This window comes from Dokdonia sinensis, assembly GCF_003688895.1.
Lineage (GTDB): Bacteria > Bacteroidota > Bacteroidia > Flavobacteriales > Flavobacteriaceae > Dokdonia > Dokdonia sinensis.
In genome coordinates this window covers 223,174-280,844 of sequence record NZ_REFV01000001.1, presented here as the reverse complement: position 1 = coordinate 280,844, position 57,671 = coordinate 223,174, and the positions used below count along the sequence as shown (strand labels likewise).

Here is a 57,671-nt window from a genome sequence, read left to right as displayed (position 1 = left end):
AGGTGCCGTTATCCGAGCTTCTCTCGGATGAGGTCCTTATAACTCAAACACTCACAACCTCTTATGCGGTAAATATTACGGTCCCTGCGTTTGAGTTGCAGGGTCACGTGGTTTGGGGTGCTACGGCAATGATGCTTAGTGAGGTGAAGGAACTTCTGGTGCAAGTGCTTTAGTTTGGGGTTTTGTATATTTGTCTTGTTGTTTTTTTGAGTATTACGCTTTCGCGAAAGCGTATAAAAACCAATAAGCATCTTCATTTTAATTTATATTGAGATTAGGAATTTGAAAAGAATTATTTTCAACTAATAAAGGCAGGTGTCAAAAATGACGCTTTTTTTATACTATGGGTTTATTTAAGACCAATCCATTTGGGCATATATTATTCTTAAAACGCTGGCTGATTAGAATCGCTGGAGCCCTTACGCATAGGCGCTATCGCGGTTTTAATGAATTGCAGATTGAGGGTTCTGAAGTCTTAAAGAACTTGCCTGATAAGGGAGTCCTTTTTGTTTCTAACCACCAAACGTACTTTGCAGATGTGGTTTCTATGTTTCACGTATTTAATGCGAGTCTTAGTGGGAGAGATGATTCTATTAAGAATATAGGCTATCTCTGGAATCCAAAACTAAACCTGTATTATGTAGCTGCAGGAGAGACGATGCGTAGTGGTTTTTTGCCACGCATTCTAGCATATGCGGGAGCGATTACCGTAAGTAGGACTTGGCGTGAGAAGGGTAAGGAAATAGACCGTAAGGTAGATTTTTCGGATACTGAGAATATTGGGATTGCTCTTAATGATGGGTGGGTAATCACTTTTCCCCAAGGAACAACAAAGCCTTGGAAACCTATTAGAAAAGGAACAGCTCATATTATAAAGCAATATAAGCCTATAGTTGTTCCTATAGTAATAGATGGTTTTAGAAGAAGTTTTGACAAAAAGGGACTTCGTATTAAGAAACGTGGTATCCTACAGTCCTTCGAAATTAAAGAGCCTCTCGTAATCGATTATGAGAATGATAGCGTAGAGCATATTGTAGAGCAACTTGAGTATGCCATAGAGCAACATCCATCATTCCTGAAAGTGATCCCCACAGAAGAAATCGAGGCCGAAGAAAAGCTGAACGAAACACGTAAGTGGGAATACTAATAGTCCATTTTTTTTAGTTCGTCGTAATTTGTTTTTAGTCTTCTTAATAAAATTCCATAAATCAATCTGTAGAAAAGGAGGAGTAGCCCTATAAAGATCCCTACAATTGCAATAAAGGCGAGCGCAGCAATGAGAAGGTTGTCCACAACGATGGTATCTGGGCTGTTAATCTCTACAATAGTAAAGGCGGCAATTGATCCCACTACCAGAAAGGCGATGTTAAACCAGATGTAATATTTTACTGTTTTTCGAGTCTTGAGTATGTTGTACATTAAATCCTTAGGTGAGTCTGTACTTTCAATTTTTTTATAATTTTTATAGAACCATCCTACAAAGAAAAGTAATGCTGTTAAGTGAATTACGGTAGATATAATTTCAACGGTACTCCCTATTGCCGACTCTACATTTGATGCGCCTTCTCCGTCGAGCTTTATGCCAAACGTGAGCAGAATCCAAAATGCAAATTCGATCACACTTACAATAAGAATCCACTTCACTACAGAAGATGATTTTTTGAGCAACATCGGGTAGATGTCTGCTTTGGTAAGTTTGGGAAGGGTGGCTTCCTGCTTTTGCCAGTCTTTTTTTAATAATTCTAATTCGTCTACCATAGGATTATGGATTTAATATTTTTTTGAGTTTTCCTTTTACACGATTCATTTTAACGCGGGCGTTAACCTCTGTAATTCCAAGCGTTTCAGAAATTTCTCTATAATTTTTATCTTCTAAATAAAGAAAGACAAGTGCTTTCTCGATATCGTTTAATTCTTTTACAGCGCTGTACATCAATTTGAGTTGTTCCTCGACGGTATCGTCATAGTCCTCTGAGGATATACGATAAGATACTCCTTCAAAGTCTTGTGTTTGCACCCTCCGTTTTGACTTGCGATATAACGTTATGGCGGTATTCAGACCCACCCGGTACATCCACGTGCTGAACTTTGCATCTCCCCTAAATTTTGGAAAGGCGCGCCACAGTTGTATTGTTATCTCCTGAAAGAGGTCATTGTGCTGGTCTTGATTGTTTGTATACAATCTGCAGATTTTATGCACGATATTTTGGTTTTCTTCTAGGAGCGCAACAAATTGTTCTTCTTGATTTTTGTCCAATGATTGATCGTTAGTTATAGAATAAGTCTTTATAAAGCGGGATGTGTTACAGTATAATTAAAATTTGTTTTTTAAAAGGACGTACGGCCGAATGAAACCGAAACCTAAAATCATAACCTAATGTAAAATAGAAGTGCAAATCTCAGGTGGTCGAGTTATCCCGCTGTCCCCTGAGCGGAGCCGAAGGGAACGGCGGGATTGTATCGAAACCTCCGAAACTAAAAAACGCCCATCCAAAAGGATAGGCGTTTCATAATTATTATTTTTAATAGGATTTAAACCTTAGCTGTTTTTACAGTCTCTACAATTCTCCCGGCAACGCGATATGGATCTGCGTTAGAGGCTGGACGACGATCTTCTAACCATCCTTTCCATCCTTGCTCTACTGTTATAATAGGAATACGGATAGACGCTCCACGGTCAGAGACTCCGTAAGAGAAGTCATTTATAGAGGCAGTCTCGTGAAGTCCAGTAAGACGTTGGTCATTAAACTCTCCGTAGGCTGCAATATGCTCCTTAGTAAATGGACGGAAAGCTTCACATATTTGCTCATATACCTCTTTAGAACCACAGGTTCTTAAGGTAGTATTAGAGAAGTTTGCGTGCATACCAGACCCGTTCCAGTCTCCTTTTACAGGTTTTGGGTGATACTCAATATACCATCCGTATTGTTCTGTAAGACGATCAAGTAAATAACGTGCTACCCATATTTCATCACCAGCTTTCTTAGCGCCTTTAGCAAAAAGTTGAAACTCCCATTGTCCAGAAGCAACTTCTTGGTTAATTCCTTCAAAGTTAAGACCAGCAGCGATGCAAAGATCTGCGTGCTCCTCTACAAAATCACGTCCGTGTGTATGACGACCGCCTACAGAACAATAATACATTCCTTGTGGTCCTGGGTAACCACCTATAGGGAATCCTAAAGGAAGTTGCGTGTCGCGATCCATTATAAAATACTCCTGCTCAAATCCAAACCAGAAATCATTATCATCGTCATCAATTTTTGCACGGTGGTTAGATGCGTGTGGCGTACCATCTGCACTTAAAACCTCGGTCATTACAAGAAATCCATTCTCACGTTGCGGATCTGGATAAATAGCAACAGGCTTAAGAAGACAATCTGAAGCCCCTCCAGAAGCTTGCTTCGTTGAAGATCCGTCAAAAGACCAGATAGGGCAATCTTCTAGTTTTCCACTAAAGTCGTTTACAACCTTTGTTTTACTCCTCATATTCTGAGTAGGCGTGTATCCATCCAGCCAGATGTATTCTAATTTTGATTTGCTCATAATGGCAGTGTTTTTTGTTATTAACGGTGCAAATATACTATCGATTTTTTGATTAGTCATAAAATTGAGCGGGGTAATTTATTAAAAATTAGACCGCTTTTATTAACAGCCCCTAATTTTTAGGGGGTATTACTAATTATTCTTCATATTTGAGTAATACTCGTATCTTTGTGGTAAAGAATGTGAGTTTTGTGGTGTCCGCTTTCGCGAAATTTATGCTAAGCACAGTGGAAGTAGCGTAATCTCAAAAGTTCTTTTTATCGATACCTTAATATATAGTTTATGCCAAAGTTGAGATTTCAAGCCCTTGCAGCTGTTCAAAACCGAGAGGATATAAAAATTGTAGATATTGAAAAACGTTCTTCTCTATACGGGCGTAATGTTTTTGGAGAACAGGCGATGCGCCAATATTTGTCTAAGAGTGCCTTTGTGAGTGTGCAAAATGCCATAGCCAAAGGCGACCAAATTAAACGAGTAACTGCAGATGCCATTGCCAGTGGAATGAAGTTATGGGCACTCGAAAAAGGAGCCACACATTATACCCACTGGTTCCAGCCCCTAACTGGCGCTACTGCCGAGAAGCACGATGCTTTTTTTGAAATCACATCAGACGGGCATGTGATTGAGCGTTTTGACGGTGGGCAACTTGTGCAGCAGGAGCCAGATGCCTCTAGTTTTCCTAATGGCGGTATACGTAACACCTTTGAGGCCAGGGGATATACTGCATGGGATCCTACGTCTCCAGCGTTTATATATGAAAACACACTTTGCATTCCTACAGTTTTTGTGGCATACACGGGTGAGGCATTAGATTTTAAAACACCATTACTTAGAGCATTAAATGCAGTAGATAGTGCTGCAACAGATGTGGCGCGGTATTTTGATAAAAGTGTTTCTAAGGTGACTGCCACTTTAGGTTGGGAACAGGAATTTTTTCTGATAGACAGCGCACTCGCAGCAGCACGGCCAGACATTGCACTTACAGGACGAACGCTTCTGGGTCACGCCAGTGCAAAAGGACAACAGCTGGATGATCATTATTTTGGTTCCATCCCTACGCGTGTGCTCAATTATTTAAAAAATTTGGAGCAAGAATGTCTCGCATTAGGTATTCCCGTAAAAACAAGACATAACGAGGTGGCGCCTAACCAGTTTGAAATCGCGCCTATCTTTGAAGAAGCAAATCTTGCGGTAGACCACAACTCCCTATTAATGGATGTGATGGAGAAAGTCGCAGAACGTCACAAGTTTAAAGTACTCTTTCATGAGAAACCTTTTGCAGGAATTAATGGAAGTGGAAAACATAATAATTGGTCCCTGGCAACTGATGAAGGTGTAAACCTCCTAAGTCCAGGTAAGACACCTATGAAGAACCTACAGTTCCTCACCTTTTTTGTAAACACTATTAAAGCGGTGCATCGTTACGAGGAGTTGCTCAGAGCATCTATCGCCTCTGCAGGAAATGACCATAGGCTGGGAGCAAACGAGGCTCCTCCAGGAATCATATCTGTTTTTATAGGTACACAACTTACTAATGTACTGAACGAACTAGAAAAGGTGACAGATGGAAAACTTTCGCCACAAGAAAAAACAGATTTAAAGCTAAATGTTGTAGGGAAGATTCCAGAAATCCTGCTGGATAATACAGACCGTAACCGTACCTCTCCATTTGCATTTACAGGAAATAAATTTGAGTTTCGTGCCGTGGGTGCAACGGCAAACTGTGCAAACCCGATGACGGTCCTCAATACTATTGTGGCTCAACAGCTTATAGATTTCAAGAAAGCGGTGGATGCTTTGATTGATCAGAAGGATATGAAAAAGGACGATGCCATTTTTAATGTGCTACGAGAGTATATTAAGGAGAGCAGGAATATCCGTTTTGAAGGAGATGGTTATGGTGCGGCTTGGGAAAAAGAGGCAAAAAAACGAAAGCTCAGTCACAACCGTAATACGATAGAAGCCTTAGGTGTAAGGATATCTAAAGATGTAAAGGCATTATTTACCTCCTTACATATAATGAATAGTGTTGAGGTAGAAGCTCGATACGAAATTGAAATAGAAGAGTACATTAAACGCGTCCAGATAGAAAGTAGAGTTTTGGGCGATGTAGCTCGTAACCATATTATCCCTACAGCCGTACATTACCAAAATGTATTGATAAAAAATGTCCAAGGGCTCAAGGCAATTTATGGAGATGAGTATTCCGCTTTCGCGAAAGCGCAAACTCAAATCCTTAAAAGTATATCAGACCACATTACACATATAGATGCAGATATTACGGCAATGACCGAAATGAGAAAGAGAGCAAATGGATTAGACCTTAATGAAAGAGCAAAAGCATATTGCACTAAAGTTTTTCCCTACTTGGAAGTCATTAGGAATCATTGCGACAAGCTTGAGTTGCTGGTAGATGATGAATTATGGCCATTACCTAAGTACAGGGAGCTGTTGTTTGTGAATTGATTTCCTTTTTGAGATCTAATTTTGTAGGAAAAGTCTGATTATTTGATTTTCAGATAGATAAAGGGGCGTTTGCCCCTTTTACCATTTAGGCAGGAGTTGAGGGTGTTTTAAATATTGCGGCTTGTCGATTTTCATTTCATTTCATCGAAAAGTTGAATTTGCCTCGTTGTAGATTGCATTCTTTTTTTAATTTCGTCCTTGTATTATTTAAAGATCCTCCCCCAAGTAATACAATAATTCCCCCACTCAATATTTTGACAAAAGATGTCCATTGGATGATTTGCGATGCTGTATGCGTATGCGACATTTTATAAAATTGTATTTATTAACCATTTATTTTAACTATTAATTAAACTTTTTTATTATGAAAAAAATGATTTTATGCGCTGGGGCGTTAATGATCGGAGCTGTTGCGATGGCTCAAGTAGGAGGCAGTGCCTTTGATGGGTCAACTGCTCAAACGGCTTCACAAGAAGCTGCATTACCAGGGGCACCTATGAGTGCAAATCGTGGAACTACTAATCAGGTAGGTACTTCTCATAAGGTATTGGTGCAACAAGCAGGAACTGCTCAGTCTGTATTAACTAACCAAAGCGGAGATAAAAACCAGGCTTTTGTAGTTCAAACTGGACTTGTAGGACCAGGAAGTGGGGTTGAAAACCTTGCTCAAGTAAATCAAGCGGGTGAGAAGAACCAAACTACTGCATTCCAACAAGGAGACAATAACAACGTACACGTAGACCAAATGGGTGACGAAAACCGTTCTTATTCTATCCAAGGAGTTGCAGACCAGGCAGAAGACAACTTCCTTGCTGTAGATCAAGATGGAGAGAAAAACAAATCTGTTGTGCAACAAACATATGACAACAATGATGCGTTTATTCGTCAAGATGGAGAGGATAACCGTTCGGATTTAAATCAGAATGGAGGGCCTAACCAGACAAATGGTCACTGGGCTAGAGTAGAACAGTACAAAGACGGTAACCAGTCTAAGATTAATCAAGGTGGTGCTGGGGCACGTAACTTTGCTGTAACAGCACAAGATGGTGAAAACAACAAGTCTCAACAAATCCAGAATGCTACTGATGGTATAGGTGGTGATGGTAACCTTGCTGGTATTTATCAAGGTGCAACAGAAACTGTAGGTTATACTTTAGGTGCGGCTTTTGGAAACTTCACAGACTTACAAACACTTGATCCTACAATCACAAATGGAGGTTTCTCTGGATTATCTGAAAAAGCTGTAGCATTGCAAGAGCAGGATGGAGCAGGTAACGTTGCTGCTATTTCTCAGTACGGCGCAACTAATGCTGCTGGTGCTGGAAACTTTGCTGAGCAATTCCAAGAAGGTGATGACAACCAGGCGTTTATGTTACAAAATGCGTTTGGAACAACTACAAATGCGGGAGGAAACTCAGGTGATCAAGCTCAGTACGGTGATAGAAACCAAGCTGCTGGATTCCAAAATGGAAGAAACCATAGTGCACTCGTTCGTCAGGGTGATGCAATGAATGCTGGAAATGATAACATCGCACTTACTGCTCAAAGAGGAGAAAACAATGGTGTAGATATTCAGCAGAACGGTGATTCAAATGTTGCTCACACTGTACAACACGGTAAGAACAATAAAATCCTTATGACGCAGTCTGATGGTCAGAGCTACAGTGTAAACCAGAATGTAGGACAGTTCGGAGCTAATGGTGGAAACCAAGCTAGCATAGAGCAAACAGGACCAGGTGGAACTTCAGTATTTGGATCTCTTCCAGCTCCAGCTCACGCAAGAGCTTACAACAGAGTTACAAGACACGGTGTAGCTGCTCCTGGAACTCCAGCAAATCTTTCTATTCCTAACCTATAATATTTCAGAATAACTCAGTTATGAGTTTGTCTAGATAGACTAGAATAGTTTAAATTTTTGAGAGAGGGAAAAGTTTTTTAAAAAGCTTTTCCCTCTTTATAATTTAATAAGAAAGTATTGCCACAAGCTGGAATTACTAGGATATGATGAATGAGGGTCTTCACCGAGGTATCGGGAGTTGCTGTTTGGGAACTAGTTGTATTCTAGAGACAAGATATTTGTAGGATTTTACTTACCTGCTGATTTTTAGGTAATTAAAGGGGCGTTTGCCCCTTTAGTCGTTTGTACGAGTGATGTCAGTGTTTTGAGGATTACAGCACATCGAATTTCATTTCACTTCATCGAAAAGTTGCTATTGTCTCATTGTAGATTGTATTCTTTCTCTAAATTAGCCCTGTATTATAATATTGTTCTCCCCCTACGTAATACAAAAAATTACTCTCCCCCACATAATAATTTTATTGAAAGATGTCCATTGGATGATTTGCGATGCTGTATGCGTATGCGACATTTTATAAGGCTGTATTTATTGACCATTTATTTATTAACTATTAATTAAACTTTTTTATTATGAAAAAAATGATTTTATGCGCTGGGGCGCTATTGATCGGAGCTGTTGCGATGGCTCAAGTAGGAGGAGGGTCACTTGATGGTGCTGCGGCAGCTCAAGCTTCTCAAGAAGCTGCATTGCCAGGAGCACCTGCTTCTGCAAACCGTGGTACAACAAACCAAATGGGAACTTCTCATAAGGTATTGGTACAACAGGCAGGAACGGCTCAGTCTGTTCTTACAAACCAAGCAGGTGATAGAAACCAGGCTTTTGTGGCTCAAACTGGTCTTGTAGGACCAGGCAGTGGGGTTGAAAACCTTGCTCAAGTAAATCAAGCTGGTGAGAAGAACCAGACGACTGCATTCCAACAAGGAGACAATAACAACGTACACGTAGACCAAATGGGGGACGAAAACCGTTCTTATTCTATCCAAGGAGTTGCAGACCAAGCAGAAGATAACTTCTTGCAGGTCGATCAGGATGGTACAAAAAACAAATCTGTTGTTCAACAAACGTTTGACAATAGTGATGCTTATGTACGCCAGAATGGAAACGACAACAGATCAGATGTAAATCAGAATGCTGGTCCTAATCAAACGGAGGGACACTTTGCAAACGTGCAACAGTACGATGAAAGCAACCAGGTTAAAATTAACCAAATGGGAGCTGGTGCTCGCAACGGAGCTTATGCTTGGCAGCAGGGAGAAAATAATAAGTCCCAACAAATCCAGACAGCCACAGATGGTCAAGGAGGTACAGGAAATTTAGCAGGTGTAATTCAAGGTACAACTCCGACTACATTTTTTGTTTTAAATGCAGCTAGCGTAGCTAGTTACAATTCTTTATTAGGGCTTGATCCTTCTTTAACTAGTGGAGGTTTCTCTGGTCTTTCTGAAAAAGCAGTTGCGCTTCAAGAGCAAAATGGTTCTGGAAACAGTGCATCTATTTCTCAGTACGGAGCTACTAACGCGGCAGGTGCAGGAAACTTTGCGGAGCAGTTCCAAGAAGGAGATGACAACAATGCTTTCATGGTACAAAATGCTTTTGGAACAACTACCAATGCCGGAGGAAACTCTGCTGAGCAAAACCAATATGGTGATCGTAACGAGGCTGCTGGATACCAAAATGGAAGAACTCATAGTGCTCTTGTAAACCAAGGAGACGCTGTTACTGCAGGAAACGATAACATTGCACTTACTGCTCAAAGAGGAGAAAATAATGGTGTAGACATTCAGCAGAATGGTGATTCTAACGTTGCTCACACTGTACAACACGGTAAGAATAATAAGATCCTTATGACACAGTCTGACGGTCAGAGCTACTCTGTAAACCAGAATGTAGGACAGTTCGGAGCTAATGGTGGAAACCAAGCTAGCATAGAGCAAACGGGACCAGGTGGAACTTCAGTATTTGGATCTCTTCCAGCTCCAGCTCACGCAAGAGCTTACAACAGAGTTGTAAGACACGGTGTAGCCGCTCCTGGAACTCCAGCAAACCTTTCTATTCCTAATCTATAATATTTAACAACAATTCATTTATGAGTTTGTCTAGATGGACTAGAATAGTTTAAATTTTTGAGAGAGGGAAAAGTCATCTAAAAAGAGCTTTTCCCTCTTTTTTAACAAAGGAGCACGGCGAGATAAAGCTTTGCTTATTGAGTATAATTAATTAAATTAGAGCATTATGAGAAAGATGATTAAAATTTTTATGATGGTAAATATGTTTTTGATTTGCTCTGCTGTAAAAGCGCAAACCTATATAGAAACAGAAACCGATGAGGAGCAAGCTGTAGACGCTTCGTCCTCAAATGGCAGTCCTCTAAGTGTAAATCAAATAGATTTGATAAACCTTGGATTTGATTTGTCTCCTAATCCTATAAATCAAACACTAGTAGGGAATAAAATCTTCCTTACTCAAATAGGAGAAGGTAATTTGCTAGCAGTCGCTACACAGACTAATGCTAGTGAAATTAATTTAAGACAAAATGGTAACGAGAACTTTGCAAACTTACAGTACAGAGCAAAAACAGCTTACACTGATATAGAACAAAACGGGAACCGCAACACAGTATTTGATCTAGTAAATAGACCACAGCTTGATGTATCTTTAGAGCTCCAGCAAAATGGAGATGGTCTTAACTTTCAAAGAATAGGAGCAAATAATCTGACAAAATCCCTGAAATTTAATCAAGGAGCTAGTACACCAACGCTCATTGTAAGAAGTGTAAACTAGTTTTGTTTAAACGTATTCAGTTTTGAAAAAATGTTTTGGTGTATTTGAAAATTTAAAAATCAGGTCATTTGTGACGATTGTTTTGTTGATTTTTTTTCAAAGTGTATCAGGACAATTTTTCAATAAAGAAGTAGAGGCTATACTTCAGGTAACCAGTGCTGATGGACTCTTTACTTTATATGCTGTAGCAGAAAATAAGACATCCCTTGATCAAGGGTTTACGTATGATTTTTCTATTTTTAGAAAAAATGAAGAAGGGGAATTTTACAAAACACAAAAAAAGACAGATGCATTTATAAAAGGTAATAGTAGACTATTACTATCTAAATTTACCGTTGCAGAGTATGGGTATGATGACGTCGTTATTACATTACTTATTTACGATGTGCAAGAAAAACCAGTTGGTAAAGCAAGGTTAGTCTTGAAAAGACTTAAAAATGGAGAATATGAAGCCCAGGTAAATGGAGAAAATGAGGAAACCATACGAAGCAGGGATTTAGGTGAGAAAGATAAGGGTCTAGGTCTAACAGGATTCGTACTACGCAAAACAATTACAAAAGTAGGTCTAGATTTTTACAGACTGTTTTATGCAACATATTACAATAGTCAAATAAAGACAGATAAAGATATTAAGATTATAGAAGTTCCCGGCCAGAATAGAATTACACGCATTACAGTAAGTGTAGAAGGGCAAACAGTTTGGGAATTTTTTGCACAACCTAAAAAATCATTTCTCAAACAAATGTCGGATATAGCTTTTCAAAGATCAATTAGAATGATTCAGATTCTAGAACAACAGGATGAGCAATTAATTAAATTTTAATATGTCACAAAAAACAATATTTCTTGTCATAGTACTGTGCTTATTTATGAGTGCAACGGCTATGTCACAACAGTTTAGTTATAAACCTATTAATCCAGCTTTTGGTGGGGATACGTTTAATTATAACTGGTTGTTATCATCAGCAACGAGCCAGAATAAATTACAGCCTGCAGGTGCTCTTACAGAAGAACAATCTGAGCTAGATCGTTTTGGACAAAATCTAAACAATCAAATTCTCGCACAAATTGCCAGGTCTTTAACACAAGCTCAAATTGAGAGTATAGGTGATCTGACAGAGCCTGGGACTTTCACATTTGGAGATCTTTTGGTAGAAGTTTTTGAAAATGGAGAAGGTTTAGTTATCAATATTCTCGATACAACTACAGGAGAAGAAACCCAAGTCATTGTTCCTAATTAATCTCAATTAAATGTCATTTTACAATAAAATATTAAGTCTCTTATGCTTGCTTATGCTCTCATCTTGTGGAGCTTATTTCAATCAACCACTGGTTCAAAGTCCTTCCAGAACTGGAGAATTTTCAAAATCTACTGACTTACTAAAAAACCTACCACTTGCTGCTGCAAAATTAGAAGTGGCTGTTTACAATTTTGGTGATCAAACCGGACAGTACAAAGCAGTGGAAAATGGAAGTACTTTTAGTACTTCGGTAACCCAAGGAGGTACTACCATCCTTATTAAAGCACTAGAAGATAGTGGGTATTTCTTACCGGTAGAGCGTGAAAATTTGCCTAATCTAACAACAGAACGACAGATTATTAGAAATACGCAAGAGGAGTATAATAAAAACTTAAATAAAAATGAACCACCGCTTCCTCCACTTTTGTTTGCAGGAGTTATTCTTGAAGGTGGAATAATATCGTATGACACAAATGTTGTAACGGGTGGTCTTGGAGCTCGATATTTTGGGTTAGGAGCTGCTTCACAATACAGACAAGATAGAATCACTGTGTATTTAAGAGCAGTATCTACAAATAGTGGTGAGATACTTAAAACGGTCTATGTGTCTAAAACGATTCTGTCACAGTCCCTTAGTGCTAACTTTTTTAGATTTGTTAAATTTCAAAGATTGTTAGAGGCCGAGTCTGGAATTACTCAAAACGAGCCAGTACAACTTGCTGTTAAAGATGCTATCGAGAAGGCTGTACACGACCTAATAGTCGAAGGAATTAAAGATGGCTATTGGAGCACAAAAGGTGGAGCTGATACGAATAGACAATTGGTAGAGAGTTACTTAGAAGAAAAGGAACTAGACGAAAGCACTGCTCTTTATGATAGACTCTATCAAGAACCTCAATTAGGACTTTCTGTACAAGTTAATGGGGGTGTGTCGCTTCCAGATGGCGATTATGGAATAAAGGAGGCAGGATATAGCGGTAGCTTCGGTGTGCAATATGCTCTTTCAAAAAGTTTTGCATTAGGAGCAAATGCAGGGATTTTTCAATTTAATAATAAAGAGCAATTCCAAGGTACTTATGCGCATATTGATTTTAATATCTATGCAGACTTACTACCCAATGATAACTTTGCACCTTATTTTTATATAGGCCCCGGATATGTGTTCAATATCGATAGCACTTTTGGAGGGGGTAATCTAGATACTTCTACAAATGAAAATGAAGCTGATAATGAAAACAATGAGTCAGAGATCACGGGAGCACTTAAAGCTCAAATTGGCGCTGGTCTTAGGTATAACTTGAACAAAAAATTATCACTTAGAGCCTTTGTTGAACAAAACGTAAATTTCTCAGATAATATTGATAATATATCTGCGGGAAAGAGAGATGACTGGCACTATAACTTCGGAGTAGGACTCAATTATAAAATAGGAGGAAGAATTAAGGAATTAACCCCAAATAATGATGTATCAAATGAAAACTAAAATATATTTTATTGTAGCCTTTGTTTTGCTGTGTTTAAGCTGTAACGAGGATACATTGGGAATTAATGTAACTGGTGAACTTACAGGGACTGTGTTAAGAGATGATACAGAAGAGCCCTTAGAAAACGTAAAAATTTCCACGAACCCTGCCTCTAGTACTGTTTTTACAGATGTCGATGGGAATTTTACACTTGAGAATATTTTAGTAGATGATTATGCTGTACAAGCCGAGCTGGATGGATTTTCAACCAGTTTTGAATCGGTATCCATAACAGAAGGAAACACCTCTAGCGTGGCTTTTAAATTAGAAGTGAGCTCTACTGAAAACACACAGCCTACAAAACCGCTATTAGTGCTCCCAGAAGATGGTCAGGAAGATTTAGGGACAAGTGTTGAGTTTAGATGGGAGTCTATGGATACAGACGATGATGAAATAACGTATACACTAGAACTTAGGAGCGGAAATAATAGCGATATCAGAAACATAGAGGTAGTAGCTGATACGCTTGTGACAATTGACAATTTATTGCTTTCTCAAACTTATTTTTGGCAAGTATCTGCAGATGATGGTAATAATGATGAGGTGACTTCAAATATCAGCTCATTTAAAACACTTAACTCTCCAGGGAATTCTGTTTATTTCGTTAAAAAAGTAGGAAGTAATAATGTGATTTTTAGTGGTGACATTAATCTAGATTCAGATTCTTCGGAAGAAACCATTGATTTTAATCTTTTCCAAGTAACTTCTGATGCAGTAAACAGTTTTAGGCCAAAAAAGAATGATAACGCTAGGAAATTAGCTTTTCTTCGAACTGTAGGCGGACTTACACATCTCTTTATTTCTGACTTGTCTGGGGCAAACGAATTTCAGGTGACCACGACAACAAGTGTTGCTGGATTTAGACAAGATGAGTTAAATTATACTTGGTCAGAAGATGGAAGTAAGTTATTCTTTGCTAATTTTGATAAATTATACAGTATCAACATAGATGGCACAGGTGCTGGTGAAGATCCGATTTTCACCACTACTGATGGATCTTTCATTTCTGAAATCGCATCAGCAGATTTTCAACCTAATATACTTCTTTTAAAGACTAACAATACCCAAGGTTACGATGTAAACTTGTTTACATATAATCTCGAAACACAAACTATTATTGATACTATTTTGGATGATCCAATGGGTGCAGTAGGAAGTATTGACATTAGCGCAAATGGAGATAGGATACTATATAGTTATGACACTAACGGAGATGAGAACAATCAATATAGGATTTTTGCATCTCGCTTGTTCGAGTATAATGCAATAACAAATACTACAGTTATGGTTGATGCAGAACCTACACCTGGCTTTAATGATGTTTATGGTTCATATACACCAAATGAAGCTGGGATTATTTTCACTAGGATTAGTAATGATGCAGATGCTATTCCTGCGATTTATCTATTGCAGAGCACTAGTATGACCAATAGGACTGATATTATTTTCAACGGTGGAATACATCCTGACTATGAATAAATATCTAAAATTAAGGTAAAAATGAAATGGGCTGCAAATCGAAATTGCAGCCCATTTCATTTTTACCTTTTACCAACTTAAAATAAGGATATATTCTTCTTGTATAGGACTATTCCGGTAACTTTATTTGAAGTTTTAAAATAGCGATATATTTAACGAAGCGGATTTAAATTTAAAAGATAGTCAATATCGGTTTTAGAGAGAGTGTAAAATAAAACTTTGAAAAATCTTTAATTCAAATAAAATAGGTTCCAAATAGGATTAGAGAGAAGGCAATAATAACTTTAATTATTTCTTTTAATTTTTGATTTCTTCGATCTTATCTTTATTAACTCTCTAAAATATTGTCTTAAGATTTTAATCTTTAAATTCCTTTACAGCCTTCTTGATCACAGCCTTTACTTCCTTATCCTCCACATAATCCATCACACTTTCTCCTTGTTTGGTTTTGATGGTAGGATTGGCTCCTTGAGCTATGAGGCTTTTAGTAAGCGGTAAAGCACTAACTCCAGCTAAAGCTGAGAGATGTAATGGTGTTTCACCATTCTTATTACGAGCATTAACAGAGGCTCCGGCTTCGATTAAAGTATTTAAGAGCTTTATATCACTTTCCTCATAAGAAAAAGCAACTAGATGGATAGCGTGCTGCCCATCATTAAAAGGTATACTAGCATCTAGCCCAGCTGCTACAAGTACTGGGATTGCCTCTATAAAATTATAAGAAATAGCAGTCTTAAGTTGTTCTGGTTCTGGTTGTGCTCCTGCTTTTATAAGTACATTTAAAGCACCCGTATGCTTATACCTTATAGCGTCTTCTAGTCCATTTGTAGGGTTAAGGCCTTTCTTAATAAGTTCTTCCAACACTCTAGTGTTCCCTTTCCTTGCGGCTGTAGCGATAAATTCAGTTTCAAGTTTAGTGGTGCGCTTTAATAGTAAAAGAATAATATCTTCATCTGTGGTCTCCATAGCCTCTGTGAGCGCAACTTCTGGAGCGGCTCCTCTATCCAGCAAGTATCCAGTAATTTCTAAGTTTGCTGTCTTACTAGCATCTAGAATGGCGTTGTTTACATCTGCTTTTCCTTGTTCTACAAGCACTTTTGATAATTCGAGATTTTCTCTCTTTACCGCTTCTTGTATTAACTCTGGAGCTACAGTTTCTGCACCTTGAGTAATGAGATATTGAGTTATCGGGATGTTTTCACGTTGTACGGCACTTGTCATTCCCTCATTTGGATCCGCATTATTTTCGACAAGAAGGGAGACCATTGCGAGATTTTCATTATTTACGGCAATCTCAACTACTTGCGAAGGGTTGATGCTTTCCTTTTTTAGTGAAATGACAGACTGTACAAATGGAATGTTATCCTTTGCGACAGCTTCCTCCAGCGCAATATCTGGGGTGCCTGCGTAAACGGTAAGCGCATCATTAAAAAGTTGAGCATCATTACGAGCGACAGCATAGGCAAACACAGGATCTGGCTTAGCATTGTTTTTTAAGCTTGTCTCTATTGCGGGTTTATTATCCTTATCTATTGCATAAATCAATGATTCACTTGCCTCACCCCCGTTTTTTAGGGCAAGGTCTAGAATTTGGGTATTGTTATTATCTGTTGCTATTTCGGCGGCTTTGTTATTGTCTATTTTTGCATCCTTCTTTACGAAGTAGTCAAAGAGCTCAGTATCATTAATTTTTGCGGCCACCTCAAGAGCCTCTCCAGAGGCTTCTGTTACTGGTATGATAACATTTTTAAGATACGTATTGTCAAACTGTGTAGCTTGATCCAGGATATAAGCATCTGCTGTAGCTCCTAAGGCTATGAACTTTTGAGCAAGGTCTTCATCATTGTTTTCTGCGGCGAGCAGTAATTCCTTTTTGCCAGCTACAAATGCTTCATATTTCTCACTCATAAGCGCTTTTACAGTAGGGTAGTAGTATTTCTCAATAGCAAACGCAAGGTCATTATTGCGTGGAGATGCTCCTTCCCGAAAGAGCGCATAAATAGCGTTTGCATCTTTATATGCTACCGCCTTATAGATCATATTATTCTTAGGCTTTGCACCCCTTTCTAATAGTATGAGCGTTTTTTGGGGATCATAAAATTCTGGATCAAAAGCAACATCTAGGTCTTCTGTTGTAGGAATTACTCCGTAGTCTAGAACTAGATTTAATAGACTATCGGCCTGTTTTGTAGTAATTATGGACTGTATAAGTCCCTTAGCCCTAGTGTTTGCATTTTGCTCAAATAACGCAGTAAGTAAGGCTGTATTACCTGTTGTAGCTGCAGCTATAATTTCAGAATCTAAAGAATAGTTATACTTTATAATTTTATTAGTCAGTAGGCCTTCATCTTTTATCAATTCAAGCGTGTAGGTTACATCAAATATATCATCATCTACCGTTTCTATTTCAACTGTTTTTCGGATATTTTGAACAAGTGCATCTTTATATGCTGTAACCCCATTGCCTTCGGCAGCTACTTGTAGTCGTCTTCGGCCATCGCCTTTGGTAAGTTTTTTTGCATCGTCCCACACGCTCACATATCCTCGTTTTAAATCCTCTGGTTTAACGGTAAAAATTACATTTCGCGAAAGCGGAACAACCTCATCTGTAATAAGTGTTTCAAGACGTATACCGCCATATTCAATTGCTGGAGCTGTTTTTAAAATAGCATCATCTTTAGAAAAACCTCCGAAGAAAATATCCCCTACATAATCATTACCATCTTCATTTGCACGACCGGTACTCTTTTTAACTATACTCTCTATACTTTGTTTAAAACGTAAAGAGTATTTTTTATAAAAGTCAGAAGTTTTTTCCGGACTCAATTTTTTCTTAACACTATTTCGGCTTAAAGTTATGATACTGTCTAACATTTTAATTTTTTCGGCCTTATTTTCGAGTAGATCTATCCGGACACTTTTAAATAACTCAGAATAGGGGCGTAAGGTAACTTCTATAGGCTGCGCATTACTTGCAACAGTACTATCCCAACTATCTGTCCACAAGGCATCTGGGTGGCCACCGACCGTATAAGACATCCCTATCCCGCCATTAATATATGGATCAGTATCAGTCAGATTCGTATGCTGGCGCTGTATTTCTTCAATTACCTTTTGTTTAAACTCATCTTCTTTGTAAGGAGAATATATATAGTCTGAAAGACCAATGTTATTGCGACGTATAAATTGTCCTCCATAGACCACGGACTCTGCGTAGTGCGTACCATAACGATGTACAAATCCTTCTAAAGTAATATCGCGTCCTAACCTTCTAAAATCTTCAACAAGAGCGCTGTCTAGATCTGTAATAGACGCATGAACTAATGATGATTGAGCAACAGCTTTTTTACGTTTTGCATATACGAGCAGCATTTTATCACGATCATCTCGCTTCATTGGTTTGTAAAATGCATCACTATTGTAAGCTTCAAAAAGTCTATTTATTGTATCCGCATCTAGCACCTCGCGTTCATATTCATAAGTGTTTGTTACGAAGTGGTAAGCAATGGGAACTTCTTGTGATATTGGTCTTTGAGATACGTTTCCTTGTATGATAGCTTTTCCCTTAGAAGAGGCACCCCAGTTAAGCGGGTCTATTTTGCGTATGTCAAAACCGTGTCCTAAAACATCGTTTACAATGGTAGCAGCTGGAATGGCTGTTGTCTTTTTAGATTTTTCTTTAGAAGACTGGGCGACACTACTCAATGAAAAACCGAGATTTATAAATAGTAGGAGTACCCACTTGAAATATAATGATTTCAAAAGCGCTTAAATTTTAAATTTAATACTGTGGGGGAGTTACTTTACGTTTACAAATTAATCATTTTGAGTAGATAAAAAAATAGATTAGGTGTCTGTATGGGTTGTGCGGTTTTGAGTTCAGATTTTAATTGTAGTTGTAAGAATTTACTTTCATATCTTAAAGGTTACGCTTTCGCGAAAGCAAAAAAATCAATCCTCAACTACATAATTCAAAACATCAAGAATCGTAGCACAACCTTCTCTAATCTCATCTTCAGAAATAGTAAGAGGGGGTGTAATTCTCACCGCTCGAGTTTCAAAAAGAAGCCAAAAAAGAATAAGTCCCTCGTCTTGACATCTAAGCACAATATCACTTGCAATATGCGCTGAGGGAGTCATAAGGGCCAGCATTAAGCCACTACCTCGTATTTCTTTAATTAATGGATGAATGAGCAAAGAGCGAATGAGTTTTTCCTTTTTCAAAGCATCTGCCATCAGATTACTTTCAGTAATTTCCCTTAGAGTAGCAAGCGCCGCAGCAGCAATAACTGGATGACCGCCAAAGGTCGTAATGTGCCCCAGTTTAGGATTATCAGAAAGTAAAGTCATCATCGCGTGACTTGCAGTAAATGCGCCTATGGGCATCCCACCGCCCAGACCTTTTCCAGTCACCAAAATATCTGGAGTTACATCATAATGCTCAAACCCAAAGAGTTTCCCAGTGCGTCCCATTCCCGGCTGAATCTCATCCAGAATCAAAAGTGCACCTACTTCCTCACAACGCTTTTTGACCTTATTTAAGAATCCATTTGTGGGTACTACAAACCCAGCACCTCCTTGAATGGTTTCTAGTACGACACCAGCAGTTTTTACAGTGATACGTTCTAAATATCGATCACAATTGAATTTTATAAAAGATACATCACCTATCATCGGGCGGAAAGGTGCTGTACGCTCTTTGTTGCTCATTAAGCTCAAGGCACCATAACTGTTCCCGTGATATGCATCCAGAGCTGCAATAATTTCTGTACGACCTGTTGCTCGACGTGCTAGTTTTATGGCGCCGTCTATAGCTTCTGTACCACTGTTTACAAGATAGGTGCTTTCTAAAGGATCAGGTAAATGCTGGGCGAGTAGCTTTGTGAGTTGTACTGCGGGAGATTGGGCATATTCTCCGTAGACCATCACGTGCAAATATTTGTCCAGTTGTGTTTTAATAGCCTTTTTTACACGAGGATGTTGATGTCCAAGTGAACAGGCAGAAACTCCCGCAACAAAATCTAAATATCGCTTTCCAGAAGTATCATAAATGTAACTCCCTTCCGCTCGTTGCACTTCCATTGATAAAGGATGCGGAGTAGTTTGAGCCTGATATTTTAGGAAATCTGCTTTCATTTTTTTTTACTAACACTAAACACTAAACACTAAACACTAAACACTAAACACTAAACACTATAGCCCATTCTTCTTTTTAACTCCTAGACCTTTAGGTTTCTTTTTTCCATCTTTAGCCCTAGCCTCTTCTCGAGCTTTGGCAGCAGCTTTATTTCTTTCAATAATCGCTTCTCGCTGCTCTCGAGAGCCATCTGTTTCCTCTTCTTCAGAATTGAGCGATGGCTTGTCTTCTTCACGTGTTTCAAAGGTTTCTGCATCTAAATTGGATGCCCCAGGAATAGTGCGCTCCTCGGTTCCTTCGGGTAATTCAAAAAAGTTGTCTTGAATTTCTGGAAGCGGTATTCCCTGAATTTTAGTGAGTTCAAAAGGAGGCTCTCCCTTAAAAATATCTTCTTTAGAAAGTAATTTCTCGTCTCCTCGCCAGTTAAAATTTTCCAGCGTCCTAGCATTTTCTGGAAATTGGGATTCAGGATATACTTCTCCCGAAATCCCTTTGTATTTTATCACTTCGTCTATTTCCTTATTGAGAAATAAAATCGTGATAGATGCAGATTTACTTTTATCAATTCCCTGTAGAGAACCGTCATCTTCCCGTAAATAGGTAATACTCTCGGCATTTTTGAGAATATCAACCTTTTCCAGCTCGTTTTCTTCATTAAAAAAACCAAATAGCTTTTGCCCCTTCACCTGATTAAACCCAGAAATACTGTCCTGCTGTATGATAAACGAGTTGTCAAAAACCTTGAGCGAATCTAACTTCTCGGTCACTACGTTATTAATGAGATGTATACTGTCTCCCGTAATCTGGCTACGGTCGCTCCATAAAATGGGGCGCGTAATCATTTGTGTAAGCCCCGTTTTCTGATTTACGTGTATGGAATCAGATTTACCGCTCAAGTCACTTTTATACAAACGTACATTTTTAAACCCACGAACGATGCGCTCTTCTGGCTTACCGGTCACAATGAGTTTATCGCCGTGTATGTAAACAGAGTCTTGCTTCTCTACCGTAATGGCAACGGCTCTTTGGGTAATAAAAACGGAGTCTTTGTCTTTGTAGACTTCGGCGTAGTGACCTTTAATTAAGGTGTTGTTTATACTGTCCCGCACCCGAATATTATTTGTAGCACTGGCAAAATTTCTTGTTCTGTCATAATAAAGACTATCGCCTAAGACGACACGGTTATCATAATCTATACGTGAATTTTTCACAAAATAGCCTAGGTCATTTCTTGTATCATAAAACCCACGCTCGCAATACACTTTAGAACCGTCACTTGTTATCGTAGTTGGGCCATAGAGATATGCGTGTTCGGGAACGCTGTAAAAGTCAAGTTGCTCGCTATTTATGACATATTCTGGATTCGTAACCACGACATCATTTACAAAAGAGATTTTATCCTGCTCCATATAATAGCGACCTATGCGACTAGTAATTTTACTATTGGGCGAAGTCACCGTACCGCCAGAGCGATAGTAAGATTGCTGTTTTATACGGTCAAAGTACATTGTATCCGTCGTAACCGTCGTAGTATCCTTCTTAAGCCATACTTTCCCAGAGGCAAATGCAAATTTCGTATCGCCACTATACTCCGCATACTGACTACGCATAGAGACGGAGTCACCTTGTTGCATACGCACATTTCCCAGCGCCTTTACAAAGTTGTCATCCTTGTAAAAGAACGCAAGATCACACCACATATCCACACCATCGTGTTCTATATATACTTGTTTATCTGCCTTTTGAAAAACGACCGCACCAGGATATTCCTCCTCATTAATGCGGTTAATAGGAGATTCTATATTTATTTCCTTAGGAGTTTCTTGGGCATCCGCTTTCGCGAAAGCAAAAAAAGCAATAAGAACAATTAAAATTAGGCGCATAGAAAAACAAAAATAGTCAAAATGGAATGGGTGCGTGTTAAGATGTTCTCAAAGTAGATGCAGGCAAGTGCGATTCGTTGCGGAGGTTTTTTTACTTAGCTTCCATCTTCCATCTTCCATCTTCCATCTTCCATCTTCCATCTTCCAGCTTCCATCACCCATCTTCCATCACCCAACTTCCATCACCCTTTCTCTACTCTCGTTTTTCTAATTTCTACTCTCCTTCTCCCACTCCGTATGAAAAACCCCATCTCTATCAAGTCTCTCATAGGTATGCGAACCAAAATAATCGCGTTGCGCCTGAATTAAATTTAATGGTAAACGAGAAGAAGTATAAGCGTCAAAATACGTGAGCGAATTAGAAAGTCCTGGCAACGGGATCCCATTTTTTGCCCCAAAAGCGACAAGCTCCCTCGCCGAAGCGACTGTACTTTGCACTTGCTGCACAAAGCGAGGAGAAAGTAACAAGTTAGGTAGGGTAGCATCTGCATCAAAAGTTTCGGCGATGTCGGCTAGGAGGCCGGCACGTATGATACAACCTGCGCGCCAGACTTTGGCAATAACCGCTAGGTCTAGGTCGTAACCGTATTCTTTAGACGCATCTGCAAGTTGATGCAGTCCTTGGGCGTAAGTGATAATAAATGAGAAGTAAAGCGCTTCCTCAGAGAGTTTTACCAGTTTGTCTTTATCGATGGTCTCGACTGTAGGTCTATCATATAGCGCGTCAGCCTTTATACGTTCTTCCTTAAGTGCCGAAATCTCACGCATACTCACCGCAATATCAATGGAAGGTACGGGGATTCCCAAATCCATTGCGTTTTGTGAGGTCCATTTTCCGGTTCCTTTTTGTTTGGCTTTGTCCAGAATGGCATCTACGAGACTGCCGTCTTTTAAATCATCTTTCTGCGCAAAAATCTCTGATGTGATTTCGACCAAGAATGACTGCAATCTGCCCTCGTTCCACATTTTATAGGTGTTGTGGAGTTCGTCATTAGACAGATTTCCAGCTTTTTTGAGCACGTCATAAATTTCTGATGTGAGTTGCATCAGGCCGTATTCTATACCGTTGTGCACCATTTTTACATAGTTTCCAGCACTTTTTGGTCCTAAGTAAGCCACACAAGGCTCGCCTTTATATTTGGCTGAGACGGCTTCAAATATGGGTTGCACGGCTTTATATCCTTCTTTTGAACCGCCTGGCATAATGCTCGGTCCCTTTCGGGCGCCTTTTGCCCCGCCGGATACTCCTGCGCCAAAAAAGTGAATTCCCTTTTCCTCCAGATACGATGCTCTGCGGTCTGTGTCTGTAAAGAAGGAATTTCCGCCGTCTATGATAATGTCGCCTTTGTCCAAATGAGGCAAGAGGCCCTCAATTACGGCATCTACGATTTTGCCTGCGGGAACCAGCAACATAATCTTGCGTGGGGAGGATAACGCTTTCGCGAAAGCGGACACATCCACCGTAGCATCCACACGATTAATATCGCCACCTTCTTTTATGAGCGCACTCACTTTCTCAGGGTCTAGGTCATTGCCAAAGGCCGTAAAGCCATTATCTGCCACGTTAAGAATAAAATTACGTCCCATCACACCCAGTCCTACTAGGCCAAAATCATACGTTCCGTTCATAAAAAAAGTATCAAAAGTTACCACCCGAAGCTATCTGCCAAAAGGGTCTTCAAAAATAGCTGAAAATATTGAGAACTTTGGGTAAGATCGGAAGCAAGCAGTGACATAGGACTTACTTCGCTATGCTCATTGAAGTAGGACGTAAGACTGAAAGAATTAGCACTTTCTCCCTTGCGGGGAAAAGTTTATTCTTGGGAAATAAAGCAAAGACCACCCGAACAACTATAACCTTTAAGTCTTTAGTCTTAAGTCAGGTTGTGCAAGCAGCTCAGTCCTACGTCAAAAATTTCAATGCCTTGGATTTATATTACCTACACTTCCCCATTCTAATTTCTTATTTTTGACCTCGCAAACTCAACCTTTTTATGCGCACTACAGAAAATCAATTGTTAGTCATTTTTGGCGCTTCGGGCGACCTTACGGCTCGTAAACTTGTTCCAGCACTTTACAAGTTGTACCAAGAGAAGCATCTACCAGAACACTTTGCCGTACTAGGCGTAGCGCGCAGTTTTATGACGGATGAGCAGTTTAGGAAAAGAGTGGCGCTGGAGAGTAAGCATATTAAAGATAGCGATGAGTTTATTGCACAGTTCTCCGAAAAGCTTTTTTATCAGGATCTAGGCGACTCGTATGATGTAAGTTATATGGAGCTTAACGAGCGTTTGCAAGACTTGAACACGGCTTACCAAACAGACAATAACTTCATTTTCTATTTAAGTACACCACCCAGTCTTTTTGAACCAATTGCCAAAAATCTCACGGCTCAAGGTCTTAACGACGAGCGAGAAGGATGGAAACGATTGATTATCGAGAAGCCCTTTGGATACAGTTTAGATACAGCGCAATCGCTCAACAATGATTTGCATCGCTATTTTAAAGAAAAGCAGATTTACAGGATAGATCATTATCTAGGCAAGGAAACGGTACAGAATATCCTAGTAACACGGTTTGCAAACAGTATTTTTGAACCCCTATGGAATCGCAGTTACATACACCACGTAGAAATTACAAACGCCGAGAGTGATGGCGTAGAGTCTCGTGGCGGTTATTACGACAAATCTGGAGCATTGCGCGACATGTTTCAGAGTCATTTATTGCAACTCGTTGCACTTATTGTAATGGAACCACCATTAAGCGCAGATCCAGAAGAAATACGCAACGAGAAACTAAAAGCACTCAAGTCATTACGACTAATGACTGACCCAGAGGTGTTGGAACAAAACACGATAAGAGGACAATACCTAGCTTCAGAGATAGATGGAGAACGTGTAAACGGGTATCGCGAGGAAGAAGATGTAGATCCAGATTCTACCACAGAGACGTATGCTGCGGTTAAATTTTACGTAGATAACTGGCGCTGGGCAGATGTACCTTTTTATGTGCGTACGGCAAAACGTATGCCTACAAAAGTGACCGAAGTGGTGATCCACTTTAAATCTCCGCACCATCAGATTTTCAAAAACTCAAATATTAACAAGGATAATAAGCTCGTCATCCGCATTCAGCCAGATGAGGGGATTCTTGTAAAATTTGGTGTAAAAGTACCTGGACAAGGCTTTAAAGTAGAGCGCGGTAACCTAGACTTTTATTACTCTAGTCTGGGTGACACCCACATTATGGAAGCCTATGAACGTCTTTTACTCGATGCAATGCAGGGAGATGCCACACTATATGCCCGAGCAGATGAGGTGGAGGCTGCCTGGCGATTTACAGATCCTATTTTAGAATACTGGAAAGAAGGAAATGCTCGCATTTATGGGTACTCCGCAGGAGTTTGGGGTCCAGAGCATGCAGATGAATTAATTGAAGGAAAAGGACAATGGCGCAATCCCGGAGCACATCTAGCAGACGATCCTGGATACTGTGTGATTGAGTAATCTAGCGTAAGACTAACTTTTTTATTACATCTTTTCCAATAGCTTCATTAAGCCTCTGTACTATTTTTTCTTTGCCGTAGCTTAGTTCTTCTCTAAACACAGAGGAGCTAAGATTAATAAACAACGTTTCTCGCTCAAAACGAATTGAAGTTGTATACTTTTTAAAAACAGGATTGAGGGCATACCAGGCATCTGCTACATTAACCTTGTCTATACCTTTCTGAAGTTTATTTTTTTCTACAAATTCGCCTAGAGCGGCACTTATAGAAATAGGGTCTGTATTGCGTTTTGTCATTAGTCTATGCTTAGGGGTTCGTAGCGTCTATAAGTATATGTAAGTCCATCATCATTTTGAACAACGAGCTTATTACGGGTAACTTTTACAACGGTTTCATTCCAGGTATCATAAGCAGTACTGTATCGTAGTGTTATCCTATTATGGTCTGTCGCTACGTCTATATTCTCTTGAGCATTTGTAGTTTTAAAATCTCCTATAAGATTTGCGCGCACTTTTTTACGTACACCTTTTCCGTTTTCTATCTGTATAAAATCTATATTCTCACTTATGGTGTATTCCTTACGGTCGCCGTTAGGGTTCTCAACACTAGCGATTTCCCAGTAACCATTTATTAATTCGAGTTGCTCATCTGCGGTTTTAGTACAACTCGAGACGATTAGGAGTAGGAGGATGTAAATGGTGTTTTTCAAAGGTGTTTATTTTTATCAAAGTTCGCAAAAACAAATATTCTTATTCCATCCCTAGATGAAATAGTTCATAACTCTGGTGTGTACGTTTTACAACTTCCTCCGTACGTTCTGGATGGGTGTCGCTTATAAAGAGTTGGCCAAAGTTATCCTCATTTACAAGTTGTATGATTTGAGCAACTCTGTTTTCGTCTAGTTTATCAAAGATATCGTCTAGTAACAATATAGGAGGAACACCACTTTCTTGCTGGATAAAGTCAAACTGGGCTAGCTTTAATGCAATAAGATAAGACTTCTGTTGTCCTTGTGAGCCAAACTTCTTTACTGGATGCCCATTAATTTCAAAGTGCAAATCGTCCTTATGAATTCCTACGGAGGTGTACTGTAGCCCTCTATCCTTAGAAAGAGCGTTAGTAAGTAAATGTTGCAGTGGCATATCCCGCAGGGCGCTGGAGTAGGTAAGAGTCACATTTTCTACACCGCCACTTATGGCTTTGTATCGCTCTTGGAAAATAGGCTCAAAACGTTCTAAAAACTCCTCTCGCTTCTCAAATATCGGATTTCCATAGGTGACCAGCTGGTCATTATACACAGCAAGCGTATCTGCATTAAACGTATTGTTTGCGGCAAAATATTTTAAAAGTGCATTACGCTGCGCCAGCGTTTTTGTGTACGCCATCAGGTCTGTAAGGTATTTTTTATCGCTCTGGGCAATGACGCCGTCCATAAATTTTCGGCGGGTGTCGCTACCTTCGGTAATGAGGTCACGGTCTGCGGGAGAAATAATTACGAGCGGAAGGAAGCCTATATGATCTGCAAAGCGTTCGTATACTTTGGCGTTACGTTTTATGATTTTTTTCTGTCCTTTTTTTGCACTCACGACCACTTTCTCATCACGTTCATTTTTCTCATAAATACCATCTATGACAAAAAAATCTGCGTTGTGGTTTATGTTTTGGCTCGTAACGGGATTAAAATAACTCTTCCCGAAGGACAGGTGATAAATCGCATCCAGCACATTAGTCTTTCCCACCCCATTATTTCCCACAAAACAGTTGATTTTAGCGTTAAAATCAAAGGCTCGGGTCGTAAAGTTTTTATAATTAATGAGAGATAGGGATTTTAAAATCATATAAATATGTGGTGGAGTGTTTATGGGTAAGCTTTCGCGAAAGCGTATACCTCAAGAAAACGAACTATAAAGTAACCAAAATTAAGGAATATTTTCCCTTTCATAATTCAATAAAAATTATATTTTTGCGCCACTAACAGCGGAAACGAAATGGCAACATATAATAAAAGAGGTTACAAGCCTAAAACGAAGAAGGAAAAGGAAATCGAAGAGGAGATTGAAGTAGGAGAATCTACTACTGCCGAAGTCTTTGAATCACTAGACCAGGGAGCCTCACGGACAGAGGAATGGGTTGAGAAAAATCAGAAGCCTATCCTTTATGGAATCGTCGGTATTCTTGTTGTTGTTTTAGGATACCTAGCCTACACAAAATTTGTAGTTGAGCCTAATGAGATGGAAGCGTCTACAGAACTTTCTCAAGCGCAGGAAAACTTTACTACAGCGCTAGAGACTACAAATACATCGGTACAAGATTCATTATATCAAGTTGCACTTACAGGTTCTAACGGAAAATACGGTCTTTTAGATATTGCAGATAATTACGGAAGTACTAAAGCCGGTAATCTTGCTCATTATTATGCAGGGATGTCTTACCTTGAGATAAAGGATTACACAAAAGCAATTGAGCACTTACAGGATTTTAATGCAGATGATATGATTCTTGCACCGTTAGCTAAGGGTGCTATAGGAGACGCCTTTATGCAATTAAATCAAGCAGATGAAGCTTTAGGTTATTACGAAAAGGCTGCGGGAATGAATCCCAATGACTTTACAACGCCGCGCTTTTTATTAAAAGCTGGTGTTGCAGCAATAGAGCTAGGTCAAAACGACAAAGCAATTAAACATCTTACAAAACTAAAAGATTCTTACGCAGACTCTGATTATGCTGCCCAAGCCGATTTATACTTAGGGAAGGCTCAGGCAGGAAACTAAGACTACTAAAAATTAATACAAAACGTCCTGAACAATTGTTTAGGACGTTTTTTTTGGAATAAAGTGAGACTCGATCAATATGTTGCTCGATGTTTTCATAATTTTGATTAACGATTAACGATTAACGATTAACGATTAACGATTAACGATTAACGATTAATAACTCATTATGGCAACAGCAGGTACAAACCTTTCTGCATACGACAAGAATAAGCTTCCAGATGCGTCTAACTTTAGGATTGGACTGGTGGTTGCAGCGTGGAACGAGGAGATTACAGAAGGACTCTGGCAAGGCGCTTTTGACGCGCTACGTGATTGTGGCGTGCTCAAAGAAAACATCGTACGCTGGAACGTGCCAGGGAGTTTTGAACTTATTTACGGCTGTAAAAAGATGACCCAAAGTTATGATATGCTCGATGCTGTAATTGCAATTGGTAACGTGATACAAGGTGAGACGAAGCATTTTGACTTTGTATGTGACGGAGTGACCCAAGGAATCAAGGATTTGAATATTCAGGGAGATATTCCTGTGATATTCTGTGTGCTTACTGATAATACAAAGCAGCAATCCATAGATCGTTCTGGTGGGAAACACGGGAACAAAGGAACCGAAGCTGCGATTGCAGCGATACAAATGGCGCAGTTACGCAAAGAGGCTAGGTTTTAGTTTTCAGTTGCAGTTGCAGTGACAAGTGACAAGTGTAAAGTGTCTAGTATGTCGCGTGCGCTTCTCTTGGTTTTATTGATCGCTTGCAACGACTCCTTTTCAGAATGAGATTTCTTTGCGGCTTTGTGCCTTTGTGAGAGAACATAACGTATGAGTGTAAAGTGCCCTACTTTAAAGCCAGACTTTCTTGTAAAAATCCCGCTACTTCCCATCCTTTTGGAATAGTTGTTGCTCGATAATTCTTATATTTGAAAGAGACCTAGATTATGGCATTTATAAAGCGCACAAACAAGAAATTTGATTATCAACCTCGTTATTATAAGAGTGATAAAGATGGTAGTCCGTATAAAATGGAGGGACGTTTTGACAGCTATCGCTCTACATTATCATCTGCAGGAGGTTTAAAAAAACGTTTTACAACAGCTTGGGATGAATTACAGGAGTCTAAAAAAGGCGGTTACAACAAAACTATAATCCTTATCTCAGCCATTCTCATTTTGCTCTTCTTGTGGCTGATTGATTTTGACTTATCTATTTTTGCACTTTAATAAATAAAGGCTTACCAAGGCTATGGCAGACATCATAAAGCTATTACCTGACCACGTAGCAAACCAGATTGCGGCGGGTGAAGTCGTGCAACGTCCAGCATCTGTAGTAAAAGAATTGCTGGAAAATGCGATAGACGCAGGGGCGACCACCATAAAACTTATCGTAAAGAACGCTGGCAAAACACTCATTCATATCATAGATGATGGCAAGGGAATGAGTAATACGGATGCGCGTATGAGTTTTGAGCGTCACGCAACTTCTAAAATCGCTACCGCCGAAGATTTATTCAAACTCAATACGAAAGGTTTCCGAGGTGAAGCACTAGCTTCCATAGCGGCTGTCGCTCACGTAGAGCTAAAAACAAAGCCTGATGGAAACGATGTGGGCACACTCATAGAAATAGAGGGTAGTACTATTATTAATCAAGAGGTTTGTGCCACTCCCAAAGGAACTTCTATTGCTGTTAAAAATCTTTTTTTTAATATTCCCGCCCGACGTAATTTTTTAAAATCAAACAACGTAGAATCCCGTCATATTATAGATGAGTTTCAACGTGTGGCACTCGCACACCCGGGAATTGCGATGTCTATGTATCACAATGAGGGAGAATTATTTCACTTACCCAGTGGAAATTTAAAACAACGTATTGTCAATATTTTTGGTGGTAAGACTAATGAGAAATTAGTCCCCGTTCAGGAAGAGACGGAAATTGTAACTGTAGATGGTTTTGTGATAAAACCAGAATTTTCTAAGAAAACGCGGGGAGAGCAGTTCTTTTTTGTAAACGATCGTTTTATAAAAAATGCCTATCTAAATCACGCGGTATCGGCGGCCTTTGATGGATTATTGCCAGACAGGGCGCGGGCGAGTTACTTTTTGTACCTCAAAGTAGACCCGAAGACGATTGATATTAACATTCACCCTACAAAAACCGAAATCAAATTTGACGATGAGCATTCACTTTATGCCATCTTGCGCAGTACGGTAAAACACAGTTTGGGGCAGTTCAATATTGCACCTGTGCTGGATTTTGATCGGGATTCAAATCTAGATACTCCCTACGATTATAAAAATAAGAACGCACTCACTCCTAAGGTAGAAGTAGACCGCACCTTTAATCCCTTTGCAAATGTTGCGCCACCTAAAAAAGGAGCACAATTGCCCAAGCACGAAAAGCAAAATACTACTGGCTGGGAAAAAATGTATGAAGGACTGCAGTCTAAGCCCTCGGCAGATGGTGGAGATTTTAGTAGTGTATCCTTTGAGAGCGACGCGAGCAACACAGATATTTTTGTAGGAGCCGAGACTTCAATGCGCACGGAGAATGGGATGAATAACGCTTTCGCGAAAGCGGAATCCACAACCTACCAACTCCACAATAAATACATCGTCACCACCATAAAGAGCGGCATGGTCATCGTAGATCAGCACCGCGCACACCAACGAGTGCTCTATGAAGAATTATTGCGTAACATCACGGTAAAGGAATCTGTGAGCCAGCAGTTATTGTTTCCACTCGTTCTGGAATACAGTACCAGTGAATTAGGGTTGATATTACAACTTAAGGAAGGGTTGGAAAATACGGGATTTGCCTTTGGGAAAATGGAAGATGAAACGCTGGAAGTTACAGGAATACCCACCTCAATAGGAGAGGGACAAGTACCTATAGTGTTAGAACAATTACTAAGCGATTTAGAAAACGAAGTGCCAGACGTAGGATTTAGTCAGACAGACACTCTCGCCAAAAGTATGGCCAAAAGTATGGCTGTAAAAGCTGGAGAGTCTCTTGATGACCTCTCCAGAGAACATCTCGTAAACCGACTATTTGCCTGCAAAGAACCTTCGGTTTCCCCGTCAAATAGGACTACCTTTATCACGCTCACGGGCGACGAACTAGAAAAGAAATTTAAATAATGGCAAAAATTACAGATACGGTTAAGGTGTTGCTTATCATTAATGTGATATTTTATCTTGCGTCACAGTTTGTTATTTCGCCTGATAATGCGATGGAGTTGTTTGCGCTCTGGTATTTTGAGCACCCAGCTTTTGAACTGTGGCAACCAGTAACGCATATGTTTATGCACGACCTCGGAAGCCCGATGCACATTATTTTTAATATGTATGCGCTATGGATGTTTGGAGGTCCCATTGAGAATGCATTGGGACGCAATAAGTTTATTTTCTTTTATTTCTCGGCGGGACTGGGTGCGGCTTTTATTCATTCGCTTGTTAATTATATTGATTTTCACGATGCATACCAGTTTTATATAGATGCAGGGTACTCCGTAGAGCAGATGAAACAAATTTTAGCGCAATCGGTTAGTCCTGGTTACGGTGTGCCCTTGGATAATATTCCACAAGAGGTTACGATGAAATTATCTGGGGCTTATAATATACCTGCTGTGGGAGCCTCGGGAGCAATTTATGGAGTGCTTGTTGCGTTTGGGATGTTGTTTCCTAATGCTTCACTGGGACTTATTTTTATACCTATTCCCATCAAAGCAAAATATTTTATTCCGGCATTGATTCTAATAGACTTGTTCTCTGGGATAACTGGATTCTCAATTTTTGGAGCCAATATTGCAAACTGGGCGCATTTAGGTGGAGCATTGTTTGGATTTATAATGATGTATTACTGGAAGAAAAACAGTTTTAATAAAAACCGCTGGGACTAATCTATGGCATCACCATCTCTCGCATATCAATTTAAAACCGCAAACATTGCAATCAAACTGATTGTAATTAATGTTGCTGTATTTCTATTGTTTAATCTCATCCCGTGGATTATTCAAATAGATAATGTAGTGCTTACACAGTGGTTTTTCTTACCTAGTGATTTGGGTAGTTTTATCACACAACCGTGGGGACTGCTTACCTATAATTTTCTGCATCGTGATGTATGGCACCTGTTGTGGAATATGCTATACCTGTATATTTTCTCACGTTTTATTCTCAATCTCTTTACGGATAAACGATTGCTTACCGTTTATTTACTTGGCGGTATGGTGGGAGGTTTACTGTTTGTTGCAGCTTACAACTTATTACCCGCTTTTCAGGGTAAAGGATACCTTATAGGAGCCTCTGCCGCTGTAAATGCAATCATTGTATTTATTGCTGCATATACACCGCATCAGACCATTCGCATTATTATGTTTAATGTGAAGCTTTGGCATATTGCTGCAGTACTCGTACTCATAGACCTTTTGAGTTTACCTACTTCTGGAAATGCAGGAGGATTGATGGCACATTTAGGTGGTGCCGCCTTTGGCTATATCTATGCTAAACAATTGGCTAAAGGGAACGACATCGGGGAGTGGTTTGAACGCATTATGGATAGCGTTGCGAGTATGTTTTCTGGAAAGCCTAAAGAAAAAAAATCCAGAATGCGCACTGTGCATCGCAATACAAAAGCACCCTCTAAGCCCACTGCTAAAAAGACCGAAGGTAAATCGGCGCAACAACAGCAAATAGACGCCATACTTGACAAAATAAGTAAAAGCGGCTACGAAAGTCTGTCTAAAGCCGAAAAGGATTTCTTGTTCAAAGCTGGGAAGGACTGATGAAAAAGCTGGGACTTTTCGGGAAGCTCTTATTTTTTATCAATAGTCTCTTTGTGATCCTATTATTGCTTGGGTATTTTCTACCTTATATCCCTCCGCACGTATTCCCTCGGCTTGCAGTTTTATCTTTAGTATTGCCTGTCTTGCTGTTTATCAATGCACTTTTTTTCGGCTATTGGTTATTCAGAATGAGACGGCAGTTGTTGCTTTCGGCAATAGTACTGGTCTTTGGGATAGGGCATATTACTGCACTATTTCGTTTTGGTAGTAATGAAGATAACGTTCGGGATAGTGACTTGAAAGTAATGTCTTTTAATGTGCATTCTTTTACGCGGTTTGGTAAGACTCCACGACGAGAATTAGAACCCGAAATTAAGGCCTTTATCGCTCAAGAGAACCCCGACGTTATTAGCTTTCAAGAATATAACCCGTCGTTGCAATGGATGCAGGAATATGAGCACCAATATGTTCATATGACAAATAGGAAAGAAACTTTTGGACAGATCATTTATTCTAAATTTCCAATAGTACACAGTGGCTCCCTTGGTTTTGGGAATACTGGGAATAACGGGATTTTTGTAGATATCGTGAAGGATTTGGACACACTTCGGGTTTACAATCTTCATTTTCAGTCTTTTCGTATAAACGCTAACTTTTCGCAACTGCAACGAGAAGATTCAAAACGATTATTAGGTCGGATGGCAGAAGCTTTTGAAAAACAGGAGGATCAAATGGAGCTGTTTTTGTCCCACGAAGCCCAGTGTCCATATCCTATAATTGTCACGGGAGATTTTAACAACAGCGCTACTTCCTATGTGTATCGCAAGGTAAAAGGGGAGAAGGTGGACGCTTTCGCGAAAGCGGGCTCAGGAACTGGACGCACCTTTACATTTGACTTTTTACCCTTGAGAATAGACTTCATTCTAGCAGATGAAAAGCTGGAAGTGGTGAATTTTAAAAACTATGACGTGCAACTGTCTGACCATTATCCTATAATGGCAGTTTTGAGAAATACTAAAGAGTTATAGCGCCGAAAGGTCTACTTTTTCCAGATATGTAATCGCATTCGGTCCCTGATTAAAAAGTAGATCAAGCACAGACATGTTCTTTAAATAACCGTGATTCTCAGCAAACAGTTGGTTGTATTCCGGAAGCGGATAATCGCGCTTACTCTTACTATCGATAAGAAATCGCAGGTCTTTCTGTGCTGTAGGGGTTCTAAAATATTCGGTAGAGTTGCTCGTAGGCACTTCTATCTGGAGACATTCCATCACAAAAGCGTTGCATCCCTCGTGAAAAGCCGAAAGTGTATCCCATTCCATATGATACAACGGTTCAAGATCGTCCTCGTAGTACTCAAAGTACGGTGACGTTTGATAGGCTGTTTTTAAAGAACGCCAGTGATTACGTTGCCATTTAAACTGGTTCTCGATGCGCACCTCGTTTGTTGTCTGGTGTCTTGCCGTTTTATCTACCCGATGTAATATGGGAATGGTAAGCGATAGCACTCCCGTAGCCGTGGCAATCTTAAAGCGATTGCGGTAGGACTGCTTTTGGTAATTGTCGTGTACCTCAAAAACAACAGCCTTAGCCTGAGCAATAGTGGCATATTGAATTATAGGGGCGAAATATGCGGGTTGTAGGAGGATGGTGTTCATTATAATTTCCAAATTACCTTGCTTAAAATTGTCTCTTGGTTTATAAAGCCAATATTTCTTGAGTCATTTGCATTATGACGATTATCTCCCAAAACAAATACTTTTCCTTTAGGCACAATCACAGGACTAAAATTATCAAAACTTCCAGATGTCCCCAAGATATCATTGTTTTGTTGAATAGAAACGTCAACCTCAAATTCTCTCGGAACTAAACTAAAGTCAAGACTGTTTTTACTATGATTATCTAACTGAATTATATAGGTGTCTTCTTGAACGAGAAAAAACTCAACATTATTATCTATCTTTTTGATTTTCTGAAATTCAGAATTGGATGCTAAGTATGAGTACTTAAGATTTAGGTTTGTATCACTATTATCACCATTAACAAAGAGTTGTCCTTTCTTCATTTGAATTGTATCGCCACCCACACCCTTCAATCTAAATATATAGGTCCCAAATCCATATTCAGGATCGTTTCTTTCGTAAACAACGAAATCATTTTTTTCGATAGGTGAAAATCTAGACGTAAAAACAATATCTCCAGGTTCCAAAAATGGAGAATTAGCCGTACTGTTTACACTGTACCAAGCTAGAATCTTTTCGGATTTTAGTTTTTGTAGAATTAGAAATATCGTAGCTAAAATAGCTACTGAACCCAATACGGCCCTTTTATTAAATTTCAATTTAAGCCTTTTTATTTCTTCTCGATTTAAAAAAACTCCAAGCGATGTAAGCAAAGATCAACAATCCAACCACCCAGAGATAGCTCACAAGAGGTCCGTTACCACCCACCGTTGTAAACATTCTGTCCCAGCGTATGTTGTTTGGAAAACTCTTATTCTGGTCTAGGCTTAACCACACCATAACAGGTTTACCCATAACGTGTGTATACGGAACATAACCCCAAGAACGTGCGTCCTGTGAGTTGTGACGGTTATCTCCCATCATCCAGTAGTGGTCAAGCTTGAACGTGTATTCCGTTAACGGATTTCCGTTGAGTAAAATTTGCCCGTTGTTTTGAGTAATCTTGTTATCGATTCCTAATTCTGAACCTTCGTAAACTTCGATGAGGCGTTTGTAATAGGGGATTGTTTCTTGATTGATAACCGTTGTTTCTCCTTTTTTAGGAATATATATCGGGCCGTATTCGTCTATAGACCACTGGTGGTCGCCACCCCAAGGGAACAATCTCGATGATCCTCTATTGGAATTTCTTTTATTCTTTTCAATATTAATGGTGGAGGGATTATTATTTAATTTCTCCTTGTTTTCATCTGTAAGCTGAACATAATTTACGTAATTTCCCTGCGATGATATTCTAGGATCATATTGGATATCGGTAATATCGTATTGCTCGTTGTAAAATGGATCAACTGTAGTAAACGCCCCGTAAGCACTCTGCACATTAAGAACCATCGGTTTACTTGAAGTTACTATATAACTAAACTGAAGCCTGGCTCTATCTGGTAACTCATTGCGCTCGCCATTAATATATACATAACCATCACGTACTTCAAGCGAATCTCCGGGAAGACCTACACAACGTTTTACATAGTTCGATTTTTTGTCAATAGGCTTTCTTACATTACCACGTTCAAAACCAGGTGTTATAACTTCCATAGTATCTATGGGCCAACTAAAAACTACAATGTCATTACGCTTGATACTTTGAAAGCCAGGTAATCGAAAATAAGGGAGCTGTGGCCAGGATAAATAAGACTTTTGTTTTGTAAACGGAATCGTGTCGTGCAACATAGGGGTTGCTACGGTCGTAATAGGCGTACGTGCTCCGTAATGAAATTTACTTACGAATAAATAGTCTCCTACGAGCAACGTCTTTTCTAGTGACGAAGTAGGAATTGTAAACGGTTGCATAAAATAAGTATGCACAACCGTGGCAGCGATGATGGCAAAAAGAATAGAGCTTGTCCATTCTCCATTTGCGCTTTTAGGCATTAATTCTCGGTTCTCGATATATGGAGCATCTGTCGCATAGTTTATGTAGAAAAGATACAGTCCACAAGTGATGACGGTCAGAAAGGTGTCTTTGTAGGTATTGAATCCAAAACTCCGTGCTGTCTCTACCCAAACGATAGGAAACATCATCAGGTTTACAATAGGAATAAAAAGTAGGATTGTCCACCACCACGGTCTATTAATGATTTTCATTAGGACTACGGCGTTATACACGGGAACTGCAGCCTCCCAAGCTTTTCTACCTGCACGTACATAGAGTTTCCACGTACCTAAAAAATGTATTACTTGTATTGCTGCTATAAAAAGTAGCCATTGCGTTGCGGTCATTATCTGTCGTCTTTAGCTATTGTTAGTTTTAAAATCGTACTACGTGTTACGGCTTTAAGATATATTTAATACATCGCGCATCGAAAATACGCCTTTTTTACCAACAAGCCATTCGGCGGCGAGCAGTGCTCCTTGGGCAAATCCCGCTCTCGAGTGTGCTTCGTGTTTGATGGTAATGGTGTCGATGGGGCTTTTATAATCTATGATGTGTGTGCCTGGTACTTGGCCTGTTCTCTTAGAGGATATGGGAATCGTTTTTTCTTCCGCTTTCGCGAAAGCGTTATCACTTTCCTTTTCCATCAACTCCCATTTTTCATTAGTCGTATTGGAAATAATGCCCTCGGCTAGTGTGATGGCAGTACCACTGGGCGCATCTAGTTTCTGGGTATGGTGTATTTCTTCAAGGCTAACGTTGTACTCGGAAAGTGGCGCCATAAGCTCGGCGAGTCTTTTATTGAGCTCAAAGAAAATATTTACCCCTACGCTAAAATTAGAAGCATATAGAAAAGCCCCCTTTTTGGTATCACAAAGGGTCGTGATTTTATCGTAATCTTTAAGCCAACCAGTAGTTCCAGATACTACGGGAACGCCAGCTTCTAAACAATTAGTCAGATGTGTCACCGCCATTTCTGGTATGCTAAAGTCTATGGCGACATCAATAGTGCTTAAATCATAGTTTGTCTCACGACTTACTTTTAAGACTATCTGATGTCCCTTTGCAATTGCGATTTCTTCAATTGCCTTTCCCATCTTCCCGTATCCCAGTAGTGCAATCCTCATTAGTCTAATTGATAAGTGAGTTTAAAGCCATAGCTCATTGCCATCCCCAGATCGTCCGGCTGCATATCTGGTGCAAATGTGATGTCATCGCTTACATCATATTGTGAGAGGTGGGCATCTACATTTGCTTCTATTATTTGGAGTACATAGAGTCCCGCTGTAATTAGAATAGATAGCTCCTTGCGACGTCTAAAAAAATCTTGCGCATCTATGAGCGCATCATCCGTAAAGACCTCTCTAAGTTCTCCAGTTTCTGGATCTATAATAGTAAACTCATCAACACGCCCTGCGAGACGTTCTTTAAAGGCCGTTCTGTAGCGCTGAAATTCATTATTGTTCTCTACGGCAAAGTAGACGCCAGTGCCCATTGCGCCATATACAATCGGGAGTTTCCAATAGTCCTTGTTGTAAGCTTGTCCCAGTCCTGGCAATACGGCTCCATAAAATGCAGCCTTTGCAGGTCGTAATGGATCGTAATCATTGCCTATGGGTTTAACTACGGTTTTTGTTTCTATGATTGTGTCTTCGGGTTCTTCTACTTGCGCTTGCGCGTCCTGCGTACCGCTGGATAAAAAAGCGATAAGAAAGATGAACACCGCGACCAGTATGTGCTTCTTATTTTGCACTATTGATGAGTTTCTTGATGCGATTAAAATCTTCTTCTGAAGAGAAAGGAATAGTAATCTTACCACGGCCATTTTTTGCAACCTTGACATCAACTTTTGCGCCGAAATACTCGGCAAAATCTTTGACGCCTTTTTTAATAAACTTAGGGGTTTCGTCTTGGGCCGGTGTGGCTATCTCAGTCGTGTTGTGATAATTCTTAACTAAAGCTTCCGTCTGACGTACTGATAGCTTATCTGCAATTATCTTCTCATAAATATCGAGTTGGTCGCCATTATCATTTATATTGATAAGGGCGCGTCCGTGCCCCATAGATAGGAAGCCATCGCGCATTCCTGTTTGTACAATGGGATCAAGCTTAAGCAGTCGCAAATAGTTTGCAATGGTAGAACGATTTTTACCCACGCGCTCACTCATTTCTTCCTGAGTAAGATTAATTTCATCTATTAATCGCTGGTACGAAAGCGCAATCTCAATAGGGTCAAGATCCTGACGCTGTATGTTTTCCACGAGCGCCATTTCCAGACTCTCCTGATCGTTTGCAATACGTATATAAGCTGGTATTGTCGTATTCCCTACGAGTTTACTCGCTCTAAATCTGCGTTCTCCAGAAACAAGTTGGTACTTATCAAAGGCCATCTTACGAACCGTTATAGGCTGTATAACACCTAACTCACGTATGGAAGAGGCTAGTTCTCTTAGAGTTTCCTCATTAAAGCTCGTACGCGGTTGGAACGGGTTTACATCGATGTTATCAAGGTCAAGCTCAACGATATTACCCACGACTTTATCTGCATTCTTGTCTGTTGCGTTCTGGATATCGTTGTTCGGGTCTTTGAGTAATGCTGAGAGACCACGTCCTAATGCTTGTTTTTTTGTTGCTTTAGCCATAAACTACTAGCTGTTTTTTTTTATGAGCTCTTCTGCAAGACTCAAATAATTAGAGGCTCCTTTGCTTCCTGCGTCATAGTTTATGATGCTCTCGCCGTAACTAGGTGCCTCACTTAAGCGCACATTGCGCTGGATAATGGTTTCAAAAACCATCTCACTAAAGTGTTTTTGCACTTCATCTACCACTTGGTTAGATAAACGCAAGCGTGAGTCAAACATTGTAAGGAGCAGCCCCTCAATATCTAATGCGGTGTTGTGAATTTTCTGTACACTCTTTATGGTGTTAAGTAGTTTTCCCAAACCTTCAAGTGCAAAATACTCGCATTGTATCGGAATAATTACCGAATCTGCGGCAGTAAGAGCATTTAATGTTAGTAACCCTAAAGAAGGAGCACAGTCTATGAGTATATAATCGTATTTATCACGTAAGTGACCGATTGCTTTTTTCATCATATATTCCCGACTTTCTTTATCTACAAGTTCTATCTCTATAGCAACAAGATCTATATGAGCGGGAATGATATCAAGGTTAGGCGAGGTTGTCGTTACAATCGCATCTTCGGCAGTATTTGTGTGCTCCAGTAGCTGGTAAGTGCCTATCTCCACACCGTCTACATCTATACCTAGCCCAGATGTGGCATTGGCCTGCGGATCTGCATCAATTAAGAGTACTTTTTTTTCAAGAACGCCTAGTGATGCTGCTAGATTTACAGAGGTTGTGGTTTTACCCACACCACCTTTTTGGTTTGCTATTGCAATTATTTTACCCATAGTTGTGTTAGGAGAATTTGGGAAGTAAAAATACAATATATAATGGGTCTACAAAAAGCATAAACAAAAAAGAGGCTGGTCAAAATTTGTTTTTGACCAGCCTCATTATAAATGTTATCCAAATCTGAGTTTACTCTTCTTCAGGCATTAATATTGCAAGGAAATAGTTCTCGTCAAGATACTTTTGAGCGACTTTCTGGATTTCTTTTGCGGTTAGTGCATTTACTTCCTTCTCGTAGTTCATCATCTCGTTAGGATTTATGTCTTCTTGATCTGCTCTGAGCAGGCTGTTAATCCAGAAGTTATTTGTTTTTATATCCTCTTTGCGAGCAACAAGGTATGTCTCTTTTACCTTAGCAAGATCTTCGGCAGAGACTCCGTCTTTTTTAATCTTCTCTACTTCGCCTAATGCAGCAGCAACAAGTTTATCTACATTTTCAGGACCACAAGGGAAAGAGATCGAAAAGGTAACATTAGAATAGGAAATCTTACTTAAAGTTCCACGAGCACCTACGCCGTATACGCCACCTTCTTCTTCACGTAATTTTTCAACAAGCTTTATAGTGAGTACTTCGCCTAGAGCATTAAGTGCCATTTCGGTTTTTGCATCGTATGGGATTTCTTCTTCCCAAGTGATGTTTACTAAACTCTTAGGATCTTTTCCTTTATTTACCACAAATTTCTGGTACTCATCCTTCTCACGGAATTTTGTAGGCACAAACTGCTCATTGCTGTCCTTTCCAGGAAGTGAGGCGATATACGCTTTCGCGAAAGCGGCCACCTGCTCCTCATCCACATTTCCTACGAGATAGAAATGGAAGTCGCCAGCATCTGCAAAGCGTTCTTGGTATTTCTTGTATGCAAGGTCATAATCTGCCTCATCCATCTTCTCTGGAGTTGGGAATCCTGTGAACCTTGGATTTCCTTGATTGCGCTCTCTTTGCGTCTGGTCTTGGAAATAGAAATTAGGATTTGCCATAAGATTTCCTAAGAAACTCTTTTGCTTAGAAATGAATGAATTAAATGCTTCATCGTCCTTGTTTAGGTCTGTAAAGTATAAGTGCACCATTTGGAACAACGTTTCTAAATCTTTAGGGGCAGCGCTCCCTCTAAAGTTCTCACTAAATCCTTGAATAGACGGTTGCACATTTGCAATTTTACCGCTCATAAATTTACCCATATCCGTAAGTGACAGGCCAGCTATTCCAGCTTGAGCAAGACCACCGTTTGCAAATGCGGTAGCAAGTAATTCTTCGTCAGAATATAAGCTCAATCCACCTGGACTGTAGGCTTGGAACAATACTTCGTCATTTTTAAAATCTGTCTTTTTTATGGTTACTGTAGCTCCATTACTCAACGTCATTGTCTTCGTGCCAAGTACCTTGTTTTCTTTTGTAGAGACGATCGTTCCTGGTGCAGGTACTTTTTCTATGAGCGAGGTACGTACTGCCTCGTCCTCATACGGTTGGATATCTGCATTTTCGACTTCTTTAATGAGTTTAAGAACGTCTGTTTCGGTCACTTGTATGAGCCCTTCTTTTTCTGGTCCAGTAAGTGTAATTACTCGGTTATCGTCGTGTATGAAAGCATTGATGAGTTCGCTCACTTCCCCAATAGTGATTCCATTGAGAAGTTTCTTAGTAGTCTCATATTCCCACTCGATACCAGGGATAGGCTCCTCGTCTAGGTAATTGTTTATATATTGTCCTACAAGACGACCACTTTCTATCTTATCTCGGTCATTATATTGCTTCTCAAGCTGTGCTAAAAGACTTTTCTTAGCACGGTCTAATTCTCCTTGCTGGAAACCGTAACGTTTTACACGCTCATTTTCTGTCAAGATTGCTCTTAGACCTTCCAGTTGACCATCGGCGCTGGTTTGTGCGATAGACTGGTAGGCGTTCTTTGTTCTAGCAAACGTTCCTCCGTAAAAAGAAAATCCAAATACAAATGGTGGATTTGCGCTATTTCTCAATTCGCCCAGACGGTTATTGATTAGGGTAGAGAAGAGGTTGCGCACTAGGCTCTCTCGATAATCTTCTATTGTTTTTACAGGCTCTGCATTTCTACGGTCTTTATACATTACATTTACTCGAGAAAAAGCCGCTTCCTTATCTGAAGCGATAGCTACGAGTGTCTCATCGTGGTTAGGTAATTGGTAAGACTCACGTTTTACCGGATTTTCTGCAGCAGGAATTTTACTGAAGTGGTCTTTTATCTTTTGCTCCATTGTAGCAACGTCTAGATCTCCTACGGCAACAACGGCCATAAGATCTGGGCGGTACCAAGTGTTATAATAATCACGTACATCGTCATACGAGAAATTTTCTAGGTTTTCCTTTGTCCCGATAGGAAGACGATCTGCATATCTAGACCCGTACATTATTTTAGGAAGTGTCACGCGTTGCATACGCTCGTCTGCTCCCAGACGTAAACGAAGTTCCTCAAGAACAACGCCGCGCTCACCATCTATCGCTTCTTCAGATAAGGTGGTGTTATGTGCCCAGTCTTCGATGATTTGGAAACCTTTTTCCAGTTTCTCAGGATCGTCACTCGGGATAGGAAGGATATATACGGTCTCGTCAAAACTTGTGTAGGCATTTAAATCTGCCCCAAACTTTACTCCTATACTCTGTAAATAATCTACAAGATCATTTTTTTCAAAGTTTTTTGTCCCGTTAAAGTTCATATGCTCCATAAAGTGGGCAAGGCCTTGCTGTCTATCGGTTTCCATAATGGAACCTGCATTTACGGCGAGACGTAGCTCTACTTTGTCTTCTGGCTTGCCGTTGTTTTGAATGTAATACGTGAGGCCATTTGCTAGTTTGCCCACTTTTACATTAGGATCTACAGGAATCTCGCCAGTAGGAATGGCATTTCCAGTTTGTAAATCCCCCTTATTCTGAGCAAATGCAAGATTGCAAGTAAGCAAGAGGCACACGCATAGCGTAGTCAGTTTTCTCATAGTTTTTGTTTTGATTATTGTTATGATACTAAGGTTAGTCATCATAGTGTTGCAAACGTAACGATTGAAAGGGGTAAATATGATTAAGGTTTTGTTAATGGATGAGTTTTTATGAGTTACGCTTTCGCGAAAGCGTAAGTATAAATAGTCCATTTATAGCTGAGACGAATTAAATCCATACTACCTGTTTTAAAACCACCATTTACTACATTGAAATTTCCATTATCCATCAAAAGACTTTATCCAAAATAGGCTGATCACTTATGACTAACCCAGATGATCAAACTTTAACTACGCAATGACTACGCAAGTCCTACACATTGGGTACGCAGCCCTATTGAACGTTTCTCTGTCGTGATATTTCGAATTATTTTCGCCCCAAATTTAAAACCTCAAAAAATAAAATTATGAGAAAAATTACGACTTTATGCTTAATCCTTTTAATGGGTTTTGTTGCATATGCTCAAGCACCTGCAAATGACGTGTGTGCGGGCGCTATACCTATTACGCCAAGCCCTGAAGGTGGGGCCTGTACAACTGTAACCTTACCTTTTAGTACGGACGGAACTACAGATAGTGGTGTTCAGAACGCATCTTGTTCTGCTTCTGGGTTAGATCAATTTTTTACTTGGACGGCTACAACTGATGGCTTGTTCTTTCAGTCACTATCCCCAGGAAACCCTGGTATAGCAATATACGAAAGCTGTGCAGATGCAATAGCGGGTAATGAATTAGATTGTACTCAAACTTTTGCAGCGGGAGAGCTAGGCGGTTGGGATATAGGAGATGATTTAATCATTCAGATTTATGATTTTTCTGGATCAACTTCTGATGTCGCATTTTGTTTGCAAGAATTTACATTTCCATTACCCCCTGCAAATGATGATTGTGTAAATGCTATCGCAATGACTGATGGCTTTACTTTTAGTTTAGATAGTGGAGGTGCCACGTATGATCCAGCTGTTGATACTTGTTTTAGAAATAATTTAGACATTTGGTATTCTTTTAATGATGGAGGAACGCCTGTTGAGGTTTCTTTTGATACTTGTGATAGTGATTTTGACACCTATATTAATTATTATACAGGTAGTTGTGGAGCACTTGTTTGTGAAGGAGATAATGACGATTCTGGACCTGTATGTGGTGGGTTGCAAGCATCCGTACGGTTTGAAACTGACGGTGTATCGACCTATTATTTTAAGGTAGGAGGATTTGGGACTACTAGAACTGGTCTAATTGCTGGTAGCTTTACAGTTATGTCTTTAGGAGATATGGTGCCGCCAACTGTCATAACCCAGGATTTTACAGCACAATTAGATGAAACTGGCAATGTGACCATTCTTCCATCAGATATAGATAATGGATCTATGGATAACGCGGGAGGTTCTGGTATTGATACTATTGAGCTCGATGTAGACTCTTTTGACTGTACAAACTTGGGAGATAATAATGTGGTTCTTACAGTTACAGATGTAGAAGGCAATTCTGATACTGCTACTGCGGTAGTTACTGTTGTAGACGAGTTAGGCCCAGTAATTTCTGAGTCTCCAGATATTTTTACAGGTACTGGAACTACTGCAGACTGTACTGCGATCGTATCTTTTGAGATTCCTACTGCAACAGATAATTGTAGTGATAATAGTGCAATCACTATTGAACAGACAGCAGGTCTCCCTAGTGGATCTTCATTTCCAGTAGGGGTTAACCCAATTACAATTACGGCTACAGATGGATTAGGAAATGTTACTGAATATATTTTTGAGGTAGTTATCACCGACACCGCTTTTCCTATTATAGATTGTCCAGGCGACTTTGCTGTTAGTGCAGACGAAGGAGCAGAGGTTTATACTATTCCTGACTGGAGTGCTCTTGCATCTGACAACTGTTCCTCAGATGATGCCTTAACTTTTGTACAATCTCCAGAAGCTGGTGAAACTGTGGCTAACGGAAGCGTAACAGATGTAATCATTACCGCAACAGACGAAGCTGGAAATACTGCTGAATGCTCTTTTGCACTTACTGTGGATGCTACTTTAAGTGCTACAGATTTTGCGTTTAGTAACTCAATATCTATTTATCCCAATCCTGTAGAGAACCTATTTACAATAGATAACAAATCAAATATTGAACTAGAAACTCTTACGATATTTGACGTAAATGGACGCATTATTGAGACTGTTCGTATGGACGCTAAGAACTCAAGAAATCAAATAAATATTGCAAGCTACGCAAGTGGAATTTATTTTGCTAAAATTGAAACTTCAGATAAGGCAACAGTTAAACGTATTGTAAAGAAGTAAGAATATCACCCTTAATTATTATCCTGTAAGCCCTATGACTTTTGGTCATAGGGCTTTTTTTGTAAGACTTTTGAGATAGATAGGAATTATAAGGCAAGAATTTTAGTAGTATGACAATCACTTTTATTCATCCTTAAGAGTCACGAATAGTACAAGTCCTTTTTTTAACCGCTAATTGTGCTTCTATAATCAGTAAGGAAACTTTTTAAATTAGTTTGTTTAATAATTTCCATCTTTTTAGAAATCCTGTATCGTTGACTTTCTATAGATCTGACAGAAGCATTCATAAATGTGGCTATGTCTGTATTCTTAAAACCCATACTTACAAAATAGCATATAAGTTTGTCCTTATCGTTCAAGTCTGGAAACTCATTGCTAAGTCTTGAGAAAAATGGAGCGTTAAGTTCATTTATGATTTCTAAATGGTTCTTATCATTACCAAAGAGGTTGTGTTCACTCAATTTTACATTATTGTGAAGCTCTTTAATCTTTTCATTCTGTTCTTGAATATTTGAGATATTGGATAGGTTTTGAGTTTCTTTTTTAAGTTGCGCAATATATTTTTTTAAACCGAGCATATTAGCCTTGAGTCTTTCGTTATTCTTTTCTAATTCTGATAAAGAGGCTACTTTACTTTTATACGTTTTCTGTAAAGCTTTATTTTTTTTATTTTTTCTTTTAAGTAGAAAAATGGTTAAAGATATCCCGGCTATTAAAAATGCCAATAAAATGAGTAAACGATTTTTTAGAGAAGATTCTCGTTTTAATGTGTCATCATAATCTAAAACTAATTTATTACTCTCTTCCATAAATTTGGAGCCCTGTACTGCATTTTCTTTCACAAAAGTTATAAGTGAATCATTGTACAGCGCGTGAAGTTCTTTGTTACCCTTTTTTAAATAATATTTTGAAGCGATATTGTAATAATTTTCTTGTAGTCTAATATCATCCGGTTTTGGTTCGTTCAAAATGCTTACAATGAAGCTTTCGTTAGTAAGCACTTCTCTCTCTGATAGTACTCCAGCAATATCATAGCTCAATAGCGTAGTGTAGTATGCTTTTAAATCTCCGTAATAAGCGACCTCATCTGGACTTTTTTGTGAAAGGTCCACACGCTTTACTTCTTCATAATAGTAGAGGGCAGAATCTATATTGTTTAATTCTAAGTGATTTTCTGATAAAAAGACATTCATATTGATTTCCAGATAGGAATCTTCGTTCTTTATGAGTTGTTCCTTGTTTTCAAGAAGAAGATTGATGCTTTCTTGATATAATGCTTCTTCGTACAAAAGCTCTGCTTTAAAAGAAAGCATATGGAGAACACCTGTAGGGTCTGTAGATTTTTTAAAATACTGCGTTGCCTTTGCGATATTATCTTTGGCAAGATCTAGTAACCCCAGCTCTTTTTGTCCTAAAGCAAGATTATAATATAGCTCTCCTAATAAGTCATTATCTTCAAGAATACTGGCTATCCTAATTGCTTTATTCATATTGCTATAAAAATCCTCCGTTTTTCCTTCAACATTAGAATGGGAGTAGGCGAGTAGCTTGTAATATCGAGCAACGTCTATACGGTCTTCTTGGACGGTGTCAAGACCTGTGCTGGAAAGTAATTTTTGTGATTGCGCAATATCCGTTTGGATATAATAGTTCTCAACCGAATCTAAAATGCGCACAACCCAATCTTCGTCGTCTTGTGCGTAGCTAGTGAGACTAAAAACAATTAAAATGACGGAAAAGATTTTTCTTAGCATTATGTGTTTTTTGTAAAAGTAAAAGTTTCTTGGGATAGTACGCGTTCAGCTGGTAGCAACTAGTATTTTTAAAACACTGTATATGAGCGAGTTAATATTTTGCGTAGTAAGTGAGTAGTGCACGAGTAGTCCTTGTGTTTCTCTTTAAACAATTTATATGAATGAAGAAAAGTAGTTTTGTGATAATAATGAGATACGGACAAAGTAGAAGCGGCAATTGTGATTTTAAGGTTTTTAGTGTCCCGCTGCATTCCTAATATTTCGGGGGATTTTAAGGATTATGTGGTGGGACTAATACCTGAGTTATTGTTGTCTTATTATTTTTTTAAGTAATGCCATTTGTCCTAAATGATACGTCGTGTGCTCTAAAACGCCGTGGAGGTTGCGATAGTAATTCCCATATTTTCCTCCAGCAAAATCTTCCCAGAGTCTTTTTTCAGGAAGTTGTTGGATTAGAATTGCCATTTCTTCTATTTCACGAAATACAGTTTTCTTAAGCACAGCCCATTCTGCTGCCGAAGCAATAGGAGGATGGTCAAAACTAAGCGCGTCATTTCCTTCTAAAGGTCCGCCTTTTAATACTTGACTTATAATTCTGATATAGTATTGAGTGTGATATAAAAGCGTCCCGATAGTATTGCAGTCATACAGTGAGTGAGTAGCTTCTTGCCAAGTAATATCGTCTAACACTTCCTTCATTGCAACGCCAGTCATATTGCCGCCGTTATAAATAGTTTTAAGTTGTATAGCAATGGCTTGCGAGGTCTTCATGGTTTATGGTTGTTTTTATGCCAAATATATAAATAGCAGCTGGAAATGAACTTTTCTGAACCTTTCGGTAAATGATTTATCTTTACGGGATATCGACGATCATAATCCATCGTTATCCTGAGAATTTTAGGATATATCGACGATAAAAGTTATCATATAACGAGTTGTGCCCAATGTCGGAAAAAACCAAAATCGAGAAAAAAACGAACTAAAAAAAGAAAATAACTGAATGGCATTAAGCTGGAATGAAATAAAAGATAGAGCATTAAAATTCTCAAATGAATGGGCGAACGAAACAAAGGAAAGAGCAGAAAAAGATAGTTTTTGGAATGACTTTTTCAACGTTTTTGGAATATCACGCAGGCGAGTTGCTACATTTGAAGAACCTGTCAAAAAATTAAGTGGAAATCAAGGCTTTATCGACCTATTTTGGAAAGGAACTTTACTTGTTGAACATAAATCAAAAGGAAGAAGTTTAGACAAAGCTTTTGAGCAAGCAACAGATTATTTCCCTGGACTAAAAGAACACGAATTGCCAAAATACATTTTAGTTTCTGATTTTGATAAAATCAAACTATTTGACCTAGACGAAAAGACAGAACACGAATTTCACGTTTCCGAACTTTATAAAAATGTGAAGCTTTTTGGATTTATCGCAGGGTATCAAAAAAGAACTTTTAAAGAAGAAGACCCTGTAAATATAAAAGCAGCTGAATTAATGGGAAAACTTCACGACCAACTCGAAGAGTTTGGTTATGAAGGTCATCATTTAGAAGTTTATTTGGTTCGTTTACTCTTCATACTTTTTGCAGATGATACAAGTATTTTTGAGAAAGATATTTTTAAGGAGTTTTTAGACCAAAAAACAAATGAAGATGGAAGTGATGTAGGAGCACTAATGGCTCAGTTTTTTCAAGTATTAAATACACCAAAAGAAAAACGTCTTAAAAACTTAGACGACCATTTAAATCAATTTCCCTATGTAAATGGTAAATTATTCGAAGAGTTTCTGCCCATTGCCTCTTTCAATTCTAAAATGCGAAGTATCTTATTAGAAGCGTGTGGTTTAGATTGGGGAAAAATATCACCAGCAATTTTTGGTTCGCTTTTTCAAAGTGTTATGAACCCAGAAGAACGAAGAAATTTAGGCGCGCATTATACTTCAGAAAAAAACATCTTTAAACTCATTAAACCACTTTTTCTTGACGAGTTAAGAGAAGAATTTGAAAAAGTAAAATCAAGTACAAAAAAACTAAAGGAGTTTCATCACAAACTATCCACTTTAAAATTTCTTGACCCTGCTTGTGGTAGCGGAAATTTCTTAATCATTACTTATAGAGAACTAAGACTGTTAGAAATTGACATTTTACGTGAACTATTCAAAAAAGGCGAACAAGTTCTTGACGTTTCTTCTATTCTTTGGTTAGACGTAGACCAATTTTATGGTATTGAATATGACGAATTTGCAGCAAAAATAGCAGAAGTAGCAATGTGGTTAATTGACCACCAAATGAATATGCTTGTTTCAGAAGAATTTGGGCAATACTTTGCACGGTTACCATTAAAAAAGGCAGCAAAAATTGTACACGCAAATTCTCTACAAACAAATTGGGAAGATATAGTTTCTAAAAATGAACTTTCTTACATCATTGGAAATCCACCTTTTATTGGTTCTAAGTTATTAGACAAAATCCAAAGAGAAGATATGGCAAATATTTTCAATGGAGTTAAAAATGGTAAAATATTAGATTATGTTTCTGCTTGGTATTACAAAGCAGCACAATACATACAAGACACTAATATAAAAACTGCTTTTGTATCTACAAATTCAGTTACTCAAGGAGAGCAAGTAAGTGTACTTTGGGGCGAAATGATAAATAAGCTAGGTATTAAAATTCATTTTGCGCATACCACTTTTAAATGGAGTAATGAAGCAAAAGGAAAAGCGGCAGTTTATTGTGTAATAATTGGTTACGCAAATTTTGATACAAAAGACAAAAAGTTATTTACGTATTTAGACATTAAAGGGGAACCTTCTGAAATTTCAGTAAAAAACATAAATCCTTATTTAGCAAATGCAGAGGATTTAATTATTGAAAGAAGAAGCCAACCAATTTGTACTGTTCCAAAAATGTCATTTGGTAATATGCCTTTAGATGGAGGCAACTTGATTATTGAAGATAGTGAAAAAGAAGAATTTTTGCTAAAAGAACCAAAAGCAAAACCTTATGTTTTACCGCTAATAAGTGCAAGAGAGTTTTTAAACAATAAAAACCGTTGGTGTTTGTGGTTAGAGAATATTAACCCAAATGAATTAAGGAAAATGCCAATAGTTTTAGAGCGTGTTGAAGCTGTAAAAGAGTTTAGATTGGCAAGTGTTGCGAGTTCTACGCAAAAACACGCAATTAGACCTACTCTATTTAGAGACAGAAAGAATCCCGATTCATACATTTTAATTCCAAGCACATCATCTGAAAATAGAAAATATATCCCAATGGGATTTTTCACGAAAAACAATATCGCAAGTAACAGTTGTCATATTGTACCAGATGGGACACTTTACAACTTTGGTGTGTTAATGAGTGAAATGCATATGACTTGGGTAAAATATACTTGTGGTCGGTTAAAAAGTGATTTTAGATATTCAAAAGATTTAGTTTATAATAATTATCCTTGGGCAAAAGAAGTAAGCGAAAAGAACAAGAAGAAAGTTGAGGAAAAAGCACAAAAAGTTTTAGACGTTAGAGCACAATTTCCTGATAGCAGTTTAGCAGATTTATATCATCATTTATCAATGCCACCAAAGTTAATAAAAGCACATCAGGCATTAGACAAAGCTGTTGATTTATGTTACAGACCACAAGCTTTTACAAATGAAACTGCTCGAATCGAATATTTATTTGACTTGTACAATCAATATACAGAACCATTATTGAACGAAAAGAAAACAAAGAAAAAGAAATAAAACACTGGGCACAACACGTTATATAACTCATAAAATAAGCCCGCAAAAACAAACGAGCTTTTCTAAAATTAATATTGCAAAAGCCCTTAAAACTCCTCCACCAGCGATGCCTAATTTCTAAAAGCCAAGGCGTTAATTAAGATCGCACTTTCGGTCGTTTTTATTTCCTGAGAGCATTTTCTTTTGACTCAGACACTTTTGTGAGTAGGGGTAAACTTCTGGCTGGAATTCTTTGCGTGTGGGATATATCGTCACTGTAGTGGTTTACAGTGTGCTGTTTAGATCTTGTAGTCTTATGATAAGATGAGTTTTATTTGTACAAGATGTTTAGGTCGCTTTCGCGAAAGCGCATAAAAAAACTCCCTGATGAACGCAGGGAGTCTCTAAAACATAAAGTTTAACCAACAAAAAAACTTCTACGTTAGAGTAGAAGTCCTTTTAAATCTTTAAAACATTCTCTTAAAGAGCAGCTACGTGCTTAGCTAGCTTAGACTTTAAGTTTGCAGCTTTATTATCATGTATGATATTGCGCTTTGCAAGCTTATCGATCATAGAAACAACAGCAGGAAACAATCCTTCTGCTTCTTTCTTATCTGCATCACGTAACTTCTTTATAGCATTACGTGTAGTTTTATGCTGATACTTGTTTCTAAGACGCTTTGTCTCACTATTTCTAATTCTCTTTAATGCTGACTTGTGATTTGCCATCTTCTCGTTATTAATTTTTACTTATAAATAAAGTTGTAGCCCGTAGGGGAATCGAACCCCTCTTACATGGATGAAAACCATGCGTCCTAGCCGATAGACGAACGGGCCATTTGAACAATTAAAAAATCAGAAATACCTCTTCTGAAATATTTTAGTAGCCCGTAGGGGAATCGAACCCCTCTTACATGGATGAAAACCATGCGTCCTAGCCGATAGACGAACGGGCCTAGAACAATTGCTCAAATTGCGGATGCAAAAATACAACTATTTTTAAATGGCGCAAACCCTGAACAAAGTTTTTTTTAAAACTTAATATGCCTTTGCAAAAAGCACACGCTGAGGGCTTGGTTTCCCGCTATATACGCAGGTTCCTTCTTCTTGTTCTGCATCCATGGGGATGCAGCGTATGGTGGCTTTAGTAAGCTCCTTAATCTTATCTTCAGTCTCTGACGTTCCGTCCCAGTGCGCACTTATAAATCCTGTTTTATTTTCTAGGACCTCTTTAAACTCATCAAAGGTGTTTACGGTAGTGATGTGAGAGTCTCTAAAGTTTTTTGCCTTTGTGTAAAGTGCTTCTTGAATTTCCTGAAGAAGTAAAGCAACTCTATCTACAACTTCATCTTTTGCTACAAATTCTTTTGTAAGCGTATCGCGTCGAGCAAGTTCTACGGTGCGTTTTTCCAGATCTTTAGGTCCTATACCTATACGTAAAGGAACACCCTTAAGTTCGTACTCATTAAATTTCCAACCGGGCTTATGTGTATCTCTATTATCATATTTTACAGATATACCTCGCATTCTTAAATCTTTTACAATTTCATTAGCTACTTGGCTTATTGCTTCAAGCTGCTCCTGACCTTTGTAAATAGGGACAATTACAACTTGATGAGGTGCGAGATTTGGTGGGAGGACAAGGCCATTATCATCACTGTGAGTCATAATAAGAGCTCCCATAAGACGTGTGGATACGCCCCAAGAGGTTGCCCATACAAAATCTTGTTTCCCTTGATTGTTTGTAAACTTAACGTCAAACGCTTTTGCAAAGTTCTGCCCTAAAAAGTGTGAAGTTCCTGCTTGAAGAGCTTTGCCGTCTTGCATAAGCGCTTCTATACAGTAAGTCTCATCTGCTCCTGCAAATCGTTCACTTTCCGTTTTGGTTCCTTGTATAACAGGCATTGCGAGAAAATTTTCTGCAAATTCTGCATAGACCCTATTCATAAGTTGCGCTTCTTCAAGTGCCTCGGCTTTTGTGGCGTGAGCGGTATGCCCTTCTTGCCAAAGGAACTCTGCTGTTCTAAGAAAAAGTCGGGTTCTCATCTCCCATCGCACAACATTGGCCCATTGGTTAATAAGAAGTGGTAGGTCTCTATAGGATTGTATCCACCCCTTGTATGTATTCCAGATAATAGCTTCACTCGTAGGTCTTACAACAAGTTCCTCCTCAAGTTTTGCTGCAGGGTCTACGCGGAGTTTTCCTGGATTGTCAGGGTCGTTTTGTAGACGATAATGCGTTACTACAGCACATTCTTTTGCAAATCCTTCAGCATTTTTTTCTTCTGCTTCAAAAAGGCTTTTGGGGACAAATAGAGGGAAGTAGGCATTCTCGTGTCCTGTTTCCTTAAACATACGATCTAGCTCTGCCTGCATTTTTTCCCAAATGGCGTAACCATAAGGTTTAATCACCATACATCCGCGCACGGCAGAATTTTCTGCAAGGTCGGCCTTTACGACAAGCTCATTGTACCATTTAGAATAATCTTCACTTCTAGTTGTTAAGTTCTTCCCCATATTTGGTGACTTTGGCACAAATATTGTGACTATGTTAAGGTGTTAATCGAGTTAATTTTACAGCACAAAACTACTTATTTTTACAACAAGCAACAATAAAACCCAATATAGTTATGGAACTTTATTCTCCCTTACATAGATCAATTAAACCACTTGCAATTGCGGTTCTAGGAGCCATTGCGCTTATTTCTTGTAGTTCGTCTCAGACGGTTTATGATGAAGATGGTATTTATAGCAATCCTGCATCTGAAACTGAGGTCGTAATTACAGATAATTCTGGTGTAACAAGTACAGGAGTTGCTTATAAAAACTATTTTGAACAAAAAGCAGACGCTCTCGGTCAGATCCCAGAAGAGGGAGCTATTTTTACTGATATTGAGTCTTATACATCTACTGAGGGTGATCTTCAAGATGAAGAGTACTATGATGACTTCTCAGAGGGTACTGGGTATCGCGTAGGTAACGCCGCTTGGGGAGAAGAGGTGTCTGATATAGTAGTAAACGTTTACCCTAGCTACGCTGGAGGATTCTGGGGAGGTGGTTTTGGCTTTAATCAATGGGGCTTTAACCGTTTTGGTTGGGGTGGCTTTGGTGGAGGATGGGGTTACTATGACCCTTTTTTCGGCCCGTTTTATAATGGGTGGGGCTTCGGTGGTTTCGGATATGGATTTGGAGCACCTTGGAATCCATTCTGTTACGGATTTAACCGACCTTTTTATAACAGACCGTTCGGTAATCAACATTTTAATAACGGATTTGGACGTGGTGGTAACGGTATAGCATATTCTAGAGGAAGAAGAAATAGTGCTTCAAGTGCTATAGCAGCTTCTCGTGCTCGCTTGCGCGAAAGCAGCCGAAGCCGTTCTGTATACTCTAGAGATAGAGGAACAGTGCGCCCATCTTCTGGTAATAGAGGTGATGCACGCTCTAGCGTTAGAAGATCGACTAACAGTGCTCGTACATCAAGACCTAGTTATTCTAGACCTGCTAGTGGGGCACGCCCATCTAGTCCTAACACTGCAAGATCCTCTACATCTCGTTCGCGCGGTAATGCAAGACCTGCAACTCGTACTTCAAGATCTAGCACAGCTCGATCTAGTTCATCTTCTCGTCCTTCTTACTCTAGACCTTCTTCATCATCTAGAAGCTCAAGCGCCAGAAGTTCAAGCAGTAGTCGTTCTAGTGGAAGTCGTTCAAGTTCTAGATCTGGTGGATCTTCTAGAAGAGGTGGGGGAATTAAATAGTCCTTAACATTCATTCAATCATATTATGAAAAAGATATTCTTAATTATTGCAACTATTGCGGTTGCACAACTAAGCTATGCGCAGTCTATACAAGATGCATTACGATATAGCCAAACAAACACCACGGGAACGGCTAGATATCGGGCGCTCGGCGGAGCCTTTGGCGCTCTGGGAGGAGATATGAGTGCAATTTCTATAAACCCTGCAAGTAGTGCCGTTTTTACTAAAAGTGCTTTTACCTTTTCCTTAGCAAATGATAATGTTACTAATGAGGTAGGTTACAATGGTGATTTTCGCGAAAGCGATGATAGTAGTATCTCATTTAATCAAATCGGCGGTGTTTTTGTCTTCGAAGGGAATGGGAACTCAAAATGGAAAAAATTTACTATTGGACTAAATTATGACCGCACCCAGAATTTTGATGATCAATTTGCAGCGTTTGGGACAAGTGGACAAACTATAGGAGATTATTTTTTAAATTTTGCGCAGGGCGTACCTTTAGACTTACTGGAGCTACGTGACAATGAGACCACGGCAGATCTGTACCAATTCTTAGGTGAAAATCAAGGTTTCGGTGCACAGCAGGCTTTTCTAGGTTTTCAATCTTTCTTAATAGATCCTGTAGATTTTGATAATCCTGATGGAACAGCTTATATATCTAATGTAGGAGGTAATTCTTTTACACAGGACTATCTTTCAAGTAGTGTGGGTTACAATGGAAAAGCAGCCTTTAACATAGGTGCTCAGTATGGGGATAATGTATACTTTGGCCTCAATTTAAATTCGCATTTTTTTGATTTCGAACAATCTAATAGTTTAGTAGAGACTAATGCTAATGCTGAAGGTATTACGGCTATTCGATTTGATAATAACCTAAGAACATTCGGAAGTGGTTTCTCTTTTCAACTAGGAACTATTGCTCGAGTAGGGAATGACATAAGACTCGGGTTTACCTATGATTCTCCTACGTGGTTTACCATTTCTGAAGAAGGAAGCCAGCGATTAATCACAGACCGTATCGAAGATGATCAGATGATCACTCAAGATATCGATCCTCGTGTCCTTAATATTTATCAAGATTATGAAATTTCAACTCCAGGGAAATACACCGGAAGTGTAGCTTATTTATTTGGACAGCAGGGGCTCATAAGCTTTGATTATTCTTACACGGATTATTCTCAGCTTTCTTTTAGGCCTAAGGGCGACCCGTTTTTTGCTGTTCAGAATGCAGCTATAGATAATGAGTTAAGGGGTGCAGGAACTTATAAGTTAGGTGGGGAGTACCGCTATGAAGACTGGAGTTTTAGAGGTGGCTACAGGTTTATTGAAAGCCCGTATGAGAATGAATTTACCATAGGAGCACTTACTGGATATTCATTAGGTTTAGGATATAATTTTGGGAATGTAAAGTTAGACCTTGCATACGATAGCACAGAACAAGATCTTAATCAGTCCTTATATTCTACTGGGCTTACTAATGCTCCTTCTAATAATAGAACAAACAGAGCAGTAATTGCTACACTTACATTTAATTTGTAGTAATATTTTACATATAAGATTATATAGAGCAGCCTCGTGCTGCTTTTTTTATGCTTAATTTGTAACTGTAAACAATAGTTGTATGAAAAGGGTTCTTGCATTTGCGGGTAGTAATAGTAGTAGTTCTATAAATGTACAGCTCGCTAACTATGTGCTCAACCATTGCTCTGGAGCAGACAAAAAGATGCTCTTGCTCACAGATTATAATCTGCCGATGTACAATATAGATATAGAGCAATCTAGCGGAATTCCCATAGATATAAACCTCCTTAAGGCAGAAATATCAAGGGCAGATGGTGTGATAATAGCCGTAAACGAACATAATGGCATGGTGTCTGCGTTTTTCAAGAATATCATAGACTGGCTATCGCGGGCAGACCGTAATTTTCTTGAGGACAAAAAGGTCTTGCTTATAAGTACATCTCCAGGTGCACGTGGTGGGTCTAGTGCACTTGAATACACCGAGAAAACCTTGCCTCGTTTTGGTGCAAATGTGGTGGAGCGTTTTAGCTTTCCTTCGTTTCAGCAACATTTTAATGTCGATGCTCAGGAGATTACTGATCCGCTTTTACAGATGGGTATTCAAGAAGTTATTGCTTCGTTTTTAAATGAGCTAGAGGGTTAAATTATTCTTCTAAGAGCACAATATTATAGGGCGAGTCTACCGTTACTTTGCCGTCAGTAATAGCTACTTCTTGCCCTGAATAAGTGTCTGTGAGGGTTTCCGCTTTCGCGAAAGCGTCACCTACATAAATCTCCTTCTTTCCAGGTGGTAAATCTAGACCAACAATCACAACGTCTTTAAAATCATTATTCTCAAAAGTTCTAGAAAAGATATATGGAGCTTGACTTAACATTTTGTGCTTTCCGGCGCCTATTGCGGGATGTGACCCTCTAAAGTACCCCAGTTTTTGCCAATGATTTAATATTTTTTTAGTCTCTTGTTCTGATTGCTGTTCCCAATTCATAAAACTTCTTAGGGTAGCGTCGCCTTGAGTACCTTCAATCGTGAGGTCACGTGCGCTTTCATCCCCGTAATAAATTTGTGATAGTCCTGGTGTGAGGAGCAGCTTGGTTGCTGTTTCTAGTGGTTTTGTGCGGTCTTTGTCAAAAGGTTGTCCGTCATCGTGAGAAGTAGCATAATTCATAATGCTTTTTCCTTTATGTGAGATGTGCTGAATGCTATCGTACTTAGAAAACAAGGTCTCATAGTCTTGTAGCGCGTCGTATTTAAATTCAAAATTTATAAGATTGTCAAAACCGTGTGCAAAGTAATCTACTTTCTTGTCACCTAAGTTAAAATCACGACCATTGCTTGCCATATAATTATAGACTTCTCCAAGCATAAAAAATGGTGTGTCATCCATCGTTTTTTCAGGATTTTCTTTTTTAAACGTACTAAAGGCTATTTCTGCTTGCTCACGCAGTACATCCCAAGCTCCTTCCTCTACGTGCTTTGTAGTATCTACTCTAAAGGCATCTATTCCAAGTTCTCTCACGTAATCGGTAAGCCACTTTATAATATAATTACGGGGTGTTTTTTTAAGATTGTTACTTGTGAAGTAGTTTTCTAGTTCTTCTATTTCTTGCTGGTAGCGGCCTTCTTTTTTCCACTTAGCGATGAGGTGTTCTGGGAGTTGAACT

Annotated in this window: 46 protein-coding genes and 2 tRNA genes (2 of these 48 only partly in view); 23 read left to right on the top strand and 25 right to left on the bottom strand. The window is 39.1% G+C overall.

What is annotated here, in order from left to right; translation table 11 throughout:
* Both EAX61_RS01120 and EAX61_RS01115 read left to right on the top strand, forming a co-directional pair.
* Window positions 1–173: the final stretch of an NUDIX hydrolase gene (locus EAX61_RS01120; protein WP_347337916.1), read on the top strand. Its footprint begins 424 nt before the window's first position; 173 of the gene's 597 nt are visible here — the last part of the coding sequence; its start codon lies beyond the left edge, outside the window; its stop codon occupies window positions 171–173.
* A 170-nt stretch (window positions 174–343) separates the two neighbouring features.
* The gene (locus tag EAX61_RS01115) at window positions 344–1,147 is read left to right on the top strand and encodes a lysophospholipid acyltransferase family protein (RefSeq protein ID WP_121915807.1); all 804 of its coding nucleotides are present in this window, start codon (window positions 344–346) and stop codon (window positions 1,145–1,147) included.
* Here EAX61_RS01115 and EAX61_RS01110 read toward each other — a convergent pair.
* The 3 genes from EAX61_RS01110 to EAX61_RS01100 all read right to left on the bottom strand — a co-directional run bounded on the left by EAX61_RS01110 (window position 1,144) and on the right by EAX61_RS01100 (window position 3,543).
* Window positions 1,144–1,758, bottom strand: a complete 615-nt coding sequence (locus EAX61_RS01110; protein ID WP_121915806.1) for a hypothetical protein — start codon at window positions 1,756–1,758, stop codon at window positions 1,144–1,146. The two genes, EAX61_RS01115 and EAX61_RS01110, sit on opposite strands and share 4 nt — an antisense overlap.
* 4 nt (window positions 1,759–1,762) lie before the next feature.
* Window positions 1,763–2,257: an RNA polymerase sigma factor gene (locus EAX61_RS01105; RefSeq protein WP_121915805.1), complete on the bottom strand. Its 495-nt coding sequence runs from the start codon at window positions 2,255–2,257 to the stop codon at window positions 1,763–1,765.
* A 275-nt stretch (window positions 2,258–2,532) separates the two neighbouring features.
* Window positions 2,533–3,543, bottom strand: coding sequence for a glutamine synthetase beta-grasp domain-containing protein (locus tag EAX61_RS01100; protein WP_121915989.1), 1,011 nt, complete (start codon window positions 3,541–3,543; stop codon window positions 2,533–2,535).
* A 282-nt stretch (window positions 3,544–3,825) separates the two neighbouring features.
* Here EAX61_RS01100 and EAX61_RS01095 point away from each other — a divergent pair, with 282 nt between their 5' ends.
* From EAX61_RS01095 to EAX61_RS01060, 8 genes are all read left to right on the top strand, one after another.
* Entirely contained in the window at window positions 3,826–6,009 is a 2,184-nt protein-coding gene (locus EAX61_RS01095; RefSeq protein ID WP_121915804.1) for a glutamine synthetase III family protein, read from the top strand.
* 364 nt (window positions 6,010–6,373) lie between these two features.
* Complete coding sequence (locus EAX61_RS01090) at window positions 6,374–7,867, top strand: hypothetical protein (protein WP_121915803.1); 1,494 nt, start codon at window positions 6,374–6,376, stop codon at window positions 7,865–7,867.
* A gap of 570 nt (window positions 7,868–8,437) precedes the next feature.
* Window positions 8,438–9,934 carry a hypothetical protein gene (locus EAX61_RS01085; protein WP_121915802.1) on the top strand — a complete coding sequence of 499 codons (1,497 nt, stop codon included), beginning with the start codon at window positions 8,438–8,440 and terminating at the stop codon, window positions 9,932–9,934.
* A 166-nt stretch (window positions 9,935–10,100) separates the two neighbouring features.
* Window positions 10,101–10,649, top strand: coding sequence for a hypothetical protein (locus EAX61_RS01080; RefSeq protein WP_147448315.1), 549 nt, complete (start codon window positions 10,101–10,103; stop codon window positions 10,647–10,649).
* 70 nt (window positions 10,650–10,719) lie between these two features.
* Window positions 10,720–11,472, top strand: coding sequence for a CsgE family curli-type amyloid fiber assembly protein (locus EAX61_RS01075; RefSeq protein WP_161555152.1), 753 nt, complete (start codon window positions 10,720–10,722; stop codon window positions 11,470–11,472).
* Window position 11,473: 1 nt separating this feature from the next.
* Window positions 11,474–11,890, top strand: a complete 417-nt coding sequence (locus EAX61_RS01070) for a curli production assembly/transport component CsgF (RefSeq protein ID WP_121915799.1) — start codon at window positions 11,474–11,476, stop codon at window positions 11,888–11,890.
* 10 nt (window positions 11,891–11,900) lie between these two features.
* Window positions 11,901–13,373, top strand: a complete 1,473-nt coding sequence (locus tag EAX61_RS01065; RefSeq protein ID WP_121915798.1) for a CsgG/HfaB family protein — start codon at window positions 11,901–11,903, stop codon at window positions 13,371–13,373.
* Window positions 13,363–14,892 (top strand): carboxypeptidase-like regulatory domain-containing protein, encoded by a 1,530-nt coding sequence (locus EAX61_RS01060; protein WP_161555150.1) that lies wholly within the window; start codon window positions 13,363–13,365, stop codon window positions 14,890–14,892. Before EAX61_RS01065 ends, EAX61_RS01060 begins: the two co-directional genes overlap by 11 nt.
* A 357-nt stretch (window positions 14,893–15,249) precedes the next feature.
* On the opposite strand, the gene EAX61_RS01055 is transcribed toward EAX61_RS01060, so the two are convergent.
* The 4 genes from EAX61_RS01055 to gndA all read right to left on the bottom strand — a co-directional run bounded on the left by EAX61_RS01055 (window position 15,250) and on the right by gndA (window position 23,541).
* On the bottom strand, window positions 15,250–18,654 hold the full coding sequence (locus tag EAX61_RS01055) for an ankyrin repeat domain-containing protein (protein WP_121915796.1): 3,405 nt from the start codon (window positions 18,652–18,654) through the stop codon (window positions 15,250–15,252).
* 189 nt (window positions 18,655–18,843) lie between these two features.
* The gene (locus EAX61_RS01050) at window positions 18,844–20,028 is read right to left on the bottom strand and encodes an aspartate aminotransferase family protein (RefSeq protein ID WP_121915795.1); all 1,185 of its coding nucleotides are present in this window, start codon (window positions 20,026–20,028) and stop codon (window positions 18,844–18,846) included.
* A gap of 57 nt (window positions 20,029–20,085) precedes the next feature.
* Window positions 20,086–21,912 carry an OstA-like protein gene (locus EAX61_RS01045; RefSeq protein ID WP_121915794.1) on the bottom strand — a complete coding sequence of 609 codons (1,827 nt, stop codon included), beginning with the start codon at window positions 21,910–21,912 and terminating at the stop codon, window positions 20,086–20,088.
* Window positions 21,913–22,119: 207 nt separating this feature from the next.
* Window positions 22,120–23,541, bottom strand: a complete 1,422-nt coding sequence (gndA, locus tag EAX61_RS01040) for an NADP-dependent phosphogluconate dehydrogenase (protein WP_121915988.1) — start codon at window positions 23,539–23,541, stop codon at window positions 22,120–22,122.
* A gap of 365 nt (window positions 23,542–23,906) precedes the next feature.
* Between gndA and zwf the strand changes: the two genes are divergently transcribed.
* Complete coding sequence (gene zwf / locus EAX61_RS01035) at window positions 23,907–25,418, top strand: glucose-6-phosphate dehydrogenase (RefSeq protein WP_121915793.1); 1,512 nt, start codon at window positions 23,907–23,909, stop codon at window positions 25,416–25,418.
* A 1-nt stretch (window position 25,419) separates the two neighbouring features.
* Here the strand turns inward: zwf and EAX61_RS01030 are convergent, their stop codons facing one another.
* Genes EAX61_RS01030 through recF form a run of 3 tightly spaced genes read right to left on the bottom strand, consistent with a single transcriptional unit; the run spans window position 25,420 to window position 27,255 of the window.
* A complete protein-coding gene (locus EAX61_RS01030; RefSeq protein ID WP_121915792.1) occupies window positions 25,420–25,713 on the bottom strand; it encodes a DciA family protein in 294 nt (97 codons plus the stop codon).
* Complete coding sequence (locus tag EAX61_RS01025; RefSeq protein ID WP_121915791.1) at window positions 25,713–26,126, bottom strand: lipocalin family protein; 414 nt, start codon at window positions 26,124–26,126, stop codon at window positions 25,713–25,715. Before EAX61_RS01025 ends, EAX61_RS01030 begins: the two co-directional genes overlap by 1 nt.
* Before the next feature lie 40 nt (window positions 26,127–26,166).
* Window positions 26,167–27,255 (bottom strand): DNA replication/repair protein RecF, encoded by a 1,089-nt coding sequence (gene recF / locus EAX61_RS01020; RefSeq protein WP_121915790.1) that lies wholly within the window; start codon window positions 27,253–27,255, stop codon window positions 26,167–26,169.
* A gap of 150 nt (window positions 27,256–27,405) precedes the next feature.
* Here recF and EAX61_RS01015 point away from each other — a divergent pair, with 150 nt between their 5' ends.
* The 7 genes from EAX61_RS01015 (at window position 27,406) to EAX61_RS00980 (ending at window position 33,992) form a co-directional block, all read left to right on the top strand.
* Complete coding sequence (locus tag EAX61_RS01015) at window positions 27,406–28,188, top strand: tetratricopeptide repeat protein (RefSeq protein ID WP_121915789.1); 783 nt, start codon at window positions 27,406–27,408, stop codon at window positions 28,186–28,188.
* A 169-nt stretch (window positions 28,189–28,357) separates the two neighbouring features.
* Window positions 28,358–28,855: a 6,7-dimethyl-8-ribityllumazine synthase gene (ribH, locus tag EAX61_RS01010; RefSeq protein ID WP_121915788.1), complete on the top strand. Its 498-nt coding sequence runs from the start codon at window positions 28,358–28,360 to the stop codon at window positions 28,853–28,855.
* Between the two features lie 266 nt (window positions 28,856–29,121).
* Window positions 29,122–29,403 (top strand): riboflavin synthase subunit beta, encoded by a 282-nt coding sequence (locus EAX61_RS01000; protein ID WP_121915786.1) that lies wholly within the window; start codon window positions 29,122–29,124, stop codon window positions 29,401–29,403.
* Window positions 29,404–29,425: 22 nt separating this feature from the next.
* Window positions 29,426–31,318 carry a DNA mismatch repair endonuclease MutL gene (mutL, locus tag EAX61_RS00995; protein WP_121915785.1) on the top strand — a complete coding sequence of 631 codons (1,893 nt, stop codon included), beginning with the start codon at window positions 29,426–29,428 and terminating at the stop codon, window positions 31,316–31,318.
* Window positions 31,318–32,079 (top strand): rhomboid family intramembrane serine protease, encoded by a 762-nt coding sequence (locus EAX61_RS00990; protein WP_121915784.1) that lies wholly within the window; start codon window positions 31,318–31,320, stop codon window positions 32,077–32,079. Before mutL ends, EAX61_RS00990 begins: the two co-directional genes overlap by 1 nt.
* 3 nt (window positions 32,080–32,082) lie before the next feature.
* Window positions 32,083–32,964: a rhomboid family intramembrane serine protease gene (locus tag EAX61_RS00985; protein ID WP_121915783.1), complete on the top strand. Its 882-nt coding sequence runs from the start codon at window positions 32,083–32,085 to the stop codon at window positions 32,962–32,964.
* Window positions 32,964–33,992 carry an endonuclease/exonuclease/phosphatase family protein gene (locus EAX61_RS00980; protein ID WP_121915782.1) on the top strand — a complete coding sequence of 343 codons (1,029 nt, stop codon included), beginning with the start codon at window positions 32,964–32,966 and terminating at the stop codon, window positions 33,990–33,992. The genes EAX61_RS00985 and EAX61_RS00980 overlap by 1 nt, the downstream gene beginning before the upstream one ends.
* Here EAX61_RS00980 and EAX61_RS00975 read toward each other — a convergent pair.
* The 8 genes from EAX61_RS00975 to EAX61_RS00940 form a co-directional block, all read right to left on the bottom strand.
* A complete protein-coding gene (locus tag EAX61_RS00975; RefSeq protein WP_121915781.1) occupies window positions 33,987–34,622 on the bottom strand; it encodes a WbqC family protein in 636 nt (211 codons plus the stop codon). The two genes, EAX61_RS00980 and EAX61_RS00975, sit on opposite strands and share 6 nt — an antisense overlap.
* On the bottom strand, window positions 34,622–35,305 hold the full coding sequence (lepB, locus tag EAX61_RS00970; RefSeq protein ID WP_161555148.1) for a signal peptidase I: 684 nt from the start codon (window positions 35,303–35,305) through the stop codon (window positions 34,622–34,624). Before lepB (EAX61_RS00970) ends, EAX61_RS00975 begins: the two co-directional genes overlap by 1 nt.
* A 1-nt stretch (window position 35,306) precedes the next feature.
* The gene (gene lepB / locus EAX61_RS00965; RefSeq protein ID WP_121915779.1) at window positions 35,307–36,926 is read right to left on the bottom strand and encodes a signal peptidase I; all 1,620 of its coding nucleotides are present in this window, start codon (window positions 36,924–36,926) and stop codon (window positions 35,307–35,309) included.
* Window positions 36,927–36,980: 54 nt separating this feature from the next.
* A complete protein-coding gene (gene dapB, locus EAX61_RS00960) occupies window positions 36,981–37,706 on the bottom strand; it encodes a 4-hydroxy-tetrahydrodipicolinate reductase (protein WP_121915778.1) in 726 nt (241 codons plus the stop codon).
* Window positions 37,706–38,332 (bottom strand): DUF5683 domain-containing protein, encoded by a 627-nt coding sequence (locus EAX61_RS00955; RefSeq protein WP_121915777.1) that lies wholly within the window; start codon window positions 38,330–38,332, stop codon window positions 37,706–37,708. Before EAX61_RS00955 ends, dapB begins: the two co-directional genes overlap by 1 nt.
* Complete coding sequence (locus EAX61_RS00950) at window positions 38,322–39,221, bottom strand: ParB/RepB/Spo0J family partition protein (RefSeq protein WP_121915776.1); 900 nt, start codon at window positions 39,219–39,221, stop codon at window positions 38,322–38,324. The genes EAX61_RS00955 and EAX61_RS00950 overlap by 11 nt, the downstream gene beginning before the upstream one ends.
* 6 nt (window positions 39,222–39,227) lie before the next feature.
* Window positions 39,228–39,992 carry a ParA family protein gene (locus EAX61_RS00945; RefSeq protein ID WP_121915775.1) on the bottom strand — a complete coding sequence of 255 codons (765 nt, stop codon included), beginning with the start codon at window positions 39,990–39,992 and terminating at the stop codon, window positions 39,228–39,230.
* A gap of 130 nt (window positions 39,993–40,122) precedes the next feature.
* Window positions 40,123–42,957 (bottom strand): M16 family metallopeptidase, encoded by a 2,835-nt coding sequence (locus EAX61_RS00940; RefSeq protein ID WP_121915774.1) that lies wholly within the window; start codon window positions 42,955–42,957, stop codon window positions 40,123–40,125.
* Window positions 42,958–43,364: 407 nt separating this feature from the next.
* Here EAX61_RS00940 and EAX61_RS00935 point away from each other — a divergent pair, with 407 nt between their 5' ends.
* Window positions 43,365–45,257 (top strand): T9SS type A sorting domain-containing protein, encoded by a 1,893-nt coding sequence (locus EAX61_RS00935; protein WP_121915773.1) that lies wholly within the window; start codon window positions 43,365–43,367, stop codon window positions 45,255–45,257.
* 164 nt (window positions 45,258–45,421) lie between these two features.
* On the opposite strand, the gene EAX61_RS00930 is transcribed toward EAX61_RS00935, so the two are convergent.
* Entirely contained in the window at window positions 45,422–47,011 is a 1,590-nt protein-coding gene (locus tag EAX61_RS00930) for a helix-turn-helix transcriptional regulator (protein ID WP_121915772.1), read from the bottom strand.
* Between the two features lie 303 nt (window positions 47,012–47,314).
* Entirely contained in the window at window positions 47,315–47,782 is a 468-nt protein-coding gene (locus tag EAX61_RS00925; RefSeq protein WP_121915771.1) for a DUF1572 domain-containing protein, read from the bottom strand.
* Window positions 47,783–48,011: 229 nt separating this feature from the next.
* Here EAX61_RS00925 and EAX61_RS00920 point away from each other — a divergent pair, with 229 nt between their 5' ends.
* Window positions 48,012–50,747 (top strand): class I SAM-dependent DNA methyltransferase, encoded by a 2,736-nt coding sequence (locus tag EAX61_RS00920; protein WP_121915770.1) that lies wholly within the window; start codon window positions 48,012–48,014, stop codon window positions 50,745–50,747.
* 459 nt (window positions 50,748–51,206) lie between these two features.
* Here the strand turns inward: EAX61_RS00920 and rpsT are convergent, their stop codons facing one another.
* From rpsT to proS, 4 genes are all read right to left on the bottom strand, one after another.
* Entirely contained in the window at window positions 51,207–51,455 is a 249-nt protein-coding gene (rpsT, locus tag EAX61_RS00915; RefSeq protein WP_121915769.1) for a 30S ribosomal protein S20, read from the bottom strand.
* A gap of 36 nt (window positions 51,456–51,491) precedes the next feature.
* Window positions 51,492–51,563, bottom strand: a tRNA-Glu gene (locus tag EAX61_RS00910).
* A gap of 47 nt (window positions 51,564–51,610) precedes the next feature.
* Window positions 51,611–51,682: transfer RNA gene (locus EAX61_RS00905), tRNA-Glu, on the bottom strand.
* Between the two features lie 82 nt (window positions 51,683–51,764).
* Entirely contained in the window at window positions 51,765–53,243 is a 1,479-nt protein-coding gene (gene proS, locus EAX61_RS00900) for a proline--tRNA ligase (RefSeq protein WP_121915768.1), read from the bottom strand.
* 113 nt (window positions 53,244–53,356) lie between these two features.
* On the opposite strand from proS, the gene EAX61_RS00895 reads away from it, so the two are divergent.
* The 3 genes from EAX61_RS00895 (at window position 53,357) to EAX61_RS00885 (ending at window position 56,652) form a co-directional block, all read left to right on the top strand.
* A complete protein-coding gene (locus EAX61_RS00895; RefSeq protein WP_121915767.1) occupies window positions 53,357–54,487 on the top strand; it encodes a hypothetical protein in 1,131 nt (376 codons plus the stop codon).
* 25 nt (window positions 54,488–54,512) lie between these two features.
* Window positions 54,513–56,027, top strand: a complete 1,515-nt coding sequence (locus tag EAX61_RS00890; protein WP_121915766.1) for an OmpP1/FadL family transporter — start codon at window positions 54,513–54,515, stop codon at window positions 56,025–56,027.
* Between the two features lie 82 nt (window positions 56,028–56,109).
* On the top strand, window positions 56,110–56,652 hold the full coding sequence (locus tag EAX61_RS00885; RefSeq protein ID WP_121915765.1) for an NADPH-dependent FMN reductase: 543 nt from the start codon (window positions 56,110–56,112) through the stop codon (window positions 56,650–56,652).
* 1 nt (window position 56,653) lies between these two features.
* Here the strand turns inward: EAX61_RS00885 and EAX61_RS00880 are convergent, their stop codons facing one another.
* Window positions 56,654–57,671, bottom strand: partial view of an alpha-amylase family glycosyl hydrolase gene (locus EAX61_RS00880; protein WP_121915764.1) — the 3' portion only. Its footprint extends 653 nt past the window's final position; only the last 1,018 of its 1,671 coding nucleotides appear in the window; the start codon falls outside the window, past its right edge — the gene reads right to left on this strand; its stop codon occupies window positions 56,654–56,656.

Coding starts and splice junctions, on each gene's coding strand:
- EAX61_RS00950 (WP_121915776.1), bottom strand. CDS start 39,221: ATGGCTAAAGCAACAAAAAAACAAGCATTAGGACGTGGTCTCTCAGCA.
- EAX61_RS00890 (WP_121915766.1), top strand. CDS start 54,513: ATGAAAAAGATATTCTTAATTATTGCAACTATTGCGGTTGCACAACTA.
- EAX61_RS00975 (WP_121915781.1), bottom strand. CDS start 34,622: ATGAACACCATCCTCCTACAACCCGCATATTTCGCCCCTATAATTCAA.
- EAX61_RS00925 (WP_121915771.1), bottom strand. CDS start 47,782: ATGAAGACCTCGCAAGCCATTGCTATACAACTTAAAACTATTTATAAC.
- EAX61_RS01095 (WP_121915804.1), top strand. CDS start 3,826: ATGCCAAAGTTGAGATTTCAAGCCCTTGCAGCTGTTCAAAACCGAGAG.
- gndA (WP_121915988.1), bottom strand. CDS start 23,541: ATGAACGGAACGTATGATTTTGGCCTAGTAGGACTGGGTGTGATGGGA.
- EAX61_RS01000 (WP_121915786.1), top strand. CDS start 29,122: ATGGCATTTATAAAGCGCACAAACAAGAAATTTGATTATCAACCTCGT.
- mutL (WP_121915785.1), top strand. CDS start 29,426: ATGGCAGACATCATAAAGCTATTACCTGACCACGTAGCAAACCAGATT.
- EAX61_RS01080 (WP_147448315.1), top strand. CDS start 10,101: ATGAGAAAGATGATTAAAATTTTTATGATGGTAAATATGTTTTTGATT.
- ribH (WP_121915788.1), top strand. CDS start 28,358: ATGGCAACAGCAGGTACAAACCTTTCTGCATACGACAAGAATAAGCTT.
- EAX61_RS01090 (WP_121915803.1), top strand. CDS start 6,374: ATGAAAAAAATGATTTTATGCGCTGGGGCGTTAATGATCGGAGCTGTT.
- proS (WP_121915768.1), bottom strand. CDS start 53,243: ATGGGGAAGAACTTAACAACTAGAAGTGAAGATTATTCTAAATGGTAC.
- rpsT (WP_121915769.1), bottom strand. CDS start 51,455: ATGGCAAATCACAAGTCAGCATTAAAGAGAATTAGAAATAGTGAGACA.
- zwf (WP_121915793.1), top strand. CDS start 23,907: ATGCGCACTACAGAAAATCAATTGTTAGTCATTTTTGGCGCTTCGGGC.
- EAX61_RS00940 (WP_121915774.1), bottom strand. CDS start 42,957: ATGAGAAAACTGACTACGCTATGCGTGTGCCTCTTGCTTACTTGCAAT.
- EAX61_RS00895 (WP_121915767.1), top strand. CDS start 53,357: ATGGAACTTTATTCTCCCTTACATAGATCAATTAAACCACTTGCAATT.
- EAX61_RS01070 (WP_121915799.1), top strand. CDS start 11,474: ATGTCACAAAAAACAATATTTCTTGTCATAGTACTGTGCTTATTTATG.
- EAX61_RS01110 (WP_121915806.1), bottom strand. CDS start 1,758: ATGGTAGACGAATTAGAATTATTAAAAAAAGACTGGCAAAAGCAGGAA.
- EAX61_RS01045 (WP_121915794.1), bottom strand. CDS start 21,912: ATGCGCCTAATTTTAATTGTTCTTATTGCTTTTTTTGCTTTCGCGAAA.
- recF (WP_121915790.1), bottom strand. CDS start 27,255: ATGATTTTAAAATCCCTATCTCTCATTAATTATAAAAACTTTACGACC.
- EAX61_RS01065 (WP_121915798.1), top strand. CDS start 11,901: ATGTCATTTTACAATAAAATATTAAGTCTCTTATGCTTGCTTATGCTC.
- EAX61_RS01085 (WP_121915802.1), top strand. CDS start 8,438: ATGAAAAAAATGATTTTATGCGCTGGGGCGCTATTGATCGGAGCTGTT.
- EAX61_RS01015 (WP_121915789.1), top strand. CDS start 27,406: ATGGCAACATATAATAAAAGAGGTTACAAGCCTAAAACGAAGAAGGAA.
- EAX61_RS00985 (WP_121915783.1), top strand. CDS start 32,083: ATGGCATCACCATCTCTCGCATATCAATTTAAAACCGCAAACATTGCA.
- EAX61_RS00945 (WP_121915775.1), bottom strand. CDS start 39,992: ATGGGTAAAATAATTGCAATAGCAAACCAAAAAGGTGGTGTGGGTAAA.
- EAX61_RS01030 (WP_121915792.1), bottom strand. CDS start 25,713: ATGACAAAACGCAATACAGACCCTATTTCTATAAGTGCCGCTCTAGGC.
- EAX61_RS01060 (WP_161555150.1), top strand. CDS start 13,363: ATGAAAACTAAAATATATTTTATTGTAGCCTTTGTTTTGCTGTGTTTA.
- dapB (WP_121915778.1), bottom strand. CDS start 37,706: ATGAGGATTGCACTACTGGGATACGGGAAGATGGGAAAGGCAATTGAA.
- EAX61_RS01050 (WP_121915795.1), bottom strand. CDS start 20,028: ATGAAAGCAGATTTCCTAAAATATCAGGCTCAAACTACTCCGCATCCT.
- EAX61_RS01100 (WP_121915989.1), bottom strand. CDS start 3,543: ATGAGCAAATCAAAATTAGAATACATCTGGCTGGATGGATACACGCCT.
- EAX61_RS00920 (WP_121915770.1), top strand. CDS start 48,012: ATGGCATTAAGCTGGAATGAAATAAAAGATAGAGCATTAAAATTCTCA.
- EAX61_RS00930 (WP_121915772.1), bottom strand. CDS start 47,011: ATGCTAAGAAAAATCTTTTCCGTCATTTTAATTGTTTTTAGTCTCACT.
- EAX61_RS00935 (WP_121915773.1), top strand. CDS start 43,365: ATGAGAAAAATTACGACTTTATGCTTAATCCTTTTAATGGGTTTTGTT.
- lepB (WP_121915779.1), bottom strand. CDS start 36,926: ATGACCGCAACGCAATGGCTACTTTTTATAGCAGCAATACAAGTAATA.
- EAX61_RS00885 (WP_121915765.1), top strand. CDS start 56,110: ATGAAAAGGGTTCTTGCATTTGCGGGTAGTAATAGTAGTAGTTCTATA.
- EAX61_RS00990 (WP_121915784.1), top strand. CDS start 31,318: ATGGCAAAAATTACAGATACGGTTAAGGTGTTGCTTATCATTAATGTG.
- EAX61_RS00980 (WP_121915782.1), top strand. CDS start 32,964: ATGAAAAAGCTGGGACTTTTCGGGAAGCTCTTATTTTTTATCAATAGT.
- EAX61_RS01115 (WP_121915807.1), top strand. CDS start 344: ATGGGTTTATTTAAGACCAATCCATTTGGGCATATATTATTCTTAAAA.